Source organism: Vibrio sinus (assembly GCF_023634645.1).
Lineage (GTDB): Bacteria > Pseudomonadota > Gammaproteobacteria > Enterobacterales > Vibrionaceae > Vibrio > Vibrio sinus.
The window spans coordinates 115,343-173,013 of the sequence record NZ_JAMKMR010000001.1; the positions used below are offsets into that span (position 1 = coordinate 115,343).

Consider the following 57,671-nt stretch of genomic DNA (forward strand, 5'->3'; position numbering starts at 1 on the left):
GCCAAATCTTGAAAAAAAAGAGCTCGATACATTAAAGATTTGGCTCAAAAGCAATGCGATGATGAACGAGCCTATCCCGCTGACCAAGCTAGAGCAGCAAAACGTCGATAAGTATGAGGCGTTTCTTAATCGAGACGATCTTAAAACTCAATTAATGGCGAGATACATTTTTGAGCATTTATTTTTGGCGCACCTATATTTTTCAGAAATAAGCGCGGAAAGACCACGCTTCTTTACGCTCGTTCGCTCTAAAACCCCACCTGGACAGCCGGTCGTTCGAATTCCAACTCGTCGTCCCTATGGCGATCCCGGCGTTAAACGTGTCTATTATCGGATTATCCCCGATCAGGAAACCATAGTAGATAAGACCCATATGCCGTTTGCGCTAAACAAAGAAAAGTTAGCCAAATGGAATAAGTGGTTCATTGACGCTGATTACACCGTTTCTGCCCTACCGAGCTATCAACCCGATGTCGCCGCCAACCCTATGACAGCATTTACTGAGCTTCCCATCACGGGCCGCTATCATTTTATGCTCGATAATGCGCAAAATACCATCATGGCCTTTATTAAAGGCCCAGTTTGCCGTGGGCAAATTGCGCTCAACGTCATTAGAGATCGTTTTTTTGTTTTCTTTTTTGACCCAGACAAAGCCAATGTGCCTGCGATAAACGATTTCTTTCGCTCTCAAGCAGACAATTTGAAACTGCCAGGCGAATTGCAAAGCAACGCCTTACCCATTACGAGCTGGGTCAAGTTTTCTCGTCAACAAGCTCGGTTCTTGGAAGCCAAATCCGAGTTCCTAAATACTTGGTTTAAAAATGGCGCACATTTAACCACAGACATCATATGGGATGGAGATGGCGTCAACCCTAATGCCGCACTAACCGTGTTCCGCCACTTTGATAGTGCATCCGTGGTTAGGGGCATGGTTGGTGGCCCAACGGAAACCGCTTGGATCTTAGATTATGAGTTAATTGAGCGGATTCATTACCTTCTTGTGGCCGATTTTGATGTCTATGGGAATTTCGGCCATCAGCTGATCACACGCATGTTTATGGATTTTCTGCGTATGGAAGGAGAAATGAACTTTCTTCACTTCCTCCCAGCGGACTCCCGGCACAAGCAGATGTCGCTTTGGTACAAAAATCAAAGTATACAGCTCAGCACCTTTTTACAACGCAATGTCGAGCCATTTAGCCAACCAACACAGATTCAATACAAAACCGACGATCCAAAGCTAGAGCTTTACCAAATGCTTCGTGAGAAACTGGCTCCCGTCCTGAGCAATCGTTATGACATCGTGGACACAGGATTTACAGCGCAAAACGAACAAACACTTAACGAAATAAACCAGCTCACTGGACGCGGGCTGATCTACGTGCCACAGATTGTGATGATGATGATTGAATCCAACTCAGGGGAAAAACAAGCATTTACGCTATTGCACAATAACGCTCACCTCAATGTATCCAGTTTGTTCGATGAAGCAAAGAACCGAGACCCAGATCATGACAGTCTAACCCTAGTCCGGGGTGTGATGGGTAGCTATCCGGCCATCTTTCTTTCTCTCAAAGAAAATGAAATTCCAGAGCTGGTAAAAATGTTTAAAAACATTAAAAGTAACGACGATTGCATTAAGTTATTGGATCGGTTTGCAATCCGTCGTACCTCACCCGAATTTTGGTCTTTTAGCGACCAAATTCACCAATGGTATCGTCAGGATCAACCTATCGAATTTGGCCTATTAGACTATAATCGTTTTGAGAACAGGTAAAAATTTTCCACTTCATGTCTGCATAGACTTTGGAGGCTTGCTATGGATATTAGAGATAGCATTGAGGCCTTGGAGCAAGAGATCTATGTTGCTTGTTCGGAAGGGGATTATGACGCTGTAGATATGCTGGAACACCAGCTCGAATATTTAAGAGACAGGGCCGATCACCCCTTTGACAATGACATTTACTCTATAGAAGGTAGACCATTTTTAGAGAGTGAAGAATGGTAATACTCAATCCACCTGACAATGGTCAGGTGGATTTTCTTACCTGAAATTTATTCACCATTTCCCCTTTCTTATATGGAAACAATAGAACACGGTAATGGTTATGATGAATAGAACTGTGAAAACACGAATTGGTATCGCACTGGTGTCATTACTTGGGTTATACCATGCGTCTGCTTCAGCAATGACAGAAGCACAAGCGAAGGAGCAAGGATATCAAATCGCCACACTTGCAGGAGGCTGTTTTTGGTGTACTGAATCTGATCTAGAAAAGCAGCCCGGCGTTGTCGAAGTGATATCGGGATACTCAGGCGGCAGCAAACAAAACCCGTCTTATAAAGAAGTGGCGTCTGGCAAAACCAAGTACATCGAAACCATCAATGTTTACTACAATCCAAGTGATGTCTCTTATGAGCAAATATTGGATCAGTTTTTCCGCCACATCGACCCAACGGACGACAAAGGTTCATTTGGCGACCGCGGTCCTCAGTATCGACCCGCTATTTTTTATCGTGATGATCAGCAAAAACAAATCGCTGAAAGCTTCATCAAAGAGATAGACATGCTAGGCATTTACAAAAAACCACTGAAAACCGAATTGATCGAGTTTAAAAAGTTTTGGCCCGCAGAAAACTATCATCAAGACTACTACAAGAAAAGCAAAATCCGCTACAGTTACTACCGCTATGCCTCGGGCCGCGATCAGTATTTAAATGATATTTTCGGCTCGGACAGACAAGATAACCCAGTGACACTTCGCGAGCTCATCAACGAAAAAAAGTTAGTCACTGATGCCAAGCCCTATTCAAAACCCTCTGAAAGCGAGATCAAAGACAGGCTGACAAAAATTCAGTACTACGTCACCCAAGAAGACGGCACTGAGCGCGCGTTTCAAAATGAATATTGGGACAATAAAGCTGAAGGCATTTATGTGGATATCGTAACGGGAGAGCCGCTGTTTTCGTCAAAAGACAAATTCAAGTCTGGTACAGGTTGGCCAAGTTTCACCAAGCCAATCAATCCTGCTTATGTCACCACCAAAACCGACTACAAATTGCTCTACCCTCGTACCGAAGTACGTAGCCGCTATGGCGATTCTCACTTAGGCCATGTATTCAAGGACGGGCCAGCACCTACAGGACTAAGATACTGCGTCAACTCGGCATCGATGCGGTTTATTCCAAAGGATAAAATGGAAAAAGAAGGCTATGGAGAGTATTTGGTGATTTTTGATGGCTAGTCCTCAAAGGCTAACCATGAAAATCAAAGAGCCCAGAGATGGGCTCTTTTCAATTGGGGGGTTATCTTAGACCGTGAAAGAACTCGGCACGGGTGGCGGAGTTGGATTTAAATATCCCACCAAGCGCGGTCGTGGTTGTTTCACTAGTTGCGTCCATCACGCCACGAGATTTAACGCAATAATGCGTTGCATCAATGGTTACAGCCACATCATCGGATTCCAATAAAGTCTGCAACGCTACCAAGATCTGCTCAGTCATTCTTTCTTGAACTTGCGGTCTTTGAGCGAAGAAGCGAACAATACGATTGATTTTTGATAAGCCAATAATCTTCCCTCTTGGGATATAAGCGACCGCGGCTTTTCCATCAATTGTGACCAAATGGTGCTCACAAGTGCTCGTCACTGTAATGTCTTTCACACGCACCATTTCGTTCACTTTCATTTTGTTTTCAATGACGGTGATTTTTGGGAAATGTTGGTAATCCAAACCAGAGAAAATCTCATCAACGAACATCTTCGCAACACGATTAGGGGTGTCTTGCAGGCTATCGTCGGTCAAGTCTAGTCCAAGTAAAGAAAGCACTTCACGCATATGATGCTGGATCTTTTCTTTTTTCTCATCCGATGAATAGTTACTTGGGACCATCGGTGTTTCCAATCCACTGCGTTCTAACGCTGCTTTAACTAACTTCGCTGACTCACTTAAGGCCGACATGGATTCCTCTGCTCAATTGTTCGTCTCATTCAGGGGTGACAAGGATACTCGCATTTTTGATATATTACATCCTTATTTTAACGGTATCGGTACAATTTTATTGATGGGCAATTCGATATCGTAGAATCTATGCTAAAGTCGAGCTAACTAAATCATAGCAATAGGATTTCTACATGAGCGGCTGCGATGCTCCAAACTTGATGTTAATTGAAGATGCACTCCAACACATGCTTGCAACAGTCCAACCTGTCGAACAAGTACTCCATCTCAAACTTCAAGATTCTATAGGTTTTGTATTAGCAGAAGACTTGCTTTCTCCTATTAACGTTCCGCCATTTGCTAACTCTGCCATGGACGGATACGCCATACGCTTGTCGGATTTGAAACAATCCACCACCCTTCCTTTAGCTGGAAAATCGTTTGCCGGAGAACCCTTTGACGGGGAATGGCCGGTAGGTAGCTGCATTCGAATTATGACGGGGGCAAAAATCCCGTCAGGATGCGACGCCGTGATAATGCAAGAAAATACGCAATCCAACGATGAAGGTGTTACCTTCACTCAAACCGAGGTTCGAGCGAACCAAAACATCCGTCCAATTGGTGACGACATAAAACAGCACGATTTAGTATTGAGCAAAGGCTCACGGCTAACTGCTCGCGACGTCCCCATGATCGCCACACTGGGTATCAGCCATGTCAACGTGTATCGTAAACCTAAAGTCGCCTTTTTCTCAACTGGCGACGAGCTCAAACCGCTTGGTCAACCACTACAAGACGGACAAATCTATGACAGCAATCGATATGGCATCAAGCCACTGATTGAAAAATTCGGCTGTGAGGCCATCGACCTAGGTATCATCCCCGACTGTCCTGAAACCTTAAAGTCCGCGTTTCAAAAAGCGCAAGCCGAAGCGGATGTGGTGGTCACATCAGGTGGAGTGAGCGTAGGAGAAGCCGATTACACGAAAGATATCTTAGACGAGATTGGCGAAATCGGATTTTGGAAGTTAGCGATAAAGCCCGGCAAACCTTTCGCCTTTGGCAAGCTCTCTGATGCGTTATTTTGTGGCCTGCCTGGTAACCCTGTCTCTGCCTTCATTACGCTTTATGTATTGGTGCAACCTTTGCTCGCCAAGTTATCTGGCCACAGTCAGTGGCAAGCCGAGCCAATGATTCCCGCAGTGACTAAGCAAGGGTTTCGCAAATCGCCCGGACGAACCGACTATCAAAGAGGCGTGTACTCCATTGAAAATGGTCAATTTACTGTTGAATCCACAGGTAATCAAAGTTCTGGAGCCTTCCGCTCGATGAGCTTAGCCAATTGTTTTGTCGTGTTAGAAAAAGACCGTGGTCATGTCCAAGCTGGTGATACGGTACAGATACAATTATTCAATAGCGCCCTATATTAGGTAGGAGTTCAATGTGAGCCAGTTAACGGATGTAGAGATGCTACGCTATAATCGGCAGATCACTCTTCAAGGGTTTGATTTTGAAGGCCAAGAAGCGCTAAAGCGAGCAAAAGTCTTAATCATTGGCGCTGGCGGATTAGGCTGCGCTGCCAGCCAATACCTTGCAGTGGCAGGAGTAGGAAATATCACCTTAGTCGATGACGATGTGGTTGAACACTCCAATTTACAACGCCAGATATTACATACTGATAACGATATCAATCGACCTAAGGTCGAGTCTGCATCGGAAGCCTTGCTTGCACTGAACCCACATATCGCTGTTACTGCTATTGCCAAGAGATTAAACGATAACACTCTTGAAGATTTAATCAGTAAAAGCGATGTGGTTGTCGATGCTTCAGATAATGTAGAAACCCGCAATCAGCTTAACCGCCTTTGCTATGCGGCTAAAACGCCGTTAGTCTCAGGGGCTGCCATTCGGATGGAAGGGCAAGTCAGTGTGTTCACTTACCAAGACTCTGACCAACCATGCTATCAGTGTTTAAGCTCACTATTTGGCGAGCAAAGCCTGAGCTGTGTTGAAGCAGGTGTAATGGCCCCATTGGTCGGTATCATAGGTGGCGTTCAAGCGATGGAGACCATCAAGCTGCTGTCGAACTACGGTCAGGCTATGCAAGGAAAAGTTCTATTGCTTGATGCCCTCTCAATGTCATGGAGAGAAATGATGCTTTCGAAGTTAGCCAGTTGCCCTGTTTGTGGTGAATGAGTAAGTTGGATAGCCATCGACAACATAAAATTCAGTGCGTTATCTTGTTGTTTTCTCCTTATTTTATGATAGAGTGACTCGCGCATATTTGGATCGCTTTGTTTTCTAACACATTAATAGGCATAAGGAATACACCATGGGGCCGTTAATCAGCGCGCAGTGGCTTAATGAACACCTTTCAGACGATAACCTAATTCTGCTTGATGCGAGTATCGACTTTCAAATACCTGCCGAGCCTGAAAAAGACAAAGTTAACCTTATTCCTAATACGCTTCGTTTTGACTACGATAAAGTGTTTTGCGACCCAGATAGTCCACTACCGCATATGATGCCAAGTGAAGAGCGGTTTAATCATCTTGCTCAGCAACTTGGGATCAATCAAGACTCTACAATTGTGGTCTATGACAACAGTGGTACGTTTGCTTCACCTCGAGCGTGGTGGATGTTCAGGGCAATGGGGCATGAGCAAGTGTATGTGTTAGATGGTGGTCTCACTGAGTGGAAGCAACACGAGTTTGCTTTAACTCAAGACTATCAAAAGGCCAATCGAATCGGTGACTTCAACGGCAAGTTAAGCCCTAGCCATTTTCTTTCTGCGCAAGAGGTTGAGCAACAAATTGCCAACCAAGAAAGCTTAACCATTGATGCTCGTTCTAAAGCTAGATTTTCAGGTCAGACGCCTGAGCCACGACAAGGCGTTCGCAGCGGACACATTCCCAATGCAGTATGCCTTCCATTTGCAGAATTGATGTCTGCGCATATGTTCAAGTCTGCCCAAGACATTAGACAGGTTTTTGAAAATGTGGCTCCGGATACGAAGCAACAATATATCTTTTCCTGTGGCTCTGGTGTAACCGCTTGTATTCTCGCTCTTGCTGCTGAAGTATCAGGATTGAAAAATCTATCTGTTTATGATGGCTCTTGGACTGAGTGGGGACAACGCAACGATCTACCGTTAGAAGTTTAGAACAGAAAAAAGGTGACTGGCTATCCTGAGCAAGTCACCTTAAATGTCACACCGATATTTAATCAATTTTCCTTGAGCATTATTCATGGGGCTCTTCAAAAACTGCTGGAAGATCGGGGTCATCCTTGTCTAGAACAAATGTGCTGTCCCAGAGCTCATAGAAATGCTCGTGGTCACCGTGCATATTCTCTAGTTCTTCAGCATAATTTTTCATAGTCTCTTCCTATAGAACGTTTTTCCATCGTTTTTGCTGTGGATACTATTTGTACAAAATTCCCACAACAAATTTAGTGGTACTATGTTGAAATAGCAGTTTCAATTAGTTTGAGTGATTAATTTAAGAGACTGTGATTAAGCCAAACTTATAATGTAATTAAGATGTAACAACCATAGTACTGTTATATTAGTCTTCCAAAATCATTCCTATAACCAATTCATTTAAAACTATCGCCATTTAGCTGATTTAGTGATAAAAAAGGTCCATACCCACGATTCCTCTGGGGCTGAAGATCGACGTTAATTGGAGGTAGAAAATGAAATCCATATTGTGTTTCGGTGATTCATTAACTTGGGGTTACAACCCGAATAATGCACAGCGACATGACTATGAAACCCGCTGGCCCGGTGCAATGCAGCGTATACTAGGTGATCATTACCAAGTCATCGAAGCAGGACTCAATGGACGCACCACGATTCACGATGATCCTTATATCAACGGACAAATGCAGAACGGTGTCGCATACCTTCCTGTGTATCTCGAATCTAACCTTCCTTTGGATTTAGTCACCATCATGTTGGGTACCAATGATCTTAAGTCCAGATTCAACTGCACACCCAGCGATATTGCACAAGGTGTCGCCAGCTTAGTCAGAAAAGTGCTAACCAGCGGATGTGGGCCTAATGGCAGCGCACCAAAAGTTCTGCTCCTCTCCCCACCTCACCTTGGTTCAACTGAACATTTTATGGATGTTGTATTCGATGGAAAAGCAGAAGATTCTACCGAATTAGCCGATCATTACCAAACCGTCGCAGAGTTTTACAAGGTTGAATTCTTTGATACCGCATCCATTGTAAAGGCGGCGCACGGTGAAGGCGTTCACCTAGACGAACAAGCTAACTTAACCCTAGCCAGTGCACTGGCTGATAGAGTACAACGTATTTTGACCTAAGCCACCGATAACTGACTAGGTGACATTTGCATAAAGCTATCTGTACAGTCATCACCTGTCGTAGAGATGCCATCAACAATGCCCTGTTTACTATCAATCACCGTAGTGCAGTTGAGCTTATACCAGCCATATCGAAATGAACGGGACTGTGTTCTTTTATAAACCAGTTTTTGGGCACGTTTCCCTTCATCAATCCTCGCATCAGGCTCCCCTAGATATCGAAAAGTGACGGTTGTCGGACGGCCATACAAGTGGTCGAGTTGATGACGATATTGTTCACGTTGCTGATGATGATCTTGTTCAAATTGATAATACGTTGGCCCGGTATTCATCGTATCAGCGTAAGTCATCGTAGGTACTGTCAATGAGAAGGCGAACACTGATAAGAGAGTCGAACGATGCATCTTGAAGTGATTTGAGTATATATTAGGTTGTGATAATAATGCTGTAGCCAGTTAAAAATACTGTGTATAAATCGTCAATTATTTGTCAAATATACCCCTATATACAGCCCAAATACAACATGGCAATTTTTTATATTTCGTGTAACATTGCTTTATTCGAGCGTTTTTTGTGCGCTCAACACATTCTGATTTTATTATTTACTATACCGTTCTCTAAAACTGTGAAGTTCATCGATCAAACTTCGAACTAGATTTCATTCAAAACCGACTTAATGGTAACCCTATTAATTAAATATGGGTATATTAGCCACTAAAAACTTCTAAACTTAAGACATAAATTACTATCAATATATATTTATCTGATCATTCAATGATCACTTTTTACTTAAATATAATAATATTTGATCTAATTTTGATCAATTTTATAAATTAACAAATTCGTGTCAAATTAAACGGTTTTTATGGTCTTCTATGTTGTTGTTTTAATTAAAATTTAATTTACTTTCTATATTTTCACATGCTAGACTCAGCCCGCAAATATTGGTCAGCGTCATGATTAAATTATTTAATGATCAGACGTCAGTATTTGTAATAAATATAAAAAACAAATATGAGAGTTAATAAAATGAAAAAATCTACTAAGCTTGCACTAGGCATTGCGGCGGTATTGCCATTTGCTTCAGCAACTTCATTCGCAGCAACTGCTACTTCACTAGGTTCAACAACCAACACTGATTTAACAGTTAAAGCACACGTTGTTGCTAGCTGTCACCTAGACACTCCAACTGCTCTAGATTTCGGCGCAATCAATGCTGATACCAAGAACTCAGTAGACGGTCAAACTACTATCAGTGTAAACAACTGCTACACAGTTAATAACCAAAACCCTTCTCTATACATCGCTACTGGCGCAGGTTCAACTAACACGTACCAAATGACAGACAGCGCGGGCAACGTTATTAACTACGGCCTATTCTCTGATGCTAGCCACACTGCTTCAAAAGAGCTAACACCATACAATGCATCTGATGCAACTGGTAAAGTTATTCCAATCAGCAACGGCGTAGGTTCTGCTACTATCTACGGTCAAATCCCAGCGGGTCAAGACTTCAGCGGATTTGCTGGTCAGTCATTCAGCCAAACTGTTCACGTACAGGTTGAATTCTAATCTCGATTAGACTGACGCCTTTTTACTTAAGATTATTTAAGTAATATTAGGAACAACCCAATAAACTTAATAACTAGCGCCACTGCGGATTTAGGATATGTATACTAAGCCATTTAAAATAATTTCGTTTCTGTTTTCAATGTCTTTAATAGGACTACCCTTTTCCGCCAGTGCGCTAGAATTAGCGCCCACTTCATTAGAGTTTAATAACAGTACACCACTTAAAACTGTTCAGCTAATGAACGATACGGATAAAACCGTGACAATTCAAGCCAAAGCTTATGTATGGACGCTGGATAAAAATAAACAGATCTTAGTCCCGACGACGGATCTATTTCCTTCTCCTACGATATTTAAAATAGCGCCAAGTAAAGAGCAAACTATACGAATTGGTCTATTTGTTAAAAATACTGGCAACAAAGTTAAGACCTATCGTATCGATTTAAAAGAGCTGCCTACAAAAGACGATGAATCTCAGCATAAAAAGGTCAGCGATATTAAGATTCTTTACAATATTACATTCCCAGTTTTTTCTTACCCTGATACAAAAGTGGATAACGCTTGGCATTGGAATAAAGCCAAAGATTCTGTTCAGTTCACTAATACAGGTGGATATGTGCTCAGCCTTAGACAACTAAAATTTATTAACGCAAAAGGTAAGAGTCACAGTGAAACGCCCGTTCGGTACATACTTCCGAACCAAACGGTGAGCTTTCCAGTCGCAAAAGATTCGAACGTGACCGCGGTTGAACAGACGTTAAGCAACCTAATTACAACCAATAAAAGTAAAGTCACTTTGTATAAATAGATGTGATGAACATGTCGAAATTTCGCTCAATGTTACTCTTTTTCACGGCGGTACTATTGTTACCGCCGGGACTACATGCAGAAACTCTCGATTACGCTCCCCTCAAACTCTCTTGCCATGTTCAGATGAACGAACTCAATTTTGGCAATATCTACCGACCGGAAAAAGTAACCCGCGCAACCGCATTCAGAATTGTGTGCGCCGGTGAGCACCTAAGGGATGGTGTCATACATTATAAAATGTGGATTCCGACAAGAGGTAATGAGTCTATCTATCACCGTAGGCTGGGACGCGGGATGAATTTTGGTTTATATGCCGATCCGTATCATAGTGAAATCATCGGAGACCGACCATTTTCTGAAAATGACATAACGGGTCGGTTAGTGGTGAGAAATCATTACGGCTCTACAGGTTGGATACAAATATACGGGCTTCTTCACGTACGTAAATTTGGCCGGGTGAGCATTCCAACTAAACGTTTACGAGCAAACTTCAGGTTTCACTACGTAAATTAGTATCATGTTCACAGCCAAGGCCACATCCCGACATTGCCTCTTAAAGCAAGGTGTGTTGCTGTTTGCATTAACAGCAACCACTAGCGCGTTTGCCGATCAAACCACAATTCCTGCTATTTGTTTCCAGAATCAAGCCGACCCCATCATCTCAGCGGTCTATCTAAATGGAGAGGCTGGACAACTTTGGCCAGTCTGTCAGCAAGGCAATCAATTCTGGATACCAAAAAATTTCTTTACCGAACACGCCATCAAAAACTTTAAAGATTTGCAGACAACCACAAAATCAGGCGTCGATTTTGTTGTGATGAGCTCAAACTCCCGTGAGTTGCAATGGGACGATCAAACACAGGCGATAAAGCTGTTTTTACCAAGCTGGCGATTTCAACATACCCGCCTAAACCTCAAGTATGGGAGTGACAATGCGTCATCGATAGAGCCTAGCTCTGCTAACGGCGTATTTTTAAACTACAACTTAATAAGCTCTCTGATCAACCCTTCAAATTCGTATTCCACATCGGCTACGGGAGAAATTGGTGTTTTCACCAAAGATTCGGGTTATTTTAGTCAAACTGGGACCTATTCTCCTGACATAGCGAACAGTGAAGAACCGTCAGATGATCAAACCCCGCAATGGCTACGCTTGGACACTAACTGGAGAAGAGATTATCTTGACGACCTCACCACCTTGGAGATTGGCGACAGCACAACAACAGCAGCCCACTGGGGAGGAAGTGTTAACTTTGCAGGTATTAGTTACTACAAAAATTATTCGCTAAAACCTCAGCTGGATATCCGCTCATTACCCTTAATTACCGGACAAACGGATTTACCGCAAAACGTAAAACTCGATGTTAATGGGGTGCCAGTGGGTAACTATCAAGTTAACCCTGGTAGTTATCAATTTTATAATATACCTGTCTCAGATGGCTCTGGTACCATTACGGTGCAATCGACCAATAAAGATGGCAAAGTCACGACCTACAAAATCCCTTATTTCGCCAGCATAAACATACTAAGACCAGGCTTGTCTAGCTACGGATACCAGTTTGGTTCGCTGCGAGAAAATTACGGTATCGAAAGTTTCGACTATGGAAAGCTGTTCGGTGCAATAAACTATACCCATGGTGTTACACCTATATGGACTTATCAAGTTCACTCCAGCGTTCTCGCACAACAACAAACATTTGGCACCTCTCAATTCATTAAAGTTGGTGAAAACAGTGCCGTCACCACCGACGCAGCCATCAGTCAAAGAAATTCAACCATCGGAGGATTAGGCGCACTTGGCTATCAATTCCAATATCATGATGCATCGTTCACTGCTAACTATCAGATCACTAGCAAACACTTTACTCAGCTAGCCACAGCTGACACGGACTTTGATGATTTAGGGCAAGGCTATCAAGCGAGTGCAGGAATCAATATCCCTTTAACCAATTGGAGCACGTTCTCTGCAAGCGCCCTGTATGACCACTCTAGTGTCGAGACGATTCCTTCTTCGCACGTCTATACCGCGCAATTGTCTGCGAATGTCACACAGAATCTAAGTATTACAAGCAACTATCAAGCAAATTTCAGTGACGATCACCAATGGAGTATTGGACTCAATATCAACTATTTGTTTGGTACAGATAGTGAGGTCAGCACGTCGGTCGAGCAAGATCAAGATACGACCAATCAGTTCTTGTCCTTTATGACCAGCAACCAATTCTCTGATGGCAAGAGCCTGACGTCCAACATTAGTGTCAGCCACGATGTTAGCGAGTCCAGTAACCAGCTTTATGGTTCACTATTTTTAAGCGGGACTCAAACTGGTAACTACAGTGCCAATGTTTATCAGTATGGATCGCAAAGCCAAGTTTCATTGATGGCCAATGGTGGAATGCTCTGGATGGATAACCACTTCTTGCTCACGCCACCTATCTATTCAAGTTTTGCGCTAGTCGATACCTCGGGCTACTCAGGAATTGGGGTGAAACAAAATGGAGCGGTCATTGGCAAAACAAACTCAGACGGCTTGTTTGTTGTCCCTAACCTGGCCTCTTACATTCCCAATGACATCAGCCTATCGCAAGATATCCCTTTGGATTTAAAGGAGCTATCTGTAAATCAAGATGTCATGCCAACATACCGATCAGGCATAGATGTACACTTTGATGTTGAAAGAATCCATCAAATTCTCGTCAACGTTAAAAACGCGAAAGGCGATCCGCTTCCTGTCGGCACCTTAGTTTCTGTACAAAGTGGCTCAGAGACGCAACAACAAATCATCGGAGATGATGGGTTGTTATATCTATCAAGTGGAAGCCTTAATTTTCATGGAAAAGTCCTTGATGGGGATTTCCAAGGCAGCCACTTTGATATTCACTTAAAGCCGAGTAAAAGTGTTATTGTGAGAGCGAGCACCGTATATACGTAGCTCGGTCAAGTTACGTCAACAATACAGAGTTCGAAACAAGTCCTGACACCGCTAGCTGACTGCGTACAAACGGTGTCATAAAGTCAAAGAATGCGTTTACTCTAGCGCTTCTTCTCATATCAGGATGAGCGAGCAACCATAGGTCGCTGTCAAACTCATTCATTTTGTCATGTACACGTTGTAATTTGTCGCAATGTTCACCTAAATAGCAAGGTAATGCCGTCACTCCCAGCCCAGCGACCGCTAGCTCATACACCCCCATTAGCGAACTGGCGATCGTTCGGCTTGCATCTTGGTGCTTTAGCTTTATGGTCATTTTACTCATTGCTGATCGGCTGAGTTCATCGACAAGAGATACCCATCGATATTTATCAGGAGTTAAATTCCGCATCTCCTTGACATAGCCCTTACTGGCGTACGTCGCATAAGATAATGTCGCTAAGTTTCGCCCTACCCAATGCTCTGGGGGCATAAGCGTGGGCCTCAACGCGACATCGGCTTCTTTCTGCACTAAATCTAGTCGTCGTGAGCCTGTTAGTACGCGCAATTCAACACTCGGGTACTCTTCTTGGAAGGCAGAAAAAGCTTTGGAAAAGATATACAACAGAGAGTCCGTTGTTGTGACAACCAGTGTACCTTCTAGCCTTGAATCTTGACCACTCAGCTCACGCTGAATTCGATCAACACCTTCTCGAAGTGCAAGCGCTTGACGGAAAAACATCTCCCCTTCAGGCGTCATCATATAACCCGAACTTAAGCGCTCGAATAAGGTAATACCCAATTTGGTTTCAACGCCTTCAATACGCCGGAAAACGGTTGAATGGTTTACCCCAAGCGTTTTGGCCGCGCCAGAAAGCGTACCTGCCTCACACACAGCAAGTACAAATGGAATATCATTCCAATCCATACCCTGAGCTTTCATGTGTCAGCCTCTGGAAAGTGAGTCATTGGCAGCTTTTGAGACATGCATGATACCTATATCTAGACGTGCAGAAACCGCCATACGTGCACGAATGGTTACTGAAAAAAGGCAAACTTATCTAGATCTGGTATAGGCGGATCACCACAATCAAGATTGTCTTTCAATTCATATAAACAACCTTGTTTTCGGTGTATCCATGATTTAGAGCTGGGAGTTGAACCCAGAAGCTATGGTTTATCACTCATTGATTAAAGGAAATTAATCACACTGATGATAATAGAGTAATTAAACTCAGCGTGAAGGTACATCCCACTTTTTTGCACAGCGTTATTGCACAAAAGCACAAGCGTTTTTGCGTGATAACCGTTACATTGAAAGGAATTGTATATGCCCAGGTTAGTTTGATTGAACGACGTAGAGAGGAAGCGGGATGCAGTCTAAACGATTAAAAAAATCATTAAGCCTTTGGATGATCATTTCTTTTGGCGCATCCGGCATCATAGGTACCAGTTGGGTATACACAACAAGCAGTTTCTTCGCTAAATATGGAGCGGGAGGTGTCATTTTCGGTTTTGTCGTGGCAGGTCTTCTTGCTACCTGTATCGCTTTGGCTTATTCCGAACTCACACAACGTTTTCCTAGGGCGGGCGGCGAAACTGTCTTTGCCCATGTTGCATTTGGTAAAAAGTGGTCGTTCGTTGTTGGATGGCTCTTAGTCGGTGCTTACGTCAGTTCCCTCGCTTTCTATGTAACAGCAAGCGGTATGTTGCTCTCGCTCTTTTTTCCGGTGTTGAACACATTCCCACTTTACACTCTCGCTGGTACCACCATACATTTACCCGTCCTTCTCATCGGTGTCGTCCTTACTCTGTTTATATTCTGCTTTTCTGCGATAGGAATTGAACTCGCTGGATGGCTTCAGATGATCCTATTTGGATTCATGCTGATTATTGGCCTCTGCCTCGTGATGGTTGGGTTCAGCTCCGGTAATATTGACAACTTCTGGCCAGCTTTCACTCCAAACAGTAACGCCATCGTCAGCACCTTGCACTTTGTACTGCCAGCAATGACGCTACTGACTGGATTCAGCATCGTCTCTGTACTTGCAGAAGACGCCAATCTAAAGCCAAAAAGCATTTCCATCGCGCTGCTTATGACCGTTTTCATCGCTACTGCCTTTTATTTTCTTGTGCTGCTCGCCAGCGCGTGGCTAATTCCATGGAAAGTCACCGCAACAATGCATTATGGCGTGATCGACGCATTTCGGCTTGCAGGCTTTCCTGATCTTGCTTGGGGGGCCTACGCCATTGCTGCACTTGGCCTTGTAACGAGTTTTCTTGCGTTATTTTCGGCAACGTCAAGGGTCATATTGTCCATGGGACGAACAGGTATACTGCCTCCTATTTTCGCTAGGCTTAATAGGAACGATAAGCCGATCAACGCACTACTCTTTACCTTGGGACTCACTTTAGGCTTGGGACTGTTAGGCAAGGGGGCACTACTGTGGTTTTTAGATACAGGCGGTGTTTACATTGGGTTGGCATGGGTAATTGCAGTATTGAGTTTGTATCGAATCCGTCGTATCTATCCGCAAACTATGACCCCGTTTCAAACTAGAACGCGTTGGCTTCCCGCCATCGGAGGCTTCATAGCACTTGCGACCATCGCTATGATAGCCATCCCCGGTACGTCGTTGTCTCTGGTTTGGCCCAATGAGTATATCATTCTCGGCGTGTGGGCACTGCTGGGCTTTACTCTCTACCGTTTTGTGCCATCGGAAGCGCCCGGCGAACACACCTCTTCGCAATATGAAATGCAATAAAGAGGTGTATACCGGGCGAGATATACCTTTACTGGTTACCAGTAAGGTATGCCAACAACTCAACAACTTGCGCGGGCGACGTTGCCCAAGCCTGCGCAGATGCATCGACTTCTTTAAGGGCATGCACCAAAGATTCGTCATGTAATGTGATATACGGTTTCCCCAATGCGGCACAGAATCCAGCGTCAAACGCGGCATTCCACTGTTTGTATTTCTCCCCAAAACGTATAATCGCTAAATCACATGATTTGATTGCGGTCTGAGTACGTATGGCGTTCACTTTAGCTGACTTGTGATCTCGCCAAAACGGGGCACTTTCTACACCTAAAGGATCACCCGCTGCATCACTGGACTCATGATCCGTATTAGCCGATGTAAATGACACTGCGAGATTATTTTCTTCGCAACCTTTGATGATTTGCTCACGCCAATCGGTATGGATTTCACCTGATAAATAGACTTCGAAATTCATAATCTGCTTTTTTGTTAATTGCAAAAAAATACAACTTAACATTTTGATTATGAATGGGCAATATGATGAACTATTCAGTTAGGAGTAATCTTTCCTATGACCAATCCGTAGTTTTATTGGTGCACTTTTCATCCAAATAGGAATAATATAGGAGATAGTGCATGTAATTGCACATAGTTTTTTATTCATTACTAATAAATCAAAATACTATCAAAGATATATTCTAACTGATATTGCATATATTCCAGAAAAAAATTGGGTTCATAGGTATGATTATTGAAATAAAAGAAAAATAAAAACCCAATATAAAATCAAAAAAATGAGATGAATAGAATATGCCTACTTGGATTCCAGATAGTAAAAGTAGCAACTGTAGTTGTTGTAGTAATGAAATAAAGCCCACTATTTTTAATTTATGTAAAGTGACTTTTCAAATATCCACCAATAAACATCATTGCAGAAAGTGTGGAAAGATAATTTGTCAGTCTTGTGTTGAATATGAAAAGTTTAGAGATGCAATACTAGATAAATCATCGCTTCGATACAAATCTAGCTACGAGTCTTCTACTCGATTTGAAGAACACAAAGTTTGCAGAAATTGCCGTGTTAATAAGTTTTTAATTACAAACGAATCAGAGCTTGAAGAAAGGCTCTTTGAAATGAGCCAGTTAACAGGCAGCCCCTCTGGGCCATTAATGACTGGTGGAGCCATATTTCAGAAGGACTGGACTGGGCTGGGGAATATACAAAAAGATTCAAAGGTAACTGCTGCAGAAATTGCTCAGATGTGGGCACAGTTGTACATTGACGCGAGAAAAGGTGGAGCTGCACTCAACTACACTACAGAAACACTCGAACTATCCGACCAAGCGATCCATAACCTAAATAATAGTAAACGTCTTTCCCCATTTTCAGGGCTAATTGACTGTAGAACCAATAAAATATTTTTAGTCCCTGCCACAGCTAGGAAAGGGCAAGCTTATTGGCAAGAAAGAGATTTATTAAAGCAACATTTCACTCGGTATGGTTTCCTTGGTGCAAATAGGCTCGAAACTCATGGAAGAACACTATATTCAAAAAACGAAAATATATTTCATTACAACAATATGGACCATGGCAATGCTGCAACTATCGTAGATGAGAGGTTTTCATCAGAACTCCTAAGAGAAATAAGTCAAGATCAGAGCATTTCACTGAACACCAGAAATAAACAATTTATATATAAAACCTGGATGGTTCAGCAACGGATTTCTTCTGATTGGTTAGGTTTTTTTGTTTGTGCTGACAGCCAAGGTAATTATCAGTTTAACTTCAAATCAGCCCAGCTTAACGTTCCAAACCTATTTCTGCCAAATCTGGACCTTAAAGAAACCTTCCAAGTCAAAACACGGGAAATGCCCAAATTTGGGGTTTCCGTAAGAATCGATGGAAAAGAAGTAGAAGAGATTAACAAGAAAAACAAAAAATTAAAATATAGTAAATTCACAAATGAGTGTTTATACAATGCAACTCAGCTTCCGAAAAAGCTGCAAGATTTAATTGAAAATAGTTTTAAACAAGCACTTGACAACAAGGTAATAACAAAGCCACCCATCAATAGCGGTAAAGTAAACGGTAAGGCAGGAATATCGTAAATCAGCAACTTAAAACTTTGGCTTCATTGCAAACAATAATGATTTTTACGAATTTATTATAGTAAAAAACACTAACTCTACCGAGCATCACTATAATTTGGGTATATAGAGATATACCCAAATCACCCTACTTCTCAAACCTTTATCACTCACGGCTCATTTGTTCATCTAGGTTAAGTACGGTTAGTGCGTTACTCACACTGGTCGCTAAAACATCAATCACACCAGTCCTTAAGGCACCGAGAAGAGCAAGCGGTTTACTGTTTTCAGAGGCAATGGCAATCACTTCCGATATGGAGCGATACTCGTCCATCCCTAAGCCAATCACCCGGTCGTTCATTACCGTATTCACCACCTTACCTTGGATATCGAAGAAGTCGTAACCTGCGAAATCTCCCACTACCCCATCTGCTAACCTTGACTGCACCACTTCATTTGGGGTGAACCATCCTAGATCAACCATATAGCTATTTTCACTCATATCTCCCACCCCAACCAATGCGACATCGGCTTTACGCGCTCGGTCTAAAGTTTGCTTGATTGTGGAGTTTTGCATAAAGGCCAATTTTTGCTCACGATTCTCTGCATACGCTGGAGCATACAAGGTTTCTGAGGTGCCTCCGTATTTTTTAGCCATTTGTCGAGAAATATGGTCGGCGTTGTACGGTCCTCCCTTTGGGTGTATGCCTCCAATGCCACACACAAATGTACATTCTCTTGGTGTAATCACCCCTGTGTACTGTCCAATCGAAGAGACATTACGCCCTTGCCCTATCGACACCACCATGCCATTTTTTAAAATTCCAGACAAATACTTCGACACTAAGCCAGCGACTTGTTCCCGTTGCTGTTCTTCACTAGGTTGATCGAGGGCGATCAAAGCACGTTTTATTCCAAACTTATCGATCAGCCTTTGCTCTATCTTGGCACTAAAAACAGGGTGGTACTTGACAGTGATTTCCACAATACCTTCATCTCTAGCCTGCTTTAACAGTCGGCCGACTTTAGCTCGAGAGATAGAAAATTTCTTTGAGATTTCCTCTTGGGTTGCGCCATCTTGATAATAGGCAACAGAAATCTCTGTTAATAGGTTGGCAACATCACTCGATGACTCATGACTAGATTGACTCATTCTGCCTCTTTAAATCCCTACCAGGATTGATAACTCAAACGGATATACCTTAGTGAAATTCTCACTCCATTTCCAATCATTTGTTCACTATCGTTACATATGTTCAGTCATTAACAAAGATTTGTGACAAATTGGCGTGAGCAAGGAATCAGCACAGTTGCTTGATAATGTTATGATTTTAATCATGCAAAAAATATAACTTAGATTTTATCTGCAATATCAGCTCGTTTTTATTGACTTTACAAATTTTTAGGATATATATGTTTCCATCATTTACTCAGTACGCGAGCATCTGCGCAGAGCAAATGTTTTTAGTGCTGAATTTTGTTTAAATTAGCTGCAATAGTTTTTCATTATTATAATGAGCAATCTGTACCAGTTGACCAAAACACAAAAGTGAGCCGAACCATTCGGACTGCCTTAGCCAAAAAATAGGATTATCGATTATGAGTAACAAGTTAGCGCAACTTCGCAAACTAACCACTGTAGTAGCAGACACAGGCGAAATCGACGCGATTAAAAAGTACCAACCAGAAGATGCCACTACAAACCCTTCTCTAATCCTCAAAGCCGCACAAATTGCCGAATACGCTCCTCTTATCGACCAAGCTATTGAATACGCGAAATCTCAAAGCAACGATAAAAGCCAACAGCTTCAAGACACCTGCGATATGCTAGCCGTGAACATTGGTAAAGAAATTCTTAAAACCATTCCTGGTCGTATTTCTACCGAAGTCGATGCTCGCCTTTCTTACGACACTGAAGGCAGTGTGGCAAAAGCTCGTCAACTTATCAAAATGTACAACGATGCGGGTATCACAAACGATCGCATCCTTATCAAGCTAGCTTCTACTTGGGAAGGTATCCGTGCTGCAGAGATCCTAGAAAAAGAAGGCATCAACTGTAACCTAACGCTTCTATTCTCTTTTGCTCAGGCTCGTGCTTGTGCTGAAGCTGGCGTATTCCTAATTTCACCATTTGTTGGCCGAATCATGGACTGGTACAAGGCAAAAGAAGGCCGCGATTTTGAAGCAGCGGAAGATCCAGGCGTACTGTCTGTAACTAAGATCTACAACTACTACAAAGAACACGACTATCAAACGGTTGTAATGGGTGCAAGTTTCCGTAATATTGGTGAAATCCTTGAGCTTGCAGGCTGTGACCGTTTGACTATCAGCCCAGCGCTGCTTCAACAACTCGAAGAAGCAGAAGGTGTGGTAGAAGCGAAACTTACAGCGACTTCAGAAGTGAAAGATCGTCCAGCAGCGATGACTCACGCTGAATTCTTGTGGGAGCATAACCAAGACCCAATGGCGGTTGAAAAGCTTGCTGAAGGCATCCGCAACTTCGCTATTGACCAAGGCAAACTTGAAGCGATGATCGCTGAAAAATTATAAGAGTTTTAAAGGAGAGGCACCCGCCCTCTCCTTTTTAAATTGAAATTATTATTTCTGGAAACCATTATGAACCGTAAACAACTCGCAAATGCAATTCGTGCGCTAAGCATGGATGGTGTTCAACAAGCTAACTCAGGTCACCCAGGTGCTCCTATGGGTATGGCTGATATCGCTGAAGTTCTTTGGCGCTCTCACCTAAACCATAACCCAACTAACCCAAATTGGGCTGATCGTGATCGCTTTGTGCTGTCTAACGGCCACGGCTCTATGTTGATCTATTCTTTACTTCACCTTACAGGCTACGCTCTGCCAATTGAAGAACTAAAGAATTTCCGTCAGTTGCATTCGAAAACACCAGGCCACCCAGAATACGGTTATGCGCCAGGTATCGAGACGACAACTGGTCCTCTTGGCCAAGGCATCACTAACGCTGTTGGTATGGCAATCGCTGAGAAATCTTTGGCGGCGCAATTTAACAAAGATGGCCATGAGATCGTTGATCACCATACCTACGCATTTATGGGTGACGGCTGCTTGATGGAAGGCATTTCTCACGAAGCATGTTCCCTTGCTGGTACGCTAGGTTTAGGCAAGTTGATTGCTTTCTGGGATGACAACGGCATTTCTATTGACGGTGAAGTGGAAGGTTGGTTCTCTGATGACACGCCTAAACGCTTTGAAGCTTACGGCTGGCACGTCATTCCAGCGGTTGATGGTCACGATCCAGAAGCAATCAACGCAGCGATTGAAGCGGCTAAAGCAGAAACATCTCGCCCAACCTTGATCTGCACCAAAACCATCATCGGTTTTGGCTCACCAAACAAAGCAGGCTCTCACGATTGCCACGGTGCTCCACTTGGCGCTGATGAAATCAAAGCGGCTCGTGAGTTCTTAGGTTGGAACTATGGCCCATTTGAAATCCCATCTGACATTTACGCTGAGTGGGATGCAAAAGAGGCAGGTAAAGCAAAAGAAGCCGCTTGGGATGAAAAATTTGCTGCTTACGCAGACGCATACCCAGAGCTCGCAGCAGAATTCAAACGTCGTGTAAACGGCGATCTTCCTGCACAATGGGAAGAGAAAACACAAGAAATCATTGCTGATTTGCAAGCTAACCCAGCGAACATTGCTTCACGTAAAGCATCACAAAACGCTCTAGAAGCGTTCGGTAAAATGCTACCTGAGTTCATGGGCGGCTCTGCTGACCTGGCACCATCTAACCTAACGATGTGGTCTGGTTCAAAATCACTTACTGCAGAAGATGCATCCGGCAACTACATCCACTACGGTGTACGTGAGTTCGGTATGACTGCCATCATCAATGGTATTGCTCTACACGGCGGTTTTGTCCCTTACGGCGCAACGTTCCTAATGTTCATGGAATACGCTCGTAACGCAATGCGTATGGCTGCATTGATGAAAGTACAAAACATCCAAGTGTACACTCACGATTCCATCGGTTTGGGTGAAGATGGTCCAACTCACCAGCCAGTTGAGCAAATTGCCTCTCTACGTTTAACACCAAACATGAGCACATGGCGTCCATGTGACCAAGTTGAGTCAGCGGTTGCGTGGAAACTTGCTATTGAGCGCAAAGATGGTCCTACATCATTGATTTTCTCTCGCCAAAACTTAGCCCAGCAGGATCGCAATGCAGATCAAGTATCTGACATCGCGAAAGGTGGTTATATCCTGAAAGACTGTGCAGGCAAACCTGAGTTAATCCTGATCGCTACAGGCTCTGAAGTTCAACTTGCTGTAGACGCGGCGGCTGAACTGACTAACGCAGGTAAGCAGGTACGTGTTGTATCAATGCCTTCAACTGACACATTTGAGAAGCAAGATGCCGCATACCGTGAAGCAGTACTGCCAAGTGATGTGACAGCACGCGTAGCCATCGAAGCAGGTATCGCAGACTACTGGTACAAATACGTTGGTCTGAACGGTAAAGTCGTTGGTATGACTAGCTTTGGTGAATCAGCACCAGCAGGTGAACTATTTAAACTGTTTGGCTTCACGGTTGAAAACGTAGTCAACACAGCGAAGGAACTGTTGGCTTAATTGTCCATACTTCCTAAATAGAATGAAGCGCCAAGCAATTTTGCTTGGCGTTTTTTTGTTTTCCTATATACCCAAGTCACTTCGAGATGCGGCTGTCTGCGCAGCCACTGGTAGTCTTTCTTTATTCTGACTTCAAGTATTGCTTTGTGAATATATTGTAATAAAAATAACAATTAATATCTCTTAAGAAAACTCTTCAGAATATAACTATACCTATTTCAACTAGATAGATGCTTAACACCTATTTTTGTTATTTAAATTAAATCACTGATTTATATAAAAACAAGTAATATTTCCCTTTTAATTCAACACATTTCAATAGTAATCATCTCTAATTAGTAAAACATCACAGTCTTACTATTGAATAATCTATTTAATTTCTCTCAAAAAGTATGCGTTGATCTTTATTCCAATTATTATTCTTTCAAAAACCAGCCTCCAAATTATTAGTACGCTTTAACAATAAGCTTTTCATTGTTCAATAAAACAGCAGGGAAATATAATTGGAGGCTGTCATGAAATTAAACAATTACCTAGACATTTTATTCACGGGTTGTAGAGGTTTAACAATACTGGTTTTTTCTTTAATGTGTGCTCAAGTTTCTGCTCATGGTTGGACAGAACACCCTATAGCAAGACAAAGCCTTTGTTACGACCAAGGTGGACTTTGGAATGGTACTCCTCCTGATCCAGCATGTGCGCAAGCGTTGGACTTGTCTGGGACCTACCCTTTTGTGCAACGAAATGAATTTGCAAAAAATATTACCGATTTCAATAACGAACAAGCCGTCAGGCAATCTGTTCCGGATGGCACTTTGTGCTATGCCAACGATGAACAAAAAAGTGGCATGGCAAGTACCAGTATTCCATGGCAAAAAACAGATATGCCCGTCGGACAGTCGCAACTTATATTTAATGCTACGGCACCACATAACCCCTCATTTTGGAGAATATATTTGACTAAGCCGAGTGCAGACTTAACTCAGCCTCTAGCTTGGGGTGATTTGGAGCTTATTAATTCTTATGGTGATATCCCTGTCAATGATGCTGGTAAATACCTAATGGATATTAATATTCCTGAAGATCGTACTGGCCCAGCGGTATTATTTGTTCGTTGGCAACGAGACGACTCAGCAGGCGAAGGGTTTTATAACTGTAGTGATATCAATATTGTTGATGACTCTGGAACAGATCCGACAGAGCCATCCGAACCTTACCTAACCCAAGGTGATCTTTTCATACCAGAAGAAATATCACTTGATTCAGCCACAATCGGCGATACCGTAAAATACACGGTTTACAACGGACAAGGTCAACCTCACAGCCAATTCGAGCTTGTTATTACTGAATCTAACCACAATGACTGGGACAGACTTCTTGCCGCTGATGTCACTGGTTTTTACCAACAAAACCATAATGGTGATGTCGTTATTGGCCGCTGGCATGACGAAATGAGCCACTATATGTACTTCCAAGGGGAGCTGCATGGAAACTACTTCCAGTCACGAGATACGAGTCTGCATGGCACTCTAACGATCATCCCTACTGGTGAGCCCAATGATGACTTTAATATTATCATTACTCCCAAAATACCGGTACTTCTAGAAGGCTCACAAGTGACTCACGGCGATACTCTGTACTTGTTTACCAACGATAGCGACGTCGAACCAGACTCTGCAAGCTGGTCACAAGTCTCTGGGCCAACAGTCTCCACAAGCTCTGGCCAGAATCATCTATTGGTCATCGATACAGGCTCAATAACCAGTGCGCTTCCTGTTGAACTTAGCTTCCGCTTAACCATTACTTACAATGGGGTGATTAAAGAGGCGTTATATAGCTTTACGGTCGTCCATGACTCATCAGGAGGTGACGGAGGGTCTAACCAACCTGGTTCGACTTGGAGTGCGACCGCCACCTACCACGGAGGAGAAGTCGTTGAGCACAATGGACAATCGTGGACTGCCCAATGGTGGACTGTAGGAGACGAACCGGGTACCACAGGCGAATGGGGCGTATGGCGATAAAATAATCTATATACCCAAGGGCCACTATAGAATTGAGGTGGCCCTTATTTATCCCCCAGTCATTCAAAGATACGGATTGCGTTATTTTTACGTATTGATTACTGAAAAGTATGTAATTTTAATAACCTTCTCATTTAATGTTGGAGGTTACAATTGTCCAGAAAATATCACTTTACTCCAATATTTATTCTATTTCCTTTCTACTACACTCATTCCCCACAAATCAATAACACTCCATATACCCAGTTATTAATTATATTTATCAAACAAAAGGACACTTATTTTAAATATTAAACGAGCCTACCTTCCATGTTTAATTACAGCTGCATTGTCTTCGACCGCATTTGCTAATGAGCCAGCAATACCATCTTCGATTAAATCTGCTGACAATAACCTTGCTCAATATATTAACCCCTTAATTGGTACATATAACGACAACACCACCTCCTACGGCAATAAAAAACCCTACGTCGCGCTCCCCATGCCAATGGTGTTGATCACCCCTCAAATGGACAATAAATACGCTGGGAAGGAAACGTACGTCAATGGTAAGAGCAGCCTTTCCGGATTTCGTTTGTCACACCAAGGTTCACAATACGGCGGTTTAGGCGATTATGGATTCTTTTCACTGATGCCCGTCAATGAAGGCTACAATGGCACTCCTCAATATGGGCTAATTCAGGAAGGCAACTTTAAAACTGCAGATGAAAAGGCCAATGCCTATGAATATCAAGTTACCTTCAACAATGGCATCAACACGGAGCTGACTTCTACCAGAAGAAGTGGGTATTTTGTTTTCAAAAACCCTAACGGTCACATTCAAGTGATACTTAGTCTGCCTACCACACACAGTACGACAGGCGCAGAAAGAAAAAACGGCTCAGATGGCTCGGCGTTAACGTGGGATAAAGAAAACCTAGCGAGCTTTTCTGGTTATACCGACAGCGGACGAAATAAGGGCGAAGGCACCGATAACTACGGGCTACCAAATCATTTTATACCCAAATTACTTCAAGATGCGAGTTTCAGCGAGATAGATAAGGCTTCAATGCTAGGCAGGGATGTGAGGCATAGTCATTCTACGTCGAACATCCCTAACGACGCAGTGAAGCCTTATCTACTCGCCCTTTGGGAGCGGTGTGAGTGGCCCCCTTTCGCGTCAAAGGACTTTGAAATGGATGGCCATTCCTGCAGACCTTTTCCTTAAATCGGGCCACTCACATCGCTCTGAATCCTGCATCTTGAAGTAGTTTGGGTATAAAAACTTCTTCAATATCCAGTTTATCGACCCAGAGACACAATCTGTTGTAAAACCGACGAACATAACGGCATGGAAAAGCGCAACTCAAGTATCGGATGACTTGTGCCAAAGCCAAAGTGAATGCTCGGTCTCAAGTAGCAACCAGGATATTTATATAAAATTTAGCTTTGATGCAAATGAAGTTGCAGCATTGGTTGGCACCAGCTATACCAGTGAAGCACAAGCAAAATTTAATTTAGAGAATGAAGTTGGCTCCACCAATAAAATAACACATCAATGGAAGCCGCTGTCTTTCACATCTCTCGTTGAGCGAAATAAACAAATATGGGATGAATACTTAGGACGTGTTCAAATCTCTGGCGACAACTTTAGCCAAAATGATTTTGACATTAAACTCACCTCATTTTACACGGCACTCTACCGTACTTTAATCAATCCCCACGCGTGGTTCGAATGCAGTCAATACGCGCAAAATGGCCAGTGCGACGCCAGCTATACGGAAAATAAAGATGGTAGCCGTCACTACGATTACATTTTTCATCGAAGCCCATTTGATCAAGAAGGTTTCCGTAACGATGAAACTGGCAACCCTTTGCTTTTTAACGGCTACATGTTCTCAGATGAAGGAACTTGGGATGTATATCGTAGCAAGTATCCGTTTTATAGCCTGGTTTACCCTGATATTGAAAGCAACATCATTCAAGGATACATCAACACCTATAAGGAAGGTGGCTGGCTACCCAAATGGGCCTCACCCGGTTACAAGAAATCAATGACCGGCACTCATGGAGACTGTATTGTCTCAGACGCCTATATACGAGGTATCAAGGGCTTTAGTGCTAAAGATGCTTTAGATGCCGTTTGGAAAGATTTTTCAACCGACCCATCAAGTAGTCAACATTGCCTTCAAGGAGATACATGTGGTCGCCTTGGCTATAAAGACATTAAAAACGAAAATATTGGCTATGTCTCCAGTAATTGGCAGGCCAAAGATGAACACGCCGCTGCGACACTAGATTTTGCTTACGATGACGCTTGTATTGCCAATATGGCAACCAACATTGCGGAAACGACCACAGATGCATCTCTAAAAGCCCTCGCTTTGGAGCGTGCCCAACTGGCTAAACAAGAATCACAAAAACTTATTACCAATATCTTTAATTCCAACGACGCATATGAGGTGAAATATCCTGACGGTAGCACTGAAACGTTGAAGGGCCTCTTTTTGCCAAAAGACAGCAGTGGCAATTGGGTGAAACAGGGTGACTTGTACGATTGGGGGTATGGCTTTAACGAAGGCGGCCCATTCCAGTTTATGTTCTACATGCAATATGACGTACCGGCGCTAGCACAAATGTTTGCCTCGGCCAATGGGATACAAGATCCGAAAATGGCATTAGAGAAGCAACTTGATAAGTTTTTTACCAGTATTTCTGATGGCAAAAAAGGACGATATGGTGACCAAATTCACGAGGCGAAAGAACAACAACATATTGGTCTCGGCCAATTTGGCATTAATAATCAACCATCGTTTGGCTACACCTATTTGTATAACTACACTAACACGCCATGGAAAGCACAATGTATATTGAGGAATGCGATGGATCCGAACCGGGCTCAGTCAGGCGTTATCGAGTCGAATTATGCTTGCTTTGAAGATAAACCATTAGGTACATCCTCAAATGGCGACGAGATATATAGCTTGTTTGGTGAAGGAGCCAAAGGCTGGTTAGGCGATGAAGATACAGGATCACTCTCTGCTTGGTATGCAAGCAGTGCCATCGGTCTTCACCCGGTACCAGGAACAGATCGCGTTGATTTCGGTAGCCCTATATTCAATCAGATCACCATCAATGTACCCGCGTATGATCAGCAGCCAGCCAAAGAGCTGATTATCGATGCCAAAAACAATAGTGAGCAAAATATTTATGTGAACAAGGTTTTACTTAACGGGCAAGATCTTGATTTAGCATCAAGTAATTATAGTATCAGCCAACATGAGCTAACCAAAAATACTCAAACACTACTCACCTTTGAAATGAGTAAAACACACGAATAACGCGTTTAATGAAGACAAGTCCACCGAGATGATCGGTGGACTTAGTGTTAAGTAACGACATAGCGATTTCTCGCTTTTGCAAGTAGCATATACCCACATGTGACCACTAGTGTTGCGAGTAAATAGCCTAGCAAGCCATGCTCTTCACGCATAAACATTTCAGCGATCAAGGGCCCTACAATAGAGCCTGCGCTATAAACAAACAGCATAACCTGAGTGGCAGGGACAATTGCATCAGGCTCTAGCTTTGTACAACCTAAGTTTATCGCAATGGGATACAACGCAAACATGGCCATCCCCAACGCAAATAGACTGATACTCAATACGCCAACACCTTGTCCAACTAACCCAGCAGCGATAGCCACACTGCCAAACAAGCAGAACACCACCATCAATACAATGTGACTCAATGACTTTGACAGCCAAGGAACAATGGGTTGGACCATCACTCCGCCAATGATAAAGAGCCCCATCAGACTGCCGATATATTCGTGCTGTAAACCTATGTTTAATAGCTCAAGCGGCATTAACCCGTAAACGGCACTAATGGTGAGTCCGGAGACCAAACTGCCGATCAATGCTGGTTGACTCAGTTGTCCAATTCGCTTTAGAGACAGTGGACTTGATACCTGTTTTTCTGGCTGCTGACAATGGCCAAACATTATCACTACAATTGAAATCAATAAGATAACGAGAATAGTGAGAAAAGGTACAACCCCGGATGTTGCAAACAAACTGATTCCAAATTGCCCAATAGACGTCCCACCATAGAGCGCTGCCATGTATACACCTAAACGCTTTGCTCTTGTCGTCTCATCACCATGTAATAACCAAGATTCGACGATAACAAATAAGCCAGCCTCAGCGTAACCAGCAAGAAACCGCGCTGCTAACCAAGATGCAATATTCGTCAGGCTCGGTAGCGCAACAACACTTAAAATAAACCCAAGTAGGCAGCCTACAAAAGCATGTCTATGCCCATAACGACTCAATATGGGTTCAACGAATAACGTACCGAGTAACAACCCTGCATAAAATGTACTTGCAAGCCAACTAGACATGCCAACATCTAACCCATAATACGGCAAAATTAATGGAACTAGACTCATCAAATAGCCTGAAGCCACCGCAAACAGTGTTAATGCGATAACTGGGGCAGAGATGTTTGACTTACGCACTGTTACGAAGATATTTGCCAACTTTGTAGCCTCTAACAAAGATAAAAACGGGTATGAAAAACGACCATGAATCTCGCGCAAATATGCACCCGAAATAAGCGGACGTAAAACTAAACATTTTGCCCGTGACGACAAAAACAATTTATCGAAGTCAATGCTTTAATCGGCAAATAAGATTTCATAAACAAACACACGAATACAATTGCAAATGATAATGATTATCTATTAACATTTAGTTTCTGTAATTAAACAATTGATAATTAACATATTTTACTTAAAAGGATATTTCATGAAGTCAGTTTCTATCGCTATGTTATCTATGCTGTTGGCTGGTGGCGCTTGGGCACAAAGTAGCGCACCACATACATGGCATCATATCTCACTAACCGATCAAGCCAGTGCGGATCAGTCTGTATGGCTAGGGCGTTTAACGATAACATCTGCAAGTGAACCGGCCTACTTCACCGATAAAGATGGAAAAAACGAAGGTCAAACCTACGATTTTAAATTGGATAATGACACTAACCCATTAGTTTATGGATTTGGCTTCAATCAAGGCGCAGATTTCAACGTTTCTTATACTGTCACACTTTATCAAACGTCGGATATCACTAACCAACTCGGTAAAAGCTTCTTCGCCTCAAAAACGTGTCAATTTAACGTATCTGCAAAAGGCCCGGCCAACCCTGATATTCGGGTAGAAGAGTACAACGGAGCAAAATGTAGCTACAACATCGTGCCAGGAAAAGGGGAAGACTTTACTGTCGGCTAACGAGGCCAATGAATATCTATCAAAGAAAAAAGGCGACATAGGGTAGACATGTCGCCGGTTTCATAGAAACCAATTAGATTACGGAGCACTATTCACAACTCGCGACACCAATGTCATCCCACACTTGATTGATACCTGGCTCAGAATTTTGGTTCCACCATCTGGCTTTCCAACGACGGCCATTGTGGTTGATTTCATCACCACCGACAAACACTAGATCTGCATTCCAGCTCAACTCAATATCACTCACCAATTGCCATTGAGTTGCGGACAAACTTGGCTCGCTCCCTTGATTCCACCACTTAGCTCGCCAAACTAGATTATCGTGACTCACTTGCTCTCCACTGACGTAAATATTCGTCGCGCTCCATGATTCAAAGTTTCCAGCATTAGGATCAGTCAGACGACATTCTTCACCCTCAGATATCGGATTCACAACAATCCTCGTCTGCGCCGAGCTCAACAAATCACCGTCTGAAACTGATAATGACAAGCCATGTTCTACGGACTCTTCTACTTTGGGTGCGTTTAAACTCAGTGTGGCGCTTCCTTGCCCTGATACAATCTCGAACTCTGAACCAACATTCCAAGAGTATGTTAAAGCATTACCATCTGGATCTGATGCTTGAGCGGTGACAGAAAAGGTCTCCTCACTATCAACTCGAATTTCAACGGGTAGCGTAACCGTTGGTGGTTGATTATCCTGCGCTACCTGATTAGTTATGTTCACTACGTCACTACTTGAAAGGCCGCTTTCATCGGTCACCATTAAACTAAATCCATAGCTCACCGGAGAATCTGTTGCGGGCACTGACACACTAGCCCTTACATTATTTGAGTCGGTTAGGACTAAGTTGTCACCTGAGGTCTGTTGCCAAGTATAACTGATGTTGTCCCGGTCCGGATCATATGACCTAGAGCCATCTAAAATCACATCAGCAGGCCCTACAACACTTTGGTCATCACCCGCGTTTGCTATCGGTGCTGAGTTTGACGGGGGCTGCGTATCGCCATCACCATGCCCTAACCCTTCGTGCATCGCATTGAGCACTTCGCCGTTATCCGCATCGATTTCCCATGAAAAGAGCCCAGCCAACCCATGCTGAATAACATATTGCCCTTTTGCTTTTACCGCTTCCTTATTGTCAAAACTGATTAATTCTTTCGTCTCTTCATTCCAGCGGTAAGAAGCTTGGGCTTGTTGATCGTACCGAGTGACCCAGCCGGACCCTGAATGATTATCGACAATGTCTCGGTAGTCCAACATGCCAGCCTCCCAAGTTCCATTAATGGGGCCTGTCGCTTTCCCGGTCATCGGGTTATCATCCGTGTAATCGGTGACTCCCTGCCAGCCTCTGCCATACATAGGTACACCCAAGGCTATTTTTGCTGGACTCACCCCTTGTTGCAACAATCGATTAACGCCGCGATCCGCAGTATGTGTCACCGCAGGTTGATGACTGGCTTCGTACAAACCAGATTGATGCCCTAAGATGTTTAAGTCCCATGCACCGAACATGTCATACGACATCAAAAAAATGTAGTCCATATATTGCTGTGCCTGAGAATAATCGACGACATCTATCTTGTTTGCAGCAACTCCAATGGCCGAGGTAAGTTGATATTCCCGCCCTGTCTCAGCTTCAAGCTCATCAAGCATAGTACGCAGTTCCTGCATTATGGTGACGTACAATTCGCCGTCCTTTTCGTCTCCAAGATTAGCATTTGCTCCGCCTCCGCCCGGGTATTCCCAATCGATATCCACACCATCAAAGAACTTCCAGGTCCTTAAGTACGCTTTGACTGAATTTATAAATACCTGGCGCTTGCTGGCATCGTGCATAAAATAGAATGGATCTGACAACGTCCAACCTCCAATCGAAGGTAAAATGGTCAAATCTGGGTAAGCTCGTTTTAGTGCCATAAGTTGACCAAAATTACCCCGATAAGGCTGCGCATAATCAGATACATTTTCTTGGCTTTTATTGATTGCCGCAAAAGGGTCATGAATACTGACTTCAAAATCTTGTTGGCCATCGCAAGAGGTTTGTAGCACATTAAACGATTGGCCATTTTCGATTTGTTTTAAGCTATCGTTAATACCGTCACCACCACAAATCGGTACAAAAGCATACAGTAGATGAGTTAAGTTCTGAGCTGGAATTTGATCGACGGTATAACCACGACCATATATTCCCCATTCAACAAAGTAGCTTGCCACCACTTTGCCAGTTTTGTTGCTATAAGGCTGATTTTTTTCTTGAAGTGGCTTATTGAGGGGCTCTAAGTGACTACCATCAGTATCTGCAATGGTCAGGTCGACTGACTCACTTTCACTGCATCCATCAGTATTGCAAAGCTGGACCGACATTTTGTACATTCCACCCTCAGATACTGCAAATATAGCGTTACTTAGCGAACCTTCACCACTCCAAACCACTTGGCCATCCAATAGTACATTCACGGTTTCAGCCGGTTCACCACTCCATACCTGCCACGACACAGGAACGCCCACGCTATCATGGACACTACCTACAATTTCCTGATACGCGTTTTTCTCTTTATCGATTTCAACTAGCTGATAGGTATGTTGTCCCCAATCAATGACGGCCTTCCCCGGAGGCGCTGACAGCGCTGACGTACTCACTAACAAGCTAGTCAAACACGTAACATAATTGAATGCTTTCATATCATTACCCTCTCTCTAGCGAATAGGCAACCATGATGAAATTGGCTATTAAAGGAAATAGTCATAGGTACAAATAAGATCGTACTGAGTATGGCGAATGGATATATGGTCTTCTCAGTGTGATTAATGTGGGATTTTCCTTGATTATTGTTCATGGGCTGACTCCATTTGTTAGACTCAGCTCAAACATAGAACTAGAACATTCACTCTATGAATAGAAAATGGGATGAGTGCGCAGAAGATCACTAGAGGTTAGAAAACGTATGGAAAGAAGATCACTTGTCCGTTACGAATAGCCAAAACGTGACAATTAATTTTGCTAAATATACTAGGGTAAGTAAGTGATTAATAAACTACAACTTTTTAAATAGTCTTAGGGGTTACAAAAATAATCTATTTAATAACAATAATATATGATTCACAACAGACAATCTTAAGAAACCACAGGGCCGTTGATCAATTGTTGGATACAATAAACATCACTTCTACTCGACGATTACACGCCTTGCCCCAGCGAGTTTGGTTCGTGCATGCGGGCACGTATTCACCGTATCCTCGAGTGTAAATAACGTCTCTTGAAACTCGGCTGTTGATCAGTTGCTGTTTAACCGCTTTGGCTCTTCTTATGGATAAACTATCGTTGAAAGAAATTGGGCCTGTGCTGTCAGCATGACCTGATATGACAATATCAATACCCGGCTCTCGTGATAGGTAATGACCCATCTTATCTAACCACATTGATGATTGTTCAGATACCACTGATGATCCGGTGTGGAATTTGATGGTATCTTTTACTTTTACCATGATGTAATTACCTGGCAATACTTCGTAATCGATACCATTTTTCAGTAAAAACTTTTCTAAAGAATTGTAACTTGAGCTTCGAGTCTGACCAAATGGTCCCATGACCCCTGCTGTCGGGGTTTGCGTTGCACTACCCCATGTAGGGTATTTGACGTCCGAAGCATTTTGAGGTGCCACATCTAACATATTCCGCTCGCCATAAATATCAAACGTTTTAGGGAGGAAAGAGCATCCACTTACCACTAATACCAAAATTGTCAACGCTATGAACTTCATGACTCCACCGATCAAATAAATGTCCTACATGCTATGTATCGGCTAATTTGTCGATACTTTAAGTGTATCAGACAAAAACTTGAGCATTGTTGAATTGTATCTGCTCAACCTTATTTTGATCGCGATTGGCAACAGGATTAGACACGCAATACTGAAAAAGAACAAATTTTAGGTATACTTGGGAAAATTTAACACTTACATAGGCGCTGTAATGAACGATGTAAACATAGTACTCGCAATCGTCCTTGTCCTACTTTTAATTTATCTGATCTCGAAAAAAGTAAAGAACCGCAAATCAGCGGGTGAAAACCTTGAAAAGGGAAAAGCCTTTTTAGAACAAAATGCCAGCAAAGAAGGCGTGATTGTGACAAAAAGTGGTCTTCAGTACCAAATTCTTAAAGAAGGCGTTGGACAAGTCAATCCACATTCAAAAAGTAACGTTAAAGTGCACTATCACGGCACCCTTATCGACGGCACAGTGTTTGATAGCTCTGTAGACCGTGGACAACCCATCTCTTTTAGGCTGAATCAGGTTATAAAAGGCTGGCGAGAAGGGCTTCAATACATGGTAGAGGGCGAGAAAATAAGGATGTTTATTCCACCGCACTTAGCATATGGGAGTCGAGGCGCACGTACTATTCCAGCGGCTTCTACCTTAATTTTTGACGTCGAGTTAATCGAAATCAAATAGCGCTATTTCAAAGTCACCTAGCTCATCTACACCACGATGGGTTAGGTGACTTTCCTTTATATGGTGTGAATTAACCACTTACAGGATGAAAAGAAAAGCGATCATTTTTGATCATAAAGCAGTCCATACCCGCAGCATGAGCAGCTTGCTTACCCAACTCAGTATCTTCAAATACAACGCAATCTTGCGGTTTGAGATTGAGCTTTTCAGCCGCCATTAGGAACGTATCGGGTTCAGGTTTGTGGCGCTGAACATCAGTGGCGGTGACTACGGCGTCTAATTTGGGCAAAATGTTACTTTTTTCTAGCAAAGCCATGGCACCATCTCGTTGGCTCCCCGTCCCTATCGCCAATTTTTTTTGGCCATAATGCTCGAGTAACACCTGATAAGTGCAAGCGATAACCTCCCCAGAGCATGCTTTGCGTTTAAAAGCAGCCATTTTAAAGTCAGAAACTTCGATGGGGTTTAGCTGCAGATGATGCTTTTTGTTAACTTCTTGAGCAATTTTGAAACTGGGCATACCACCTAAGCTATATAACCATTCTTCACTAAAAGGAAAATTAAATGCTTTCGCCGTTTCTGCCCATGCTTGTATATGGGTAGGCATAGTATCAATCAGCGTGCCATCCATATCAAATATGATTCCTTGATATCTCTCTAAATTTATTGTCATTTTATTTTCCAATCACGTATCCAAACACATCACAATGCTACTATGCAAGAGTCTTATCGAATTGTCATCGCCGCAAATGTAATAGTGTTTCAAAAATTGGAACGCTATAGATCTCCCTTCAACATAATTGATATACATATTAATAGCGTCTATCGTTCTTAATAGAGAAGACATGGAACGTAAGATAGTGTAGAAAAATGAACATTAAAGAAAAGTTATATTTGCTCGGCGCCGTCGCAGTGGTCGGTGTGGTATCCGTTGTACTCGTTACCACTCAATTTACTCACACCACAGACAGTTTACATCGAGCCACTAACCTAGTTGCCCAACTAGAAATTCGTCTTTTAAACTTGCGACGAAATGAAAAAGATTTTCTGTTACGTAAAGACGCCAAGTATCTAAAAAAATTCAACGATAATATGGGGTTGTTCCTAGACAAGGAATCACAGCTATCAGAAATTCTTGTTGATCATGATCTCCCGCCAAGTAGTCAACTCAAAGTCGACATACTGAAATACCAGGAATCTTTCCAAAATCTTGTTGCGGGTTTTGAAAAGCTCGGTTTAAACAACGAAGAGAAGTTACTGGGTGCATATTACTCTGAAGTAGCCAACTTAGAAAACAAGCTTGCACAACGAGAGCTCGCCCAACTTTATAACTTTGATAAACAGGTCCAAGTGGGGCAACTCGATGAATCCTTGATCAATTTTGCAGAATCAAGCCAACTGATACAGGACGCAAAACTGGTTATCGCGCAGAAAAAAGAAATTGGCCTGAAATATAACGAAGGCCTTTTAGGCCAAACTCGGGCTGGTTCTCATAAGGTTGAAAAACAGTTCAAAGAATTTGCGAAAGAATTAAATGACACGGTTGAGGCTAAAGAGTCGCAGCTCTTTCTGTTTAAGCAGGCGTTAACTGGCTTCGTCATATTAGTTATCGTGTTGATCGTGTATCAAATTTCTCGCTCTATTAACACCCAGGTGACTACCCTTCTTAAGGTTATCGAAAACATTGCCAGTACCAATAATGTAGGTCAGCGCTCTAGCCTATCTGGGAATAACGAACTTTCTTCGATAAGTAAATACTTTGACCGACTCATGGATAAATTGGAGGATTTGATATCCGGAACGCAGGATAAATCAGCTAAGTTGTCGGCAAGTACCTCGAACATGAATTCCGTGCTTGAAAACGTTATGGAACAATTTCACACCCAAGCAAACTACACCAGTACTATGACCACGTCGATTCAAGAAATGGTCACAACCATCAATGAAATATCGGAAAGTACTACGGTAGCCGCAGAAGGTGTCCAACAAGCTTCAGAAAATGCGCAAAATGGTAGAGATGTGGTTGAGAAAACCGTTGATGACATCACTCAGCTATCCTCCACCCTCGATGCTAGCCAAGAGTCCATTTCTTCGTTAAATCATCATGTAGAAGAAATCGGTAGTGCGGTCACGATTATTCAAGGTATCGCTGAGCAAACTAACTTACTTGCGCTCAATGCGGCGATTGAGGCGGCTCGTGCTGGTGAGCAAGGACGTGGATTTGCCGTTGTGGCAGATGAAGTGAGAGCATTAGCAAGCCGTACTCACCAATCAACCGAAGATATCACCAACGTGGTTTCCTCAATTCAGACTCAGATGTCAAAAGTTGTCGTCAATATGGAGCAATGCGACAAACAAGGAAAAAGCACATTGGAAGCGTCTAAAACGCTCGACGCCAGCCTAAGTCATATTATTTCTGACATGCAATCAATTCAGGAGAACTCCGAGAGAATTGCAGCTGCCATCGAAGAGCAAGGCGTGGTTGTCAACCAAGTTGCAGACTCAATAACCGAATTAAACAGCATATCGGAAAACAACATGTCTTCAGCACAAGCATGCCTAGAAGAAGTCAACTCCGTCTCCACACAATCGCAAGAAATGGACAACGCTGTTGCCGAGTTTAAAACAAGTGACAGCTAACCAACCTAACACTATGGCCTAGAATCGCAGATTTTAGGCCATATTCTACTCCTTTTTTACCTACTATGCATTTTGTTTTATATGTGTTATTTTGTAGTCATAATAATCAAAATGTCAGTAAGGGTAGAGATATGAGTGTTACTTTTGACGATTTAGATTTAGCGAAACTGTATACTTTCATCGGCTGGTCGATACAACACCGAGAAATCGAAGCGGTATTTTTTGAACTCAAAGGTTGGTATTTGCAAGCACACACCCTACCCGATATGCGTTATCTGAACATCGATGATATAACCAATAAGAGGACATTTTTCCAAACACTAAAGCCTAAACTTAACATCCCTCAAACCGCAATGTCACAATGCGTTTCCGTAAAAGACAGACACATAGAGGATGTCGTTATTCAGTTAGTCAGCAAACTAAACTCTGAAATACACTACAATTCCCGATACCTGCTCTAACCAAAAAAATAAGCGATGGCTAAAACCACAAGTGCAGTCACGCCCAACGTTTTTACAAACAGCCCCATATTTAATGTTCCGCCTTGCGGTGGCTTATTGCAACAACTCATATCTTTACCTTATGTATTATGTCGATTGCAAGCACTGTAATCGTTCCCCCTAGGACAAGGTCAACATCTTGATGATGTATTAAAACCATTTTTTAACTAAACACCTTACCCACGTTGATATAGTCCAAGCTCGCATCATCAGGCCATTTGGGTATATACTCATGCCAAATTAAAACAGCAAGGTTACACCATGTCGATACAGTGGTTTCCTGGGCATATGCATAAAGCCCGTAAAGAAATTGAAGAAGTCATTCCTCAAGTAGATGTGATTATAGAAGTGCTGGATGCACGAATCCCGTTCAGCAGCGAGAACCCACTCATTTCACAGTTACGCGGTAACAAGCCTTGTGTGAAAGTTCTAAACAAACGTGATCTAGCTGACCCAGAAGCGACCGAATTGTGGATTGAACACTTCGAAAAAGAACAGGGCGTGAAAGCCATTGCCATTACCACCAATACTCCGGCCGAAGTACAGAAAATTACCGAATTATGCCGTAAGCTCGCTCCCCATAGAGAGGAAATCGGCAAAAATATTCGAACCATGATTATGGGTATCCCCAATGTTGGCAAATCGACCATTATTAACGTTTTAGCGGGTAGAACCATTGCGGTGACAGGGAATCAACCGGCAGTAACACGTCGGCAGCAACGTATTAATTTACAAAATGGTATTGTTTTATCTGATACCCCCGGAATCCTTTGGCCAAAAGTTGAAAACCCACACAGTGGTTTTAGGCTAGCTGCCACAGGGGCGGTCAAAGATACCGCTATGGAATACGATGAAGTTGCATTTTATACCGTTGAGTATTTGGCAAGCCATTACCCTGACAAATTAATTCAGCGGTATCAAATTGACGAGCTCCCGGATAATGATGTGGAATTAATGGAAGCTATTGGTAGAAAACGAGGGGCGTTACGCTCGGGTGGTCATGTTGACTTACACAAAGCATCGGAAATTCTATTGCATGAGCTGCGCGCTGGAACCATTGGGCAGCTTACACTCGAGCTACCAGACATGATTACTCAAGAGCTGATTGAAGTTGAACTAGCGGCGGCCAAAAAAGCCGAGGAACAGGCTAAGAAAAAAGAAGAACGTCGAAAGCGATACCTCAAGAATAAACGCTAATATCTACTACAACTGATGGCAGAGAGTCCGTAGATTTAGCCAAGTTACTTCACCAATTCAACTACAATATAAATAACTTGAGTTGAGTAAAGGTTCACTATGAGTAAGGCTTATTTCGGACTCTTCGCCATCATGCTTTTTCTAAGCAGTCCCATCGCTGCCAGCCAAACACTCACTTTCTCAGCCATTCAGGGTGAAGCCATTATTCCTGAAGCTAAACGTATCCTCACTGAAGCGTACAGTAGACTTGGCTATCAAATCAATATCAGGGAATTACCAGCAGAAAGGGCTCTACTTTTTTCAAATAGCGGCAAAACGGATGGCGAGCTGTTTAGAATTAAAAATATCCATACCAGATACCCTAACCTTGTTATGGTCCCAATATCAATTGTCACAGGAGAGGATGTCGTCTTCGCGAGAAAAGGAATCGATATGCGCGTTGACGGGTTTCAAAGCTTAAACGGGTACAAAATCGGTATTGTAAGAGGAATAATCAATGCTAGAGAAGTGACAAAAGGTATGGATGTTCACGTTGTTTCCAAATACGAGCAACTGTTTGAGTTGTTGGAAAAAGGTCGAATTGATGTCATTTTCCTAAACCGGCAAAAAGGCCTTAGGTATATCAACCAATTAAAATATAAAAATATTATTATGCTAGAGCCACCATTATCTAAGCTAAAACTGTACCACTACCTCAACGTTCGCCACGAAGATCTTATCTCTAATCTGAGTAACACGTTAAAGCAAATGAAAGAAGAAGGCTTCTTTTAATTCAACGCAAACCTCTATCCCCATTAATTAAGCATTGAGTAAAACTTCTAACTATTATTTCTTGAACAATACGGCATGCGTCATTACAGTGTGCTCAGTTTCATATCGGTATAAGCATATCGATGCAACTAGCAGTATTTCAATAACAAAAAGATATTACCGATGCCTATTTTTTCCACTGAAAACTACAACGATATTAGTGAAGAATTACATTATATAAAGAACAATGAGAATATTTCCTATATTGAACTAACTGAACCTGAATCCATAACGAAAAGGCTTGAATACAAATACTTAGACGAATATCAGGTAAAATTTTGTAGCCATGTACTTGTATCCAATAATATTTGTAACCACGAAGATAATTTGGTTAACTTTGTTGGTGTCAATGAGGTGAAAAAAGGTACAAGTATTCTTATCTCTGATAGCTTCGCACCTTGTATGGCTGTTTTAGCCATTATTGGTGAGCACATAATACTTTTCCATGCTAGCCAACCGTATAACGTTAATTCACAATTTAAGCGTTTTTTAGAAAGATATTTTCCGAATTGTGGCGTAGGCAAGCATGTAATGGATGTCTATTTTTTTATAAAACCAAACGGTATTCATTGGGGTAAAATACAGCGTCTACATCAAGAATATGCTAGTAAGTCTCATCAGCCAAGATTAAACATCAATATTCGTGTTGTGCCAGCCAATAGCTATAGAGCCATCGTGGTATGCCGATCTACGCGCACCCTTGTTTTGTCCAAAAGTATTGGCTATATGACAGAACTCAAAATTAAAGAAATTATCCAAAAATATAGAAGCGCGGGAAAATATGCTTATTTAGGCCAAATCATGAGCCCTGAGGAAGAGCGTTTCCATCAAACGCATATGTATCAGTCGCTATCTACAAAAAGAATCGTAGGACAAGTTAACAAAGCCAGAGCCATGGAACTAACCTTCATAAACCAAGGCAATTCCGCCCTGGTATCTAAAGGCCAATATGCGCTAACCGAAGCCAACTCAACTATCCGCTTCCTAGGCACGTGCTGCATTTGTCAAGACTCCTATATTGTAGCCATATATGATAGTTACAGGCACGTTGCTCTATTGGCTAATATCGATGTGAGAATGGACATTGAGCATCTAGTGGATAATCTTCTCAGTCATTTTGATCAGGTTGGTTCGTTAACTGTGTTCTTATCTGGGGGAAATTCTAGATATTCAACGTCTATCGATCAGCTGGTCGATCGACTAAAGCTAAGATTAAACAGTAATCAGATTCAATCAGTTAACTTATATGGTAGTGATAGGCTTGCAATCGATGTCGTTACTGGTAAGGTTTCCAATAACTTTGAGTTGCAACACTTTAATGAACGTGCACATGATTTGCTGTTCGGTGCGCTGAGCAATTTAAACTCGACCTATATCGTTCAAAGTCACGAATTTCGGCGATCAGCGACGATTACAACACATGAACTTATAAGAAGGAGAAAATCAACGAACAAGTGGTTGAATAGGGATAAGTCAAAGGTTCACAAAGACACCATTGATAATTTAATAGATTACGCTAGAAAAACTCATCATCCTGGATTAGAACAATTAGAGCGTACGCATCTGGAACTTCGCCGAAGACTCAATAAGGGTACTGTCTCTCTTTCACAGTCAAGTCAGCCGCCAACACGGGGTTGCTGCCTTACCACCTAACTTCTCGGGAGGTTGGACTCAGAGTTTGCGATAAATATTAGCAAGTCGTTCACTTTTAAAGGTTTAGAGAAAAGATACCCTTGACCTAGCGAACAACCGTATTCTTTTAATCTCTGCTCCTGCTGCTCAGTCTCTATCCCTTCAGCGACAATCGTTGATGAGTGGGCATGCCCTATCGCGACAATGGCTTTAATGAGTGTATCGCTTTGTTCATTGACCATCATTTTATCGACAAATGATCGGTCAATTTTAATTTCATTAATCGGTAAGTTATACAAGTAACTCAACGACGAAAAGCCCGTACCAAAGTCATCTAAAGAAACGGAAAAACCCGCTTTTCTCAGTTCACTTAATGTTGGTGTGACAGACTCAAGATCGTCAATCAGCACATTTTCTGTTATTTCTAAGGTGATTCTGGAATGGTCTAGTTTTGCGTCATCAACGATACGAATTAGATCGTCGACAAACCCTTTACAAATAAGTTGGCTGGGAGATAAGTTAATCGACAAACCCAACGCTTCATTTTGAAAGTTTTGATTGAAATCGCAACATGTTCTCTCAATGACAAATAACCCGATCTGATCGATGATACCAATTTCTTCTGCTTTTTTGATAAGTTCCACAGGTGAAACCGAGCCAAGCTTTGGATTCTCCCAACGCAGTAGCGCTTCGACTGACACGACTTTCTCGCTCTTAAGGTCGACCTGCGGTTGATAAACCATATACAACTCATCGTTAGCAATCGCTTTTCTTAACTCTTTCTCCAGCAGTAAATCGTGCTGTGTTTTCTTCTGTATTTCATCGTCATAAAATAGTATCTGACCTTTATGTCGCGATTTTGCGGTATACAGAGCGGTATCTGCTTTAGAAATGAGTTCGTCTGGCGTTGAACCATCTCTTGGAAACAGAGCCACACCAACACTGCAACTGATATATATGAGTTTTCCATAAACCCAGAATTGCTCTTGTAGCGTATCTTTGATTTGGTTGGCAATTTGCTGTGCTTCAATGGGATCGGCGAGTTTCGGTATGCAAAATACAAACTCATCACCACCAAATCGAGCAACGATATGCTCCCTATCCAACGCATGTCCAAAACGTTCTCCGAGTAAAGTGAGCAGTTTGTCACCACTGTGGTGACCAAGAGAATCATTTACTTTCTTGAAGTTGTCCATATCTACGAACATGATCGCGGCCATCTCGTTTTTTTCAATTAGATCATTTAGATAGTCTTTCATATGGCGACGGTTTGGCAACAAGGTTAAGCTATCGTGGTAGGCCTGGTAGTGCAGCTGATCTCTTGTATCTTCTAGCTCGCCAATATTTTTTGCGACTCTTTCCTGTAAACGCAAAAAACGTTGGCCAACAGCTCGGCCTATAATGAGAGAAAATGCCGCTAATATAACCAATACTGCCGCACTAATACTGCCAATCCGCTCCATTTCTCTCTCATTACTTGCCGTCATACTTTGTGCGCGATGGGCCAAGAAATTCTCGATAGGATTTAAATACACTCCTGTACCAATAATCCAATCCCATTCTGGAAAGTACTCAACATAACTCAATTTGTCTGATGTCGTCGCACCAGAAGGCCGATAGGAAGAAAAATAGTTAACGTATCCACCGCCACTTTTGGCTTTGTTGACAAGCTCTCGAATGTAAAGCTTTCCAGACTGATCTTTGACATCGAGCCGTTCAACACCAATCAGGCTCTCGTTAGGATGGGCAAGTAACGCGCCTTTACTATCCATAACAAACACATAATCGCCATTATCAAAGCGATATTCGGAAATACTATCTAGCAATTTTTCCTTGTCATCTTTCTCTACATCATCGACATATTCACCAGTACCAATAAACCAGTTATAAGGTTCAAACTTAATCACATAGCCAATTTTTTCGTATTGGCTTTTGAGATCATCCGGTTTTGGCCACCACCAGCGGTGATATCCACTGCCCTGCGTCTGCGCGATGGTTGCTAAATCTTTTATGACCAAATTCCCTTTGGCATCTTTGAGGTCAATCAGGTTCTTACCTTCCAGATTTGGGGAAATAGGGTGCATCACGTTCACCCCATTAATATCGTAGATAAAGTAATACCCACGACCTTCGTTATACCGAATGGGCCTGATCGCTTCTAAAATAATTTCTTTTGTTAACTCAGGTTGAGACTGGTGGTGAAGTTGATATAAGTGCCTCGCAATACTTGCCGCTTCGTTCACCCTTTCTTTGATGTTACGTTGTAGATTATTCTCAGTTCGTCGTTTTTCTACTTTTATTTGCTCAACAACATTAATGACTCGGTTGCGAATGGTGATTTTTTGATTGTCGTAAAAGTTATTTCTAAGAGAGCTGATGTCTTCTTGGAGAGAGGTTTTGTTTTCGCCTACAATAAGTACCGCTGCGATAAGGATAAACACCGCCATAAGCACCAAAGGTAGGTACTTGATCATCCATAGGAGTTTCTTATCATCAAACTCTCCCAATCGATCACTCCTTGAACGTGGCGATTAAAACAGTGTCCCTTCTTGCTCTCTATCAGACTTAAATCTGGACACCAAGTCATTAAGTTGGTGGGCTATATCACTGAGCTCATGACTTTTTTGCGACGTTTGCTCCGCATTATTCAAGGTCGACTCCGAAATTGCGGTAATTTTTTTCACCAGCACATCTAATTGACTAATGGTTTCACCCTGTACCGAAGTTTTATCTTCGATATCACTCATTTTCACCATCAAGTTGTCAACGTTGGAGTTGATTTTCGAAAAAGTCTCACCCACCTGATTAACTTTAGTATAGGTATTCTGAGTATGTTCGGCGCCTTGTTTCATTGCTTGTATCGCATTTTTGGAACTGGTTTGTAATCGCTCTATGACTTCGTGAATTTGGTTGGTTGATTCTTGTGTACGCGTTGATAGTGTCCTGACCTCGTCAGCGACGACAGCAAAACCTCTACCCTGTTCACCAGCTCGCGCCGCTTCAATAGCCGCGTTCAAAGCAAGGAGATTAGTTTGATCGGCGATGGTTTTGATCGCTTCAAGAATTAAATTGACACCTTCAACATCCGACTCCAATTCTTCCATTTGAGTAGAAACAATATCAAATTGCTCAGACAATACTTTTACATTTGAAATGGTATCGGCGACCACAACTTTACCCTCTTCTGCTGACTCCGATGTTTGCTTCAAATCTTTCACTGATTCTGTCAAACAGTCCAACACTTCATCGGTATTGGTTTTGGCCACCACCATGGTATCGGACGTTTCACTTGCTAAGCTTTTTTGGTCGGTGACCGACTCTTTGGTATTGGTTGAATGGCATAGAATGTCTTCTGATTTCTCATTCAGATTCAGTACACTGTGTTTAATGGAAACAATGATCTCTTCAATTGCATAAATAAGATCTTTGATACTTTGAGAAATAACGCTGAATTCGTCTCCTCGTTTTGACACTTCGGGCACTTGGTTCAAATCACCCTCAGATAGCAACCCTAGCTTATGTACTAAGTGTTTGAGCGGTTTATTGATGGAACGAATGACGTAGTAACCTAAAAGAATTATTAATATAAGTGACAGGGCAAAAATCATCCCAAAAATCATCGGTGTTTTCTGCACTTCCAAACCAACAGATTGAACAAAATTGAAACCATAAGTCGCTTCGTACTCGACTAACAATTCACATGCTTCGTTCAACTCTTCGAACTGCTCTGCCAGCAACTCACTATCGATGTCTTCACCATCGATGCTAGATAAAAGTGACTCATGAATAAGTGTCGATAAATCAATAATTTCTTTCATCAACTCGAGGGATTTGGGTTCATTCGACCACTCTTCAACCACACCAAGATCTTCAATACCTATCTCATAGTACTCTGACATGAGATCGATAAGCTCTTCTTCATCAAATTGTCCGTCATTGACGCTAAGGGCCAGATAACTATTTCTCATCATGCCAAAATTCACTTGGGCAGAGCGAGAGTAGCTTATGGTTTGTAAAGGCCCTTGATAGATGTTTTCTACATATTTCCCTAACTTAACGAACGATGTCACCGAGTACATGGACACCGCTAAAATCAGCAAGAAAATGACCAAGAAACTTAGAATAAGTATCTTCTTGATGGTTAACTTAATCATAAGTTACTCGACAATGACTTTTATTTTCATTTTAGGGTGAATGGCGCACTTGAGGTCGTGTTCACCCGGGTCATCAAATTTTACAGCTGCGACATCGCCTGGCTCCTGAGCGGTTAAAACCCAAGATTCATCCGTTGTATCGTAGATGTTGTGTGTGATTTTCTTTTCACTGTTAAGAATATAAATAACTTCGCCCGCTTTAACGGTCAACTCCTTCGGCTTTCTCTTAAGCTTAGGGTTGCCAGGCTCTTGTAAGTAAAATGTTTTTCGTTTTTGAATCAGTGCGACGACACTGTCCTTCGATGCTTCATAGCTGGATTTAGCGTCATCGCCTTCCATAACATCTGTCGATGCAATTGCACCAAATGAAAAAAACAGCAATACAAAATAGAAAATAGTTTTCATAACATACCTCAAAACTTTACCTTGGTAATACAGGCATAGACACTGGCTCATCCGCACTGGTTAAGGTCTTCAAAAATGCCACTAATTGTTTTTTTTCTGCCGTGGTCAAATTAAGTGTTTCAATTTCATCAGATAAACTAGGGCGTTTTACAAAACCGGAGTCGTAGTGATCGACCACTTCATCCAATGTTTTAAGCGAGCCATCATGCATATAAGGCCCACGCAACTCGATGTTTCTCAATCCGACTGTTTTAAAAGCGAACTGCATTTTCTCAACTTTGGGCAACATCTTTCCTCGGCCAATATCCTCGGATTTCAGTCCAATATCATGGAAGCTACTGTCGGTAAACGCCCATCCTGAATGACAACCCGCACAGTTGGCCTTGGTGTTAAATACGATAAAGCCTCGCTTTTCTTCATCGGTTAGGGCGCTCTCATCCCCTTTTATCCAGCGATCAAACGGTGCTTCTCCAGACACCACGGTGCGCTCAAATGTAGCGATAGCTTTAGCGACATTTTCGGCCGAAACTGGATCTGCTTGATTTGGGAATGCTTGTTTGAATAGGATTGCATAGCCAGGTATTTCATTGAGAATTGTTGGCAGGTCTTTAATATCGATATTCATCTCTGCAGCGGACTCCATTGGCCCTAATGCCTGCTCTTCTAGCGTTGCTTTGCGACCATCCCACATGTAGATCTCATCCCAAGCTAAATTTAGAATCGTAGGAGATTTCCGACCTAATTGCTGATGCTGATGACCAACACCTAACCCCATTCCGTCTCCCCAAGAGAAACTCGGATTGTGGCAGGTGGCACAAGACTGTGTGCCTGAACTGGATAGTCTGGGATCAAAATACAGTGCTTTACCTAGCACCCATTTTTCTTGCGAAAATTGGTTATTTTCAGGGAAGGGAATACTTTTAGGCCTTTCGTATTCTTCTTTCAGCTCAACGATATCAATGGTCTCTGCGAGCGCCGTTCCAAAAAAAAGCATACCAAAAACTACAACGATCCAATGTCGCATGATGCCATTTCCTCCGTGATCAGGCTATTTTAAAGGTATAGATGATCAAACATGGAATTCAAGTCACTTTTTAAGTATTGACACAGACACATGAATGCATTGAATTTTTAATGCAGTTCAAAAAATGGACTATTTGCAATTAATTACACTTATCGACATGACAATGTTCGAGGCAAACGTTAAGCTCGATAATTGATGATGAAATGGAATGAATCAGGTAAATAGTGAAACTAAGGGATTGGCATCTATACGGGTTGATAATGGCACTGCTAGTCAGTGTATTTATTGCTAGTGGTAATGTCAGCGCTTCACCTTTGCACAAGTCCACTTCGCAAGATCAATTTGAACATATAAATTCTCAAACGAACCAGCACACAGCCGAATGTTGTAGCGACACGAATGACGTATCCCAGCATTCTTGTTGTCCCTCTACCAATGTTTCTTCTTGTCTTTTAAATCCAGCGTTTTCTCTTCATAGGCAACCCTATCAACTTGTGTTGATCGGTCGCGATAGGATTGTCAAACCCTATTATTTTATCCACTCCCTTTATAGACCTCCTATTAGCTAAAGCAACGCATTATCCATCGAATGATCTGTGCCGCGTTGCGGCATGTAATAGCCGTTTTTAGTATTTATGGAGTCACATTATGAAAAGAATTACCCAAGTTAGCGCCGTACTTTCACTTATGGTGAGTTTTTCGATTTACGCTAAGCCCGTCGTTGAAATGTATAAATCACCGAGCTGCACTTGTTGTGAAGAATGGGCCAATATTATGCAAAACAAGGGCTACAACGTTGAGCTTCAACCCACAAACAATTGGCATAACGTTAAAAAAAGTTTCGGTATGCCAAGTAAGCTCGTCTCTTGCCACACCGCTGTTATTGATGGTTATATGATTGAAGGGCACGTGCCAGAAAAAGACATCGCTAAATTGCTGGCAGAAAAGCCAAGCGATATCGTCGGCCTGTCAGCACCAGGGATGCCTCAGCATTCACCTGGTATGGCGGCACCTGGCCAAGCGTATCAAGGTTTTGACGTCATAGCTTTTGATAGATCAGGTGCCACACGCAACTTTAGTCTATATTAAGTAACTTAACAAGAGGCGCGCTCTACATTGAGCGTGCCTCCGCAGGCGCTGGCTGGTGGGTTATTTCGTCGTTAAACCACACAAGCTTAACAGCACATGCTCCAATTCATCCCATGGGAGTAACTGTGAATCAATGACTTCTACTCTAGATTCAAAGCTCTCCAAACTCATTTCGTTTACAGATAGAACACCATTGACCAAGTTAAATGCATAACAGCCACGATTGGTATTCATTACTGCTTTCACTCGTTCCGCGCTAATCGCGTTTAGCATTGACATGAGTGAGTCAAAATCAAATTTATGCTCAGATCCTATTAGCCAACCACAGCTGAAATAGTGTTGCCCCTTATTTTCTTTTCTAATGAAGTCTTTACCCGGCGGCAACTCAAATTTCGGCTCCAATTCCGCATGCTCTAAATGGTGGCTATCATGAGAAGCAGACAGAACCTCCTGAGCTCGTCTCTCGATATCTAGAACTTCTAAGGGCATTTGGCCAAATTTAACCAACTTATGGAACACTTTGGCTGGAGACTGATTAGTGACCCAATCATTAAATGCGTCAATATCCTGAACGGTACATTGATCCACTTTGTTGCCTATGATCACTTCGCTTACGTCCAGCTGATCATTAAAGTTCTGGTTAGTTGTGTATTTCTCAACACTGAGATTTCTCGGATCAACAAAAGCGATCGTCGCTTTAAGGTCGACGTAGCGGGTGTACTGTTCTGAAGTCAATACCGCCATAACCTGTTTAGGGTGTCCAAGGCCAGTTGGCTCGATGAGCAGTCTATCTGGTTGAGTTCTTAACAAAGCATTAATACCCACAGACATTGGTACACCTGCTGTACAACACATACAGCCGCCAGGAACTTCTTTAATTAACGCGCCTTGTTCAGACATAAGCGCACCATCGATGCCTATTTCGCCAAATTCATTGACAAGCACGGCCCACTTTTCCTGCTCTGGCTTTTGCTTGAGTAAATCCAAAATAGCTGTCGTTTTTCCCGAACCTAAGAAGCCGGTGATGATATTAGTCGGAACCTTTTTTGACATGGTGAATACCTTTCGTACTAACTTGGCGCCCATGTATACGAGATATCAAGCGCTACAACGTTTTGAGGAATCAATTTCCCAACAAGATACTGATAGCAAACCATTAGCTCAATAACTTTTTAGGTATAAACACAAAAGGCGCGCCTACCTTGGCGCGCCTTCCACCTCGTTACTCAATCGTGAGTTCGCGAATCAACTTTGCATTTACCATGCTGAACAAAAACGAGGATATAATTTTTATCTTTCAATCTTTCCTAATTGTAAGTAGGGAGACATTATTTCCTCCGTGCGAGTCGGCTCTGATATTCCCTACCCTTTAAATATGGACCATATAAGGAAAAACTCAAGTTATTCACAAAAATTATCTTTCGATTTCGGAATCATAAATTACAGATAAAAAACGCTATAATTGGTACGCTATCTATCACTGATAAAGACTAAGTTTTACCAATAACGAAATAAATAAATGTCAAATTTGAAAATCAAATTTTCAACTTTATCTCTGTCCGATAATAGTTTCAACGGTATAATCTACAACCCAATATTTGTAATCTAACCATAAGGCCCAAACACCAATGACAAAAAGAGAGAAATTCATGCAATCGTTACTCGCAAGCGTTCCCAGAGATGCGGTTAACCAATTTCTCTCGAAAGAAAAAACACCATTATCTGTGATGTTTATGTCGCTTCTTGTCGGTATACTGACAGGACTCATTGGCACCCTATTTCAACTTGGTGTGCATTTTATCGCCGACTCTCGTACCTCTTGGCTGCGAGATAAAATCGGTCATTCCGTTCCTCTTTGGTTAGCTGCCTTTGCTATCAGTGCTTTATTGGCTGTCATTGGTTATTACTTAGTTCATCGCTTCGCACCTGAAGCTTCTGGTTCTGGCATTCAAGAAATTGAAGGTGCAATGGATGGGATTCGTCCAATGCGCTGGTGGCGAGTTATCCCAGTTAAGTTCCTCGGTGGACTTGGCACATTGGGCTCGGGCATGGTCTTGGGTAGAGAAGGGCCCACCGTACAAATGGGCGGTGCCATCGGGCGAATGATTTCAGATATCTTTAGAATCAAAAATGAAGACACGAGTCATTCGCTTCTTGCAGCTGGCGCTGCAGGCGGCCTCGCTGCCGCGTTTAACGCCCCACTGGCTGGGATTATGTTCGTCATTGAAGAAATGAGACCCCAGTTCCGCTACTCGTTAATTTCAATACGAACCGTCATCATTTCATCTGTCACGGCAACTATCGTATTTCGCGCTATCATGGGGCAAGGGGCGGTCATTACTATCCCCCAATATCACGCTCCGGAGCTGTTCTCTCTGTTTTTGTTTTTGCTATTGGGTGCGCTATTTGGTGTGTTCGGCGTCATTTTCAACCGTTTAGTCACCTTGTTCCAAGATATGTTTGCACGTGTCCATAAAAACGGTCGTAAACGATTTTTGTTTGTTGGAGCAATGCTTGGCGGATGTTTTGGTATCACATTACTCTATATACCTCAGTTAGCCGGAGATGGTACAGAGTTAATCCGAACCATTACTGACGGTGGGTTCACTGCATCTATCCTACTGCTTATCTTCATTGGTCGTATCTTAACAACCATGTTGTGTTTTGGCTCTGGAGCACCAGGTGGTATTTTTGCGCCGATGCTCGCTTTAGGCACTTTATTTGGTTACGCTTTTGGCCTAGCTGCACATAGCGTTCTGCCGGAACTGGACATCGCACCTGGGATGTTTGCCATAGCAGGAATGGGAGCGCTGTTTGCTGCAACGGTAAGAGCACCGATCACAGGGATACTGTTGGTTATAGAGATGACAAGTAACTACCATTTAATACTTCCTCTTGTCACCACTTGTCTAGGTGCCGTTGTCTTTGCACAATGGCTCGGTGGAGAGCCTATTTATAGTCAGCTGCTACGCAGAACCCTAAAAGCCGAGAAGTTAAGACAAGAAGAATTTTCTTAAACATCGACCAAATTCTAAAAAGTATCTCCTCTACTCACATGGAGATACTTTTTTACTATTTGTCTTGTTACCATCAAAGACTCTTCCATTTGGTCAAGCTGAGTAATCGGAGTACAGCCCTTGAACTGGAGACGGATAACCAGATATAAACATGTTCCCCCCTCTCAAGCGTCGTTAGCATTAGGTATTATCGCACTAGGACAAGCGTGGACCCTTTATGTGCCTTCCATAGGCACCGTCGTCCGGCCATACATGGCAGCCGTAGGAGCACTCATTCTATTGCCAGTGCTACTCAAATATCTCACCAGCTATAAAACCTTCATTGTAGAGATTAGGCACCCGTTAAATGGCAGTTTATTGGCACCAATGAGCATGTCTTTATTGGTATTGTGTGATTACCTTGCGGTGATATCACCCAGCATCGCCTACCCCATCTGGTTCATGGCGATTTTGCTACACCTAACCATGATGATACTGTTCTTTGCTTTTCAACTATCACAATTCAAAATATCTAACATCGCACCAAGCTGGTTTTTGTACCCAGTCGGGTTGATCAGCAGCTCTTTGGCCGGAACTAAATTCGGCCATGACGTGTTTTCCGATTCTCTGGTGAATGTCTGTATTACCATTTACTTTTTTATGCTGCCACTGGTGTTGTACCGGCTCGTGTTCGAAGGCGACTTACCCAAAAATGCACGTCCAACCATTGCTATCATGGCTGCACCAATCAACCTGACGCTTGCCAGCTACCTAGTTAACTTTTCTGAACCTGATCCTATACTTACAGGCGCATTAGCGGGTATCGCCATCACCATGACGTTACTTATCTACCTATGCTACTTCAAGCTGCTCAGGTTAGATTTCCAACCTTCCATCGCCTCCGTCACCTTCCCTTCAGTAATCAGTGCGATTGCCATGTACAGGCTGACATCATTTTTCGAAATCTACTATCCACATTGGCATTGGCTTCACCGATTTGGCTACATCGAACTTACCGTGGCTACTGTACTCGTTGCCTGGATATCGATGCGATATGTCACCATGTATTGGCCCGAAGTTTATCGAAAGCATTGATGGCTTTTTCAACAATTTTGCGAACTGCTGTCCAAAAATTAACTTTTTATTGAAATCACCTTATATAGTGATTAATTATTGTGCTTTCAACAAGTTAACTTATAACGCACACACTTGCATAAGCGTAATTAATAGAAATATTATTAATAATAACTTGTTTTATCTTTGCCTTACAACGCAAAAAAATAATATTTCCCCCTCGCTTAATTATCCATTTTATTTCATATATTGCATGTCAGCTGGCTTTGCATATTAAGAATTAAAAAAGGATAGGATTTATGAATACCCTAAACCATTACCCACGTTTACCGGATTTCATCGAAAGCAAGCTCAATTTTTACATAGAAGACCTTATTCAATCGAACCAGAACGGTAAACACCTTGTGTTAGGAAAACGGCCAGGGCCCGAAGATATTGTGTTGCAAAGTAATGATTACTTGGACTTGTCTAATCATCATGAGATTGTTAACGCACATGTGGAAGCGATCAGAGCGAAACAAGATTCGCCATTTATGTCAGGTATTTTTTTACAAGATGAAGAATCCAAACCCGATGTTGAGACCAAATTAGCCAACTTTACCGGATTCTCTTCATGCTTACTGTCACAGTCAGGATGGAGTGCGAACACTGCGCTACTCCAAACAATCTGCGATGAAGATACCAATGTCTACATCGACTTTTTTGCCCATATGTCGATGTGGGAAGGCGCTAGAATTGCTGGGGCAAACCTCCATCCCTTTATGCACAATAACATTCGGCATTTGACTAAACTGCTGAAGAGGAATGGGCCTGGCGTCGTACTTGTGGATTCAATTTACAGCACTATCGGCACATTGGCACCACTAGAAGAACTCATCTGCGTAGCGAAAGAGTTTGACTGTGCAGTGTTGATCGATGAGTCTCACTCTCTTGGCACACATGGATACAGAGGGGCCGGGCTTTTGAACGAAATGGGCTTAACGAAAAAAGTCGACTTTATGACGGCGAGCTTAGCCAAAACTTTTGCCTACCGAGCAGGAGCAATCTGGTGTAACAACCAAATCAACGAATGTATCCCATTTGTCGCGTACCCAGCCATTTTTAGTTCTGCCATGCTTCCCTATGAACTGGAGCGTCTATCTAAGACGTTATCAGTGATAGAAAAGAGCGATGATCGCAGAGATGCCTTGGTACAAAAAGCAAACTACTTCAAAACATCATTAAGGGAGATAGGCTTTACCATTCGTAGTGAATCTCAAATCGTCGCCCTCGAAACGGGTGAGGAAAGAAACACTGAGCGCGTGAGAGACTTTTTTGAAAACAATGGTGTATTTGGCGCGGTGTTCTGCCGACCTGCGACTACACCGAATAAAAACATTTTCCGATTTTCACTGCATAGCTCTCTCACCGATACCCAGATAGACAAGATGCTAGAAGTATGTGACAAAGCCTACCACCACCCCGACCTGTACTTTATTTAAGTGAAGGTCTAACAAAGGACTCTAAGCCGCTTGCCCAATCCCAGTCATCTAGGTGGCTGGGATTGCTAAAACCTATCTTACCGAGCCTCGATTTTAGTCCGCGTGGTCAAAGAGAGAATGATTCCTGCGAAAGCCACAATAATCAATGTCCACGGCAAAGCAAATGAGTTTTCGCCGATGAAATTCCCCGCAATGAATACCGTTACCGCCCCCATCAACAAACTTAGAAACGACAGTAGCCCTGCTGATAAAGCACTGTTAGGAGCATCAGTGAGCGCCATCATCGACCCGTTCGGCAAAATGAAGGCGATACCAATAAACAAAACAAAGGCGGGAGCAAAGATAGAATAGATATTGATTATTCCCATATAGAACATAATTAGGACCACTAAGGAGGAACAAACAATGCAGCTGATACCAATAATCAAAAACTTCACGCCATCAATTATGTGGCTTAGTTTACTTACTGTTACCGCTCCCAAGAACAAACCAAAGGAGTTGATAAAGCTCAACTAACCAAATTGTAGCGAGTTTATACCCGTGTAACGTTGGGCTACAATGGGAGCAAAGGAGTTAAAGACATAAATAGAGCAAGAAGCGACACACACCAAAGACACGTAGCTGAAATAATTTGGCTGCATTAGAGCTTGGAAATAACCTGATAGAATTCGTCCAGCATGAACTTTCTGGTGTTGTGTAGCAGGCAGGGTTTCCTTGAGTAAACAAACACAGCCAATCACTATTAAGTTAAATAACAATTGAAATTCAAAAGAGACCTTTAAATCGAACAATTGAGTAAGGCTACCGCCAATAAAGATGGCAACGCCAGGTAGAAAAGCCTGCATAAGCGTTAGCACTGCCAATACGCGTCGCGACTCATCATTTTTGTATACATCCGACACCATCGTCATACCCAGTACCAAACCCGAAGCTGCACCAATTGCATTGATCAGTCGGCCCCAAATTAACCACTCAAAATTGACATTTAGAATGGCTACAAATTGCATCAAACTCCCGACTAGGGCTAACGACACCCCAATTAGGGCTGCCGGCTTCCGCCCAAAGTGGTTGGAAATGGGTCCAAATACTAGCTGGGCAATAGCATAGCCAATCAGAAATACCGACATCACCCATTCTGCTTCCGCAGGTGAAACTTGGAAAACGTGAATAATCTCTGGTAGAGATGACGCTAACAATACTGAGGCAAAAGCGGCATAGCCATAAAGAAAAATCAATAGGTATACTGGCGGAGTATATCCGCTAATTGCAGTAGTTTTATACATAATATGTCCTGTGAAGAAATCAATGCGGCTGAAAACTAGTCAGCGGCCGCACTGATATATAGTGTGACTTTTTCGACCGATAACTGATTTCAGGTATGGATAAACCCAACCGAATGGATTGCGTATATTTTTGAAAGATATTATTAGTTAGATAGGTTATGTTTTTGAGCATCTAGAACTCGCTGGTAGCATGCGACCAGTTTCTGCTCATCTTCATAAACTTTATAGCGCGTTATCTTTTCGTCTTCGATATCGAAAAAACAAACGACATCCGATTCATACACCTCACCCGTGGCAAGAAACTTGAATTTTAGATAAGCGACTTCGATGACCTGGATATTGTTGTACGGGAAAATGGAATGGGTATGCCAAGCTATAAGCTGACATTCTTTGCCAATATTTTTCAAATGTTGAAGTATTGCTTCTTTTCCTTTGTGGACACCACTCCAGCTCCCACCCGCATTGTCTGTATTCCATATGGCATCATCGGCAACTAAACCCAAGGCTGCTGGAATTTCCTTTTGTTTAAAATATTCACGATATTGCTTAACTAATTCGACATTTTTCATAATATGAACGCTCCAAATAATTTGTATTGATTATTGTATCTACATCTGTTTCCCTGTGAATAATCAACAATTCAATTCAGAATTACGCTGGAGGTAATAATGAAACCGTGGCAGGGAGTCTACGAATTCGTCGCTGTGGCCCAAAGACTAAGCTTTAAACAAGCCGCAGAGGAACTGTCAATCTCACCCGCACAAATTAGCCGTCAAATAAATGCCCTTGAACAAAGGCTAGGAGTAAAGCTTCTTTATCGCTCAACACGTCAGGTTAGTCTCACTGAGTCTGGTACTACGTACTACGAATACTGCCGTGAAGTTATTGAACAGCTAGAAGAAGCCGAGCGTATAGTAACTCAAGAGCAAGAAGAGCCAAGAGGACAGCTAAGGATCACAGCGCCACCAGCCTATGGTGAACAAGTGATTTCCCCACTACTCAACAAACTGGCGCTGCAATACCCCCAGCTTAAGATTTGGCTTCAACTAACGAATCGTCAGATAGATTTGGTTCAAGAGCGATTCGATCTTGCCATACGCATCGGGTCGCTAAACGATTCAAATATGATAGCTCGCCGTCTATCCGATCGCAGCTTAAATCTCGTTGCCTCACCAAAATATTTGGAATGTCACGGTAAGCCTAGTTCCATTGAGCAACTCAACACCCATGCTGCTCTGACTCGCTTCAATCAGTCATGGCGCTTTACCCTCGGGGAAAGAGAACATAGCTACAAGCTGCAAGGCAAAATTTGTAGTGATAGCGGTCAAGCCCTTCTTAACGCTACATTGCAAGGCCTTGGGATCGCCCAGTTACCTAGTTACTATGTTGATAACTACATTCGAAATGGTGAGTTAGTGACACTTCTTGAGGATCATCAACCACCAGTAGAAGGGATTTGGGCCATATACCCTCACAATCGGCAACTATCAGCGAAAGTAAAGAAAGCGGTAGAGCTATTTCTGTCTCATTTAAGTAAATAGAGACATAACATCATATGTTGTATTGTCCTTGTCGGAGGGAAAGATCGCTGTTGTTCTTAAAACTGCCAATTTCAGCCATTTCTTCAGCTCAAGTTTGATCACTTTTTTACTTATTCATGAACAAAACCAAGTTAGAGCTTCTGCTTAATTTAGAAAACTACGGATAACCATTTGTATAGAAAACAACCAACTATTTCACATTTTTTAGCATACACCATAAATTTGACAAGCAACGCACCTTTCTGGTTTCGGCGTTTTTCTCCACCGGGATTCTAATTTCTGGCATAGCCTGTCAATTCTTGTGCAAACACCTTAATTGATGAATTATTGAACTATACTGATGGTACACTCAATAAGGGTTTTGTGTGTAAAACTGTTCGATGTTTTGGGGGTATGCCATGAAACTTTCACTGTTAGTTAAAAAGGCTTTACTTGGATGTGCCTGTGTTAGCCTATTGGCTTTAGCCCCGGTTACGTTTAATTTTGATGACGGTACATTTAAATACAACACTGCACTTGCTAAAAATGATAACAGTAACAACGGTAAAGGCCGTGGAAACAGTAGTGACAAGAGTAAAGGAAATAGTGGCCAAAACGGCGGTTCTAGCTCTAGTGCCAACAATGGCAACGGCAATGGCAATGGCAATGGCAATGGCAATGGCAATGGCAATGGCAATGGCAATGGCAATGGCAATGGCAATGGATTAGGTAACAATAAAGGTTCTTTATCAAGTGCTTTAGGACGTCTGAATGCAGCACACGCATCAGAAAACGGACTAGCTCATGCATCTGCTAAATCTGTTGTTGGAGCTCTAGCACAATACCGGGACGCAGTTCAGGCAACAAGCCTATTAACTGAAAGATTAAATGAAATTTCCGAGACCATTCAAGGGTTAGAGGATCAGATTGCCAGTTATGATATTGCAACATTAACAGCAATAAGCCAGCAATTGAATGAAGATAGCGTCGCGGCTTCAGAAGCCCTGAACGATGCACAGGAATCAGCAAATGCAGCACAAGCATTGGCAGATACAACACAGGCTACTGCAGACACCGCTCAAGTTGA

General features: G+C 42.5%; 49 protein-coding genes (2 of these 49 running past the window's edge). 32 read left to right on the top strand and 17 right to left on the bottom strand.

Going from position 1 to position 57,671, the window contains the following annotated elements; genetic code table 11:
- From M9194_RS00460 to msrB, 3 genes are all read left to right on the top strand, one after another.
- On the top strand, positions 1-1,777 hold the 3' portion of the coding sequence (locus M9194_RS00460; RefSeq protein ID WP_250610226.1) for a fatty acid cis/trans isomerase. 581 nt of this gene lie to the left of the window's left edge; only the last 1,777 of its 2,358 coding nucleotides appear in the window; the start codon falls outside the window, past its left edge; its stop codon occupies positions 1,775-1,777.
- 42 nt (positions 1,778-1,819) lie between these two features.
- A complete protein-coding gene (locus M9194_RS00465; protein WP_250610227.1) occupies positions 1,820-2,008 on the top strand; it encodes a hypothetical protein in 189 nt (62 codons plus the stop codon).
- Positions 2,009-2,189: 181 nt separating this feature from the next.
- Complete coding sequence (msrB, locus tag M9194_RS00470) at positions 2,190-3,245, top strand: peptide-methionine (R)-S-oxide reductase MsrB (RefSeq protein WP_250610770.1); 1,056 nt, start codon at positions 2,190-2,192, stop codon at positions 3,243-3,245.
- Between the two features lie 61 nt (positions 3,246-3,306).
- On the opposite strand, the gene folE is transcribed toward msrB, so the two are convergent.
- Positions 3,307-3,960 (bottom strand): GTP cyclohydrolase I FolE, encoded by a 654-nt coding sequence (gene folE / locus M9194_RS00475; protein ID WP_250610229.1) that lies wholly within the window; start codon positions 3,958-3,960, stop codon positions 3,307-3,309.
- A 173-nt stretch (positions 3,961-4,133) separates the two neighbouring features.
- Here folE and moeA point away from each other — a divergent pair, with 173 nt between their 5' ends.
- The 3 genes from moeA to M9194_RS00490 all read left to right on the top strand — a co-directional run bounded on the left by moeA (position 4,134) and on the right by M9194_RS00490 (position 7,102).
- The gene (gene moeA / locus M9194_RS00480) at positions 4,134-5,369 is read left to right on the top strand and encodes a molybdopterin molybdotransferase MoeA (RefSeq protein WP_250610231.1); all 1,236 of its coding nucleotides are present in this window, start codon (positions 4,134-4,136) and stop codon (positions 5,367-5,369) included.
- 13 nt (positions 5,370-5,382) lie between these two features.
- The gene (gene moeB, locus M9194_RS00485; RefSeq protein WP_250610233.1) at positions 5,383-6,135 is read left to right on the top strand and encodes a molybdopterin-synthase adenylyltransferase MoeB; all 753 of its coding nucleotides are present in this window, start codon (positions 5,383-5,385) and stop codon (positions 6,133-6,135) included.
- A 136-nt stretch (positions 6,136-6,271) separates the two neighbouring features.
- Complete coding sequence (locus M9194_RS00490; RefSeq protein WP_250610235.1) at positions 6,272-7,102, top strand: sulfurtransferase; 831 nt, start codon at positions 6,272-6,274, stop codon at positions 7,100-7,102.
- 79 nt (positions 7,103-7,181) lie between these two features.
- On the opposite strand, the gene M9194_RS21645 is transcribed toward M9194_RS00490, so the two are convergent.
- Entirely contained in the window at positions 7,182-7,316 is a 135-nt protein-coding gene (locus M9194_RS21645; protein ID WP_284676472.1) for a hypothetical protein, read from the bottom strand.
- Between the two features lie 319 nt (positions 7,317-7,635).
- Between M9194_RS21645 and M9194_RS00495 the strand changes: the two genes are divergently transcribed.
- A complete protein-coding gene (locus tag M9194_RS00495; protein ID WP_250610237.1) occupies positions 7,636-8,271 on the top strand; it encodes an SGNH/GDSL hydrolase family protein in 636 nt (211 codons plus the stop codon).
- Here M9194_RS00495 and M9194_RS00500 read toward each other — a convergent pair.
- On the bottom strand, positions 8,268-8,621 hold the full coding sequence (locus tag M9194_RS00500) for a hypothetical protein (protein WP_250610239.1): 354 nt from the start codon (positions 8,619-8,621) through the stop codon (positions 8,268-8,270). The genes M9194_RS00495 and M9194_RS00500 overlap by 4 nt on opposite strands.
- Before the next feature lie 679 nt (positions 8,622-9,300).
- On the opposite strand from M9194_RS00500, the gene M9194_RS00505 reads away from it, so the two are divergent.
- The 4 genes from M9194_RS00505 to M9194_RS00520 all read left to right on the top strand — a co-directional run bounded on the left by M9194_RS00505 (position 9,301) and on the right by M9194_RS00520 (position 13,585).
- Entirely contained in the window at positions 9,301-9,843 is a 543-nt protein-coding gene (locus tag M9194_RS00505) for a spore coat protein U domain-containing protein (protein WP_250610240.1), read from the top strand.
- A 139-nt stretch (positions 9,844-9,982) separates the two neighbouring features.
- Positions 9,983-10,651 (top strand): fimbrial biogenesis chaperone, encoded by a 669-nt coding sequence (locus M9194_RS00510; RefSeq protein WP_250610242.1) that lies wholly within the window; start codon positions 9,983-9,985, stop codon positions 10,649-10,651.
- An 11-nt stretch (positions 10,652-10,662) separates the two neighbouring features.
- Positions 10,663-11,166 (top strand): hypothetical protein, encoded by a 504-nt coding sequence (locus tag M9194_RS00515; protein ID WP_250610244.1) that lies wholly within the window; start codon positions 10,663-10,665, stop codon positions 11,164-11,166.
- Between the two features lie 4 nt (positions 11,167-11,170).
- On the top strand, positions 11,171-13,585 hold the full coding sequence (locus M9194_RS00520) for a fimbria/pilus outer membrane usher protein (protein ID WP_250610246.1): 2,415 nt from the start codon (positions 11,171-11,173) through the stop codon (positions 13,583-13,585).
- Positions 13,586-13,595: 10 nt separating this feature from the next.
- On the opposite strand, the gene M9194_RS00525 is transcribed toward M9194_RS00520, so the two are convergent.
- Positions 13,596-14,507: a LysR family transcriptional regulator gene (locus tag M9194_RS00525; RefSeq protein ID WP_250610248.1), complete on the bottom strand. Its 912-nt coding sequence runs from the start codon at positions 14,505-14,507 to the stop codon at positions 13,596-13,598.
- A 430-nt stretch (positions 14,508-14,937) separates the two neighbouring features.
- On the opposite strand from M9194_RS00525, the gene M9194_RS00530 reads away from it, so the two are divergent.
- Positions 14,938-16,329, top strand: coding sequence for an APC family permease (locus M9194_RS00530; RefSeq protein WP_250610250.1), 1,392 nt, complete (start codon positions 14,938-14,940; stop codon positions 16,327-16,329).
- Between the two features lie 28 nt (positions 16,330-16,357).
- Here M9194_RS00530 and M9194_RS00535 read toward each other — a convergent pair whose 3' ends face one another.
- Positions 16,358-16,801, bottom strand: coding sequence for a YtoQ family protein (locus M9194_RS00535; protein ID WP_250610252.1), 444 nt, complete (start codon positions 16,799-16,801; stop codon positions 16,358-16,360).
- A 335-nt stretch (positions 16,802-17,136) separates the two neighbouring features.
- Here M9194_RS00535 and M9194_RS00540 point away from each other — a divergent pair, with 335 nt between their 5' ends.
- On the top strand, positions 17,137-18,435 hold the full coding sequence (locus M9194_RS00540) for an FYVE zinc finger domain-containing protein (protein ID WP_250610254.1): 1,299 nt from the start codon (positions 17,137-17,139) through the stop codon (positions 18,433-18,435).
- A gap of 145 nt (positions 18,436-18,580) precedes the next feature.
- On the opposite strand, the gene M9194_RS00545 is transcribed toward M9194_RS00540, so the two are convergent.
- Positions 18,581-19,567, bottom strand: a complete 987-nt coding sequence (locus tag M9194_RS00545; protein ID WP_250610256.1) for a sugar-binding transcriptional regulator — start codon at positions 19,565-19,567, stop codon at positions 18,581-18,583.
- 446 nt (positions 19,568-20,013) lie between these two features.
- Here M9194_RS00545 and tal point away from each other — a divergent pair, with 446 nt between their 5' ends.
- The 5 genes from tal (at position 20,014) to M9194_RS00570 (ending at position 28,369) form a co-directional block, all read left to right on the top strand.
- Positions 20,014-20,964 (top strand): transaldolase, encoded by a 951-nt coding sequence (gene tal / locus M9194_RS00550; protein WP_250610258.1) that lies wholly within the window; start codon positions 20,014-20,016, stop codon positions 20,962-20,964.
- 66 nt (positions 20,965-21,030) lie between these two features.
- Complete coding sequence (tkt, locus tag M9194_RS00555) at positions 21,031-23,025, top strand: transketolase (RefSeq protein ID WP_250610260.1); 1,995 nt, start codon at positions 21,031-21,033, stop codon at positions 23,023-23,025.
- A gap of 515 nt (positions 23,026-23,540) precedes the next feature.
- Positions 23,541-25,049 (top strand): lytic polysaccharide monooxygenase, encoded by a 1,509-nt coding sequence (locus M9194_RS00560; protein WP_250610262.1) that lies wholly within the window; start codon positions 23,541-23,543, stop codon positions 25,047-25,049.
- A gap of 328 nt (positions 25,050-25,377) precedes the next feature.
- Positions 25,378-26,256, top strand: coding sequence for a hypothetical protein (locus tag M9194_RS00565; RefSeq protein ID WP_250610265.1), 879 nt, complete (start codon positions 25,378-25,380; stop codon positions 26,254-26,256).
- Between the two features lie 154 nt (positions 26,257-26,410).
- Positions 26,411-28,369 (top strand): glycoside hydrolase domain-containing protein, encoded by a 1,959-nt coding sequence (locus M9194_RS00570; protein ID WP_250610266.1) that lies wholly within the window; start codon positions 26,411-26,413, stop codon positions 28,367-28,369.
- 47 nt (positions 28,370-28,416) lie between these two features.
- On the opposite strand, the gene M9194_RS00575 is transcribed toward M9194_RS00570, so the two are convergent.
- Entirely contained in the window at positions 28,417-29,568 is a 1,152-nt protein-coding gene (locus M9194_RS00575) for an MFS transporter (RefSeq protein ID WP_250610267.1), read from the bottom strand.
- 268 nt (positions 29,569-29,836) lie between these two features.
- On the opposite strand from M9194_RS00575, the gene M9194_RS00580 reads away from it, so the two are divergent.
- Positions 29,837-30,319, top strand: coding sequence for a hypothetical protein (locus M9194_RS00580; protein WP_250610268.1), 483 nt, complete (start codon positions 29,837-29,839; stop codon positions 30,317-30,319).
- A gap of 88 nt (positions 30,320-30,407) precedes the next feature.
- Here M9194_RS00580 and M9194_RS00585 read toward each other — a convergent pair whose 3' ends face one another.
- Positions 30,408-33,008, bottom strand: coding sequence for a glycosyl hydrolase family 18 protein (locus M9194_RS00585; RefSeq protein WP_250610269.1), 2,601 nt, complete (start codon positions 33,006-33,008; stop codon positions 30,408-30,410).
- A 456-nt stretch (positions 33,009-33,464) separates the two neighbouring features.
- On the bottom strand, positions 33,465-34,088 hold the full coding sequence (locus M9194_RS00590) for an OmpA family protein (protein ID WP_250610270.1): 624 nt from the start codon (positions 34,086-34,088) through the stop codon (positions 33,465-33,467).
- 211 nt (positions 34,089-34,299) lie between these two features.
- Here M9194_RS00590 and bamJ point away from each other — a divergent pair, with 211 nt between their 5' ends.
- The gene (gene bamJ / locus M9194_RS00595) at positions 34,300-34,779 is read left to right on the top strand and encodes a BamJ family beta-barrel-assembly machinery protein (RefSeq protein ID WP_250610272.1); all 480 of its coding nucleotides are present in this window, start codon (positions 34,300-34,302) and stop codon (positions 34,777-34,779) included.
- Positions 34,780-34,849: 70 nt separating this feature from the next.
- On the opposite strand, the gene M9194_RS00600 is transcribed toward bamJ, so the two are convergent.
- Positions 34,850-35,452, bottom strand: coding sequence for a beta-phosphoglucomutase family hydrolase (locus tag M9194_RS00600; protein WP_250610274.1), 603 nt, complete (start codon positions 35,450-35,452; stop codon positions 34,850-34,852).
- Between the two features lie 197 nt (positions 35,453-35,649).
- Here M9194_RS00600 and M9194_RS00605 point away from each other — a divergent pair, with 197 nt between their 5' ends.
- The 5 genes from M9194_RS00605 to M9194_RS00625 all read left to right on the top strand — a co-directional run bounded on the left by M9194_RS00605 (position 35,650) and on the right by M9194_RS00625 (position 41,579).
- Entirely contained in the window at positions 35,650-37,419 is a 1,770-nt protein-coding gene (locus M9194_RS00605; RefSeq protein ID WP_250610276.1) for a methyl-accepting chemotaxis protein, read from the top strand.
- 131 nt (positions 37,420-37,550) lie between these two features.
- On the top strand, positions 37,551-37,880 hold the full coding sequence (locus M9194_RS00610; protein WP_250610278.1) for a hypothetical protein: 330 nt from the start codon (positions 37,551-37,553) through the stop codon (positions 37,878-37,880).
- 300 nt (positions 37,881-38,180) lie between these two features.
- A complete protein-coding gene (gene ylqF, locus M9194_RS00615) occupies positions 38,181-39,116 on the top strand; it encodes a ribosome biogenesis GTPase YlqF (protein WP_250610280.1) in 936 nt (311 codons plus the stop codon).
- Between the two features lie 99 nt (positions 39,117-39,215).
- Positions 39,216-39,887 carry a substrate-binding periplasmic protein gene (locus M9194_RS00620; protein WP_250610282.1) on the top strand — a complete coding sequence of 224 codons (672 nt, stop codon included), beginning with the start codon at positions 39,216-39,218 and terminating at the stop codon, positions 39,885-39,887.
- A gap of 162 nt (positions 39,888-40,049) precedes the next feature.
- On the top strand, positions 40,050-41,579 hold the full coding sequence (locus M9194_RS00625; RefSeq protein ID WP_250610284.1) for a hypothetical protein: 1,530 nt from the start codon (positions 40,050-40,052) through the stop codon (positions 41,577-41,579).
- On the opposite strand, the gene M9194_RS00630 is transcribed toward M9194_RS00625, so the two are convergent.
- From M9194_RS00630 to M9194_RS00645, 4 genes are read right to left on the bottom strand one after another with little or no spacing between them, the layout of a single operon-like run.
- Positions 41,576-44,065 carry a bifunctional diguanylate cyclase/phosphodiesterase gene (locus M9194_RS00630; protein ID WP_250610286.1) on the bottom strand — a complete coding sequence of 830 codons (2,490 nt, stop codon included), beginning with the start codon at positions 44,063-44,065 and terminating at the stop codon, positions 41,576-41,578. The two genes, M9194_RS00625 and M9194_RS00630, sit on opposite strands and share 4 nt — an antisense overlap.
- A 24-nt stretch (positions 44,066-44,089) precedes the next feature.
- Positions 44,090-45,712, bottom strand: a complete 1,623-nt coding sequence (locus M9194_RS00635) for a methyl-accepting chemotaxis protein (RefSeq protein WP_250610288.1) — start codon at positions 45,710-45,712, stop codon at positions 44,090-44,092.
- Between the two features lie 3 nt (positions 45,713-45,715).
- Positions 45,716-46,117 (bottom strand): cupredoxin domain-containing protein, encoded by a 402-nt coding sequence (locus tag M9194_RS00640; protein ID WP_250610289.1) that lies wholly within the window; start codon positions 46,115-46,117, stop codon positions 45,716-45,718.
- A gap of 16 nt (positions 46,118-46,133) precedes the next feature.
- Positions 46,134-47,141 carry a cytochrome-c peroxidase gene (locus tag M9194_RS00645; protein ID WP_250610290.1) on the bottom strand — a complete coding sequence of 336 codons (1,008 nt, stop codon included), beginning with the start codon at positions 47,139-47,141 and terminating at the stop codon, positions 46,134-46,136.
- Positions 47,142-47,789: 648 nt separating this feature from the next.
- Here M9194_RS00645 and M9194_RS00650 point away from each other — a divergent pair.
- Complete coding sequence (locus M9194_RS00650) at positions 47,790-48,230, top strand: DUF411 domain-containing protein (RefSeq protein WP_250610291.1); 441 nt, start codon at positions 47,790-47,792, stop codon at positions 48,228-48,230.
- A gap of 60 nt (positions 48,231-48,290) precedes the next feature.
- On the opposite strand, the gene M9194_RS00655 is transcribed toward M9194_RS00650, so the two are convergent.
- Complete coding sequence (locus M9194_RS00655; RefSeq protein ID WP_250610292.1) at positions 48,291-49,283, bottom strand: CobW family GTP-binding protein; 993 nt, start codon at positions 49,281-49,283, stop codon at positions 48,291-48,293.
- Positions 49,284-49,858: 575 nt separating this feature from the next.
- Here M9194_RS00655 and clcA point away from each other — a divergent pair.
- The 4 genes from clcA (at position 49,859) to M9194_RS00675 (ending at position 54,132) form a co-directional block, all read left to right on the top strand.
- Positions 49,859-51,247, top strand: a complete 1,389-nt coding sequence (clcA, locus tag M9194_RS00660; RefSeq protein WP_250610293.1) for a H(+)/Cl(-) exchange transporter ClcA — start codon at positions 49,859-49,861, stop codon at positions 51,245-51,247.
- Between the two features lie 120 nt (positions 51,248-51,367).
- Entirely contained in the window at positions 51,368-52,321 is a 954-nt protein-coding gene (locus M9194_RS00665; protein ID WP_250610294.1) for a TDT family transporter, read from the top strand.
- A 278-nt stretch (positions 52,322-52,599) separates the two neighbouring features.
- Positions 52,600-53,781 (top strand): alpha-hydroxyketone-type quorum-sensing autoinducer synthase, encoded by a 1,182-nt coding sequence (gene cqsA / locus M9194_RS00670; RefSeq protein ID WP_250610296.1) that lies wholly within the window; start codon positions 52,600-52,602, stop codon positions 53,779-53,781.
- A gap of 117 nt (positions 53,782-53,898) precedes the next feature.
- Complete coding sequence (locus M9194_RS00675) at positions 53,899-54,132, top strand: hypothetical protein (protein WP_250610298.1); 234 nt, start codon at positions 53,899-53,901, stop codon at positions 54,130-54,132.
- A gap of 161 nt (positions 54,133-54,293) precedes the next feature.
- Here M9194_RS00675 and M9194_RS00680 read toward each other — a convergent pair whose 3' ends face one another.
- Both M9194_RS00680 and M9194_RS00685 read right to left on the bottom strand, forming a co-directional pair.
- Positions 54,294-55,064 carry an MFS transporter gene (locus M9194_RS00680; RefSeq protein WP_250610300.1) on the bottom strand — a complete coding sequence of 257 codons (771 nt, stop codon included), beginning with the start codon at positions 55,062-55,064 and terminating at the stop codon, positions 54,294-54,296.
- Between the two features lie 143 nt (positions 55,065-55,207).
- The gene (locus M9194_RS00685) at positions 55,208-55,633 is read right to left on the bottom strand and encodes a nuclear transport factor 2 family protein (protein ID WP_250610302.1); all 426 of its coding nucleotides are present in this window, start codon (positions 55,631-55,633) and stop codon (positions 55,208-55,210) included.
- 99 nt (positions 55,634-55,732) lie between these two features.
- Here M9194_RS00685 and M9194_RS00690 point away from each other — a divergent pair, with 99 nt between their 5' ends.
- Both M9194_RS00690 and M9194_RS00695 read left to right on the top strand, forming a co-directional pair.
- Entirely contained in the window at positions 55,733-56,605 is an 873-nt protein-coding gene (locus tag M9194_RS00690) for a LysR substrate-binding domain-containing protein (protein ID WP_250610304.1), read from the top strand.
- Positions 56,606-57,003: 398 nt separating this feature from the next.
- A protein-coding gene (locus tag M9194_RS00695; protein WP_250610306.1) for a hypothetical protein crosses the window boundary here: on the top strand, positions 57,004-57,671 show its 5' portion. Its footprint extends 484 nt past the window's final position; only the first 668 of its 1,152 coding nucleotides appear in the window; its start codon is at positions 57,004-57,006; its stop codon lies off the right edge, out of view.

Excerpts from the sequence above, each read along its gene's own strand:
- M9194_RS00600 (WP_250610274.1), bottom strand. The coding sequence starts at position 35,452 with ATGACAATAAATTTAGAGAGATATCAAGGAATCATATTTGATATGGAT.
- M9194_RS00610 (WP_250610278.1), top strand. The coding sequence starts at position 37,551 with ATGAGTGTTACTTTTGACGATTTAGATTTAGCGAAACTGTATACTTTC.
- tal (WP_250610258.1), top strand. The coding sequence starts at position 20,014 with ATGAGTAACAAGTTAGCGCAACTTCGCAAACTAACCACTGTAGTAGCA.
- M9194_RS00580 (WP_250610268.1), top strand. The coding sequence starts at position 29,837 with ATGAAGTCAGTTTCTATCGCTATGTTATCTATGCTGTTGGCTGGTGGC.
- bamJ (WP_250610272.1), top strand. The coding sequence starts at position 34,300 with ATGAACGATGTAAACATAGTACTCGCAATCGTCCTTGTCCTACTTTTA.
- tkt (WP_250610260.1), top strand. The coding sequence starts at position 21,031 with ATGAACCGTAAACAACTCGCAAATGCAATTCGTGCGCTAAGCATGGAT.
- M9194_RS00525 (WP_250610248.1), bottom strand. The coding sequence starts at position 14,507 with ATGAAAGCTCAGGGTATGGATTGGAATGATATTCCATTTGTACTTGCT.
- M9194_RS00645 (WP_250610290.1), bottom strand. The coding sequence starts at position 47,141 with ATGCGACATTGGATCGTTGTAGTTTTTGGTATGCTTTTTTTTGGAACG.
- M9194_RS00545 (WP_250610256.1), bottom strand. The coding sequence starts at position 19,567 with ATGAGTCAATCTAGTCATGAGTCATCGAGTGATGTTGCCAACCTATTA.
- M9194_RS00465 (WP_250610227.1), top strand. The coding sequence starts at position 1,820 with ATGGATATTAGAGATAGCATTGAGGCCTTGGAGCAAGAGATCTATGTT.
- M9194_RS00650 (WP_250610291.1), top strand. The coding sequence starts at position 47,790 with ATGAAAAGAATTACCCAAGTTAGCGCCGTACTTTCACTTATGGTGAGT.
- M9194_RS00640 (WP_250610289.1), bottom strand. The coding sequence starts at position 46,117 with ATGAAAACTATTTTCTATTTTGTATTGCTGTTTTTTTCATTTGGTGCA.
- M9194_RS00560 (WP_250610262.1), top strand. The coding sequence starts at position 23,541 with ATGAAATTAAACAATTACCTAGACATTTTATTCACGGGTTGTAGAGGT.
- M9194_RS00490 (WP_250610235.1), top strand. The coding sequence starts at position 6,272 with ATGGGGCCGTTAATCAGCGCGCAGTGGCTTAATGAACACCTTTCAGAC.
- M9194_RS00605 (WP_250610276.1), top strand. The coding sequence starts at position 35,650 with ATGAACATTAAAGAAAAGTTATATTTGCTCGGCGCCGTCGCAGTGGTC.
- M9194_RS00585 (WP_250610269.1), bottom strand. The coding sequence starts at position 33,008 with ATGAAAGCATTCAATTATGTTACGTGTTTGACTAGCTTGTTAGTGAGT.
- M9194_RS21645 (WP_284676472.1), bottom strand. The coding sequence starts at position 7,316 with ATGAAAAATTATGCTGAAGAACTAGAGAATATGCACGGTGACCACGAG.
- M9194_RS00505 (WP_250610240.1), top strand. The coding sequence starts at position 9,301 with ATGAAAAAATCTACTAAGCTTGCACTAGGCATTGCGGCGGTATTGCCA.
- M9194_RS00620 (WP_250610282.1), top strand. The coding sequence starts at position 39,216 with ATGAGTAAGGCTTATTTCGGACTCTTCGCCATCATGCTTTTTCTAAGC.
- folE (WP_250610229.1), bottom strand. The coding sequence starts at position 3,960 with ATGTCGGCCTTAAGTGAGTCAGCGAAGTTAGTTAAAGCAGCGTTAGAA.
- M9194_RS00495 (WP_250610237.1), top strand. The coding sequence starts at position 7,636 with ATGAAATCCATATTGTGTTTCGGTGATTCATTAACTTGGGGTTACAAC.
- moeA (WP_250610231.1), top strand. The coding sequence starts at position 4,134 with ATGAGCGGCTGCGATGCTCCAAACTTGATGTTAATTGAAGATGCACTC.
- M9194_RS00590 (WP_250610270.1), bottom strand. The coding sequence starts at position 34,088 with ATGAAGTTCATAGCGTTGACAATTTTGGTATTAGTGGTAAGTGGATGC.
- M9194_RS00655 (WP_250610292.1), bottom strand. The coding sequence starts at position 49,283 with ATGTCAAAAAAGGTTCCGACTAATATCATCACCGGCTTCTTAGGTTCG.
- M9194_RS00500 (WP_250610239.1), bottom strand. The coding sequence starts at position 8,621 with ATGACTTACGCTGATACGATGAATACCGGGCCAACGTATTATCAATTT.
- M9194_RS00675 (WP_250610298.1), top strand. The coding sequence starts at position 53,899 with ATGATTCCTGCGAAAGCCACAATAATCAATGTCCACGGCAAAGCAAAT.
- M9194_RS00680 (WP_250610300.1), bottom strand. The coding sequence starts at position 55,064 with ATGTATAAAACTACTGCAATTAGCGGATATACTCCGCCAGTATACCTA.
- clcA (WP_250610293.1), top strand. The coding sequence starts at position 49,859 with ATGACAAAAAGAGAGAAATTCATGCAATCGTTACTCGCAAGCGTTCCC.
- M9194_RS00690 (WP_250610304.1), top strand. The coding sequence starts at position 55,733 with ATGAAACCGTGGCAGGGAGTCTACGAATTCGTCGCTGTGGCCCAAAGA.
- ylqF (WP_250610280.1), top strand. The coding sequence starts at position 38,181 with ATGTCGATACAGTGGTTTCCTGGGCATATGCATAAAGCCCGTAAAGAA.
- M9194_RS00535 (WP_250610252.1), bottom strand. The coding sequence starts at position 16,801 with ATGAATTTCGAAGTCTATTTATCAGGTGAAATCCATACCGATTGGCGT.
- M9194_RS00530 (WP_250610250.1), top strand. The coding sequence starts at position 14,938 with ATGCAGTCTAAACGATTAAAAAAATCATTAAGCCTTTGGATGATCATT.
- M9194_RS00540 (WP_250610254.1), top strand. The coding sequence starts at position 17,137 with ATGCCTACTTGGATTCCAGATAGTAAAAGTAGCAACTGTAGTTGTTGT.
- M9194_RS00685 (WP_250610302.1), bottom strand. The coding sequence starts at position 55,633 with ATGAAAAATGTCGAATTAGTTAAGCAATATCGTGAATATTTTAAACAA.
- M9194_RS00520 (WP_250610246.1), top strand. The coding sequence starts at position 11,171 with ATGTTCACAGCCAAGGCCACATCCCGACATTGCCTCTTAAAGCAAGGT.
- msrB (WP_250610770.1), top strand. The coding sequence starts at position 2,190 with ATGACAGAAGCACAAGCGAAGGAGCAAGGATATCAAATCGCCACACTT.
- cqsA (WP_250610296.1), top strand. The coding sequence starts at position 52,600 with ATGAATACCCTAAACCATTACCCACGTTTACCGGATTTCATCGAAAGC.
- M9194_RS00515 (WP_250610244.1), top strand. The coding sequence starts at position 10,663 with ATGTCGAAATTTCGCTCAATGTTACTCTTTTTCACGGCGGTACTATTG.
- M9194_RS00625 (WP_250610284.1), top strand. The coding sequence starts at position 40,050 with ATGCCTATTTTTTCCACTGAAAACTACAACGATATTAGTGAAGAATTA.
- M9194_RS00635 (WP_250610288.1), bottom strand. The coding sequence starts at position 45,712 with ATGATTAAGTTAACCATCAAGAAGATACTTATTCTAAGTTTCTTGGTC.
- M9194_RS00510 (WP_250610242.1), top strand. The coding sequence starts at position 9,983 with ATGTCTTTAATAGGACTACCCTTTTCCGCCAGTGCGCTAGAATTAGCG.